Origin of the sequence: Paenibacillus sp. Root52 (assembly GCF_001426865.1) — a bacterium.
Classification (GTDB): domain Bacteria; phylum Bacillota; class Bacilli; order Paenibacillales; family Paenibacillaceae; genus Paenibacillus.
This window is the reverse complement of the sequence record NZ_LMFO01000029.1, coordinates 57672-115342: the sequence shown is the minus strand read 5'-3', so window position 1 is coordinate 115342 and position 57671 is coordinate 57672. Positions and strand designations below refer to the sequence as shown.

The window sequence follows — 57671 nt, the reverse complement described above, 5'->3', positions numbered from 1 at the left end:
AAAAACAGGAATATCCAACTCCTCGTTCAAGCGGCGTTCAATTTCGAAGCACCGCGGTGAGGAAATGTCCTCCAGATTAATACCACCGAATGCAGGTGATATCGCTTTCACAGTTCGAATGATTTCCTCGGTATCCTGCGTATCTAGGCATATTGGAAAAGCATCCACACCAGCGAATTGTTTGAATAACATCGCCTTACCTTCCATTACAGGCATTGCGGCACGCGGGCCGATATTGCCAAGACCAAGAACAGCACTTCCATCCGATACAACTGCTACAGTATTACGCTTAATTGTTAGTGAAAATGCCTTGCCCGGCTCATCCGCAATGGCTGAGCACACACGAGCCACATCAGGTGTATACACACGGGACAGATCCTCCCGGTTATGAATCGGTGTTTTCGGAGTTACCTCAATCTTACCTCCCAGATGTAAAAGGAACGTTCGATCTGATACGTTAACGATGGATACGCCTTTTAGCTCGCGTACCGCGTCTATAATTTTGCTGTTATCCTGCGAATCGGTTACTGCTACAGTTAAGTCACGTACACTAACATCCTGGTTCGTTGAAATCACGTCAATGGCAATGATGTCTCCGCCAGCTTCCGAGATGGCCGATGCCACTTCGCCAAACTTGATATCTTTCGTTGTCATTTCCAGCCGAATAATAATGCTGTTGCCATCTAGATTCCTTTGATTCATTCCAATTCCTCCCAGACTGTAAGTCTTGAGTTGCATGTTACCTTTTTCTCTTCGCTGCACATGCACTCTTTTCCTTTATCTTACCCAGAAAAAGTCTAAAAGGGTTCATTGGCCTTATGAATATAACCTTGAGATCACCGACTAAACCTAACCTATGCAAAAGACCACCCTACACGTCTAAACGACGTTCAAGGTGGCCTTAATAAGATGGTTATTTTTATTTACGCTCTACAGCTCTGCGCAATACACGGATATCATACGGTTGCAGTGTGATTTGCGCCGGAACCGCTTCTCCGCGAAGCAGATCGGTATAGGACTGACCATCCAGCTGCACTTGCTTCGTCTCCGATGTATAGTTTTGCACAAACACATAATCTGCTGTTCCATCGGTTCGAGTATGAGCAGTGGTTCCTGCTGGAAGCTCTGTTTGCAATCCACGTTCAATGTTCAGATCATGGATCAAGCTACCGTAGAAGTCATCATAAAATGGTGCTTTCAGACGTGCCGCCATATAATATGCCTTACCTGATCCCAGACGATTAACCGTCAGTGCAGGACGTCCTGCATAAAAGTCAGAACGATACGTAGCCAGGGATTCCGCACCCTCCAGATGAATGAGGTCACACAGCTCAATTGCATCATACTCTGTGTTCAGCTTAAGCTCATTGCCCTTCTCTGGAATGATTCCGTTCAGTTCACGATCGTGTAATCCATCAATCTCCTCTGACCAGATTCCCAGCGTTTTGCGCAGCGGACCTGGGAATCCACCCAAGAAGCACAGATCATTCTCGTTTACAATGCCGGACCAATACGTTGCCACAAAGGTTCCGCCATTTTCAACAAACTTCTCGATGCGCTCTCCAACGCCTTCTCTCATCAAGTAAAGCATTGGTGCAACAAGCAATTTGTATTTGGAGAGGTCTGCATCCATATCGATAACGTCTACAGCCACTCCCTTTTTCCAGAACGCTTCGTAATGCGCTTCCACCGTCTGCTCGTACTTCACACCGATATTTCGTGGTCCCTGAGAATCATTCACAGCCCAGCGATTTTCCCAATCGAAGATAATGGCTACTTCTGCTGGAACCGCTGTTCCAACAATCGCCTCCATGCCTTCAAGCGCTGTACCTACGTCAGTCACATCTTGGAATACGCGTGTATGCTCTGTTCCAACATGATCTACCACTGCACCATGCAGCTTCTCACTAGACCCCCGGCTCTTTCTCCACTGGAAATACTGCACGCTGTCTGATCCGTGTGCTACAGCCTGTAATGAGGATAACAGATGCATGCCTGGACGTTTCAGCTTGCTCACTTCCTGCCAGTTCGTTGAGCTAGGTGTGCTTTCCATCAATAAGAAAGGTTGTCCACCCTTAATGGAACGAACGATGTCATGCATCATTGCGATTCTGGATGCTTGTTTCCCATCATCATCCGCATCATGCCATGTCGGATAACTATCCCATGAGAGGAAATCTAGAATATCAGCAAATTTCCAGTAGTTCAACCCACCGTAAAACTCCATCAGGTTGGTTGTGACCGGTAAATCCGGATTCTTAGCTTTCAAAGGTTTAGTTTCGTGAACGATAAAGTTAGCAGTCTGATCGGTTACAAAGCGGCGCCAGTCCAGATTCATCGCATGTACCTGTGTCTCACCATGCGGAGCAGGAGACTCAACTTGACTCCAATCTGTGATCGTATGACTCCAGAATGTGGTCCACCATGCATGATTAAGCTCATCGAGCGTTTTATATTTGTTCTGAACCCATTCGCGGAATGCTGCTTGACAGTAATCACAATGGCAATCCCCACCGAATTCATTGGAAATATGCCAACCAATCACTGCCGGATGATCCGAATAACGCTCAGCAAGCTTGGAATTGATTGCAGTCACCTTTTCCCGATAAACCGGTGAAGTATAACAATGATTGTGACGGAAACCATGAAGATTACGAACACGGTTCTCGGACACACGCAGCACCTCTGGATACTTAGCAGACATCCAAGCTGGTCTCGCTCCGCTTGGAGTTGCTAGAAAAGCATAGATGCCGTTTGCCGCAAAACGATCCAATACTTGATCAAGCCATTCGAACGTGTATACGCCCTCTTCCGGTTCAAGGGATACCCAAGAGAAAATGCCGATGGACATCACATTACATTTGGCAAGCTTCATCAAGCGAATATCCTCTTCGAGGATCTCAGGGTAACGAAGCCACTGCTCCGGATTGTAGTCTGCTCCGTGAAGCATGTGTGGTGCTTTCGAGCTTACAGGTGGAAATTTGTATGTCATAGGGAAAAACTCCTTTAATGATGTAATCTATTGTTGTGATAACTCTGTTCAAACTGTAGCTATACACTATTTAGTTATTAATGTATCCTGACCATCGGTTAATGCTGCAAACGATTCCAACTTACGTCCTTTGTAGTCAAACATCGCTAAGTTCGCCCAGTTATTCGCATGTCCAACCGACCATTCGGGTTTACTAGGAATCCATGCCGGTTCCCAATAGTAGAATCCGACACCTAAACCACCGGGTACTTCACGAATAATCTGTAACATGTCTCTCAGATAACGACGTTGACCTTCAACGGTCGCCGGGTACCCAGGCAACAGCATATCTTCCTGTCTCATAATCCACTCATGACCTTCAAGCTCTTCTAACGTCCATGGGTAAGCGGTTTCTACAACTACAATTTCTTTACCATAACGTTTCGCCAGATCATGCATATTCTCCTTCAATGCGTCGAGTGTGCCATGCCACCAAGGATAATAAGAGAGACCAATGGTATCAAACTCTACGCCGAGCGCTTCAAAGCGATCATAGAACTTGACGCTCTCTGCATTATCTCCGCCACGATCAATGTGGATCATAATATTAATATCTGAATCGATCGATTTCACGGCAGCGATACCATAATTCACAAGCCCTGCAAAGCGTTCCCACTGTTCATCGGTATCATGTTCCTCTCCACCTACTCGACCCTCATCCCACAGCATACCAGGCGTGATCTCGTTACCTACCTGCACCATATCCGGCAATGCATCGTGCTCCTTCAGCGTTCGTAATACCTCTGCCGTATAGTTGCACACCGCACGTTGAAGCTCTTCATAAGACAGCTCCTCCCATGCCTTCGGCTTCCACTGGTTAGCTGGATCAGCCCAACGGTCTGAATAATGGAAATCAAGCAAAAATTGAAGACCATGAGCCTTAATACGTTTGGCTACAGCGACTGTCCGCTCTAGGTTACAGAAGCCACCAGCCGGATCATTCCAGATCCGCAGTCGAATGGCGTTGGTATCGTTATGTTTCAAAATAGACAGCAGATCTTGCTCTTTGCCATCTATATCACTAAAACTGCCTCCATGTTGTTCGATCTCATCCATAAATGACACATCCATTCCAAGAATGAATGGCCCACTATACCGGTTATTCACACAATCAACCTCCATTGAACGAAGTAATTACGTTCTGGGCTCAGCCTTTAACTGAGCCCAGTGTCATACCTTTAACAAAGAAGCGTTGCAAGAAAGGATACACGATCAGAATCGGCGCACTACCAATGAAAATCTGTGCAGCTCTTACCGTTGTCTGAGAGATCGTTTCCAGTTCTTTCGGATTCATCGCCATCGTACTCATATCACGCTTGATAATAACGGTCTGCATGAATGTAGCCAGCGGATAATCCTTGGCATTGTTCATATACAACAATCCGTCAAACCAGGAATTCCAGTGAAATACCATACTGAACAATGCAATGGTTGCGATTGACGGCATGGAGATCGGCAGGAAGATACTGAACAATGTTCTAAAATGGTTCGCTCCGTCCATCAGTGCTGCTTCCTCCAGCTCTTTCGGAATGCCACGGAAGAAGTTCAGCATCAAGATGACAAGGAATGTGTTTACTGCACCTGGGAGTACCAGCACCCAGAAGGAATCCATCAATCCGATCTTTTGGATAACCATATAGAATGGAACCAGTCCACCGTTGAAAATCATACTGAATACAAAAATCCAGGAGTAGATTGTTCTACCTTTGAACTCACTGTTTTCTTTGGACAACGGATAGGCTGCCAAGAACGTAATCAGCAAGGTAATCGCTGTACCAATCACGGTACGAAGCAGTGAAATCCAGAGAGAGTTCAAGAAAATGGGATTATTCATTGTCTTTTTGTAAGCTTCAAGCGAGAAGCCTACTGGCCAGAGACTGACCAGGTTAGCATCTGCAGCAGCTTTATTACTGAACGAGACAGCCAGTACGTGAATCATCGGGACGATACACATGATGGCAACTAACAGCAGAAAGCAAATATTGATAACGTTAAACACGCGATATGATTTCGTTTTATGATACATCGTGGTCCCTTCCTTCTCTGTTCATTCGATTAGAATATGCGGTATCCGGCGTACTTCTTGGCTAAGCTGTACGATACGAGGATCAGCACCATACTGATGACGGATTTAAACAATCCAATCGCAGTAGCGAAACCCATCTCTCCATTTTCCAGCGCCGAGCGATATACGAATGTATCGATGATGTCCCCTGTTTGATACACGAGCGGGTTGTACAAGTTGAAAATTTGGTCGAAACCGGCATTCAATACATTTCCCAGTGCCAGTGTTCCAACAACCATCAGCATCGGTACGAGAGACGGAACCGTAATATGAAGGGTTTGTTTCCAACGATTCGCTCCGTCGATCTCAGCTGCTTCATATAGCGCCGGGTTAATACCGGCAAGTGCAGCCAGAAAGACAATCATGTTATAACCGAATTCCTTCCACACATCCGTTAGAATGATCGTTGGTCGGAACAAGCTGTTATCGCCTAAGAAGAAGTATGGTCCGAGTCCGAAGGTTCCCAATACTCGGTTAACCAATCCTCCAGTTGACAACAAGTCTAGCAAAATCCCGCCCAGGATAACCCAAGACAAGAAGTGAGGCAGATATACCAACGTTTGAATGGTCCGCTGAATAGCCATCTTACGAACCTCATTCAACAGGATTGCAAACACAAATGGTACACATAAGTTAAAGATCAGTTTGAGCACAGCAATGATTAATGTATTCCAGATAACCTGCAAGCTGTCTTCACGTTCAAACAAGTATCTAAAGTTGTCCAATCCGACCCAATCGGAGCCGCTAATTCCAAGCCATGGCTTATAGTTCTGAAATGCCATAACGATCCCGCCCATAGGCACATAACTGAAGATGATCAGAAAGATGATGGCTGGCAGCAGCATTACGTGGAATGGCCAAGTACGTTTCAAAGTTCTCATGATTGCTCCCCCTGTAGTTCTTCCTACTCAAGTACTCCCTGAGTGGCTTATAATGCGATTATATCAAGCTTTTGAGGCACTCAAACAGCGCATAAAAGCAATATAAATGGCACAAAAGCAACTACTTTAGAACCATACAATGCTTCATTTGTATTGGAACCAATTTCCATGGATGACGTCTTCCTGTCCTCTCAAAAAAACAAAAAAACGCGCAGACTACAAGTAGCCTGCGCGCCGGTTAAAACCTTATTTTCTTACACCTTCATACCACTCGTTAACCTCTTGAGTGATCTGATCTCCGCCACCAGCTTTCCACGTCTGAACAAACGTATCGAACGAATCTACCGGATTTTTGCCATAGATAATTTCATTGAAGGTCTGATTCTCAATTTTGTTGAGGTAATCCAATTTGGATTTCATTGTCGCTGTCGTAGGACCAGTAAACATGTTTTTGAATGAGATTTCTTCCTGTGCAAGCAACACTTTAGCTGCGGCAGGTGTTTCTGTACCATAGTTTGCGGCAACATCTTTTTCAAGCTTCGTCTCTGGCTCTTTGCCATCAGCCAGATTCATCAAGGCTTTCATTTGTGCATCTGGAATACGGGCGCCATCACGCACGAGCAAGTAACGTACTACGTTAACATACCCGCCTTCAATATCTTCATATCGTTTTTGTTTTCCGTTTGCATCTAATTCAAAGTCATAGCTTTCAAAGAGACCGTTATCATACTCACTGCCTGGTGCTGGATTAGCATAATTGTCAAACAGGTAGTTTTGATATGTGAAGAATGCTTCTGGGTTCTGCATATCTTTCTTAATCAGCGTAACACCGTTAACGAATTGCGTACCATGACGCATTGCTTTGCCTTCAGGCCCTACCGGGATTTGAATTGGCTTCCACACAGCACTAGATACGTTCTTCACTGTATCAGCCAATGGCCAGCCGCTCATCCAGTAAGGACCAGGGATAATACCTGCTGTACCTGCAACTGCTGGTTCTGCAGTTTTGTTCTCATCCCACAGCGCTGCTTCTTGAGGAATGTAACCTTTGGTCAACCATTCATTCAATTTAACTAGACCTTGTTTCATGCCTGGGTTAATTGAACCATATTCGAGCTTGCCATCTGCTCCCACATTCCATTGGGAAGGCAGCGTACCGTATGCACCGAAGATCCAGGATGGATCTCCCATCCATGTGTTCATGGACGTTTTGAAACCAATACTGAGTGGTGTTACTTTATCCGGAGCCAAGCCGTCCGGGTTTTTGTTTTTGAACGCTTCCATAACAACTTCCAGCTCGTCAATCGTTTTTGGTGCTTCAAGGTTCAGCTTGTCCAACCAGTCTTGACGAATCCAGAGCAGGTAATCATTGTTGTATGCATAGTCGAGTACTGGAATTCCCATTCTCTTGCCGTCACGACTGTACTGATTCCATACGTTTGAATCTTGAGCCATAGCCTCTTTCCATGTGTCCGAAGCGTATTTGTCGAACAACAGCCCTACTTCCTGATACATGCCGGAATCGATTAAATCTTGAGCAACCAGGTTATCTGGTTGGCCAATGGTCACAATGTCAGGCATTTCTTGACCTGAAGACATGGCGAGACGCAGTTTAGTTGCAAACGCACTGTTTGTATCCGTTACAGACCAAAGTGACTTAATGTTAATACCGAATTTGTCCTTAGCCCATTTGGTCGCTACGTTATTTTCCATGGATTCACCATTTTTGAATTTCAGTTCAGGGTCAATCCCCCATGCAGTTGTAATGGTTACCTCTGGGTCATACTTTTCTTTGTATTCATTCTGAACACCAGATGTACTTGGTGCTGCACTCTCCTCCGCACTGCCTCCTGAACATCCTGCAAGAACGACAGTCAGACTCAGTGTTGTAGCGAGAAGCGACAAAAATTTCTTTTTCGTTGATTGCGCTCTCATGTTGTTCCCCCTTCAATCGTTTTGGTTACCCTTTCATTATAGGCTGGCCGGGCCTTTGTTCCTATGATACGAAATCAAGATTTCTGCACCTTTGCCAACCTATATTCTGGAATGATGTTGTAATTACGACTGATCTCGATACTCATTTGGGGTCATCCCGTAATGTTTTTTAAACATTTTGCTGAAATATTGAGGATTTTGGTACCCAAGCTCACTCGTAATCTCGTATATCTTTTTGTTCGTATTTTTGAGCAGATACAATGCACGCTCCATCCGCATGCGAATCATATAGTCCCCTAGACCCTCTCCTGTTTCTGCCTTATAGATTTTGGATAGGTATACTGGATGCAAGTACACTTTGTCCGCAATCATCTTCACAGATAACTCTTGCCCTGTTTCACGGGTTACTAGCTCTTGAACTTGTTTAATAACATGTCTTCGGCTCTGTGTTCCTTCTTGATCAGATAGTTCTTCTTGGAGCTTGGTTAACATTTCTGTTGCCCAGCGGCGCAGCTTCTCAGGTGATTGAATCAACTGATGTGCCAAGAGCAAGTCAAAGCCGGCATGATCAATCTCATGTACGAGATGTCCCTGTTTATGTGCAATATACATAAATGCATTCGTTACGGATAAATACATCTCATAGACATGTTCTCGTGACAATCGCACACGCTCTGCCTCATCAAATACAGCCTCAAGCTTACGTGCGGCTGCCTCCCACTGTTTGGTTTCCAGCAATTGAGGCAGAACTGGCGGCTTGTATAGCTCATCCAATGCCTGCGCATCATTATCGGAGCGCTTGGTCGTGTTAGCATCCAGATACTGAATCATATTCTCCTCTGGTCCTGTAAGCACAAGTGAGCCTAATCCCCGGCGATATGCCGTCGTTAGTTCTTCAAAAGCAAACGGCTGCGTTACGACCATAGAGATATCTCCCTGCAAATATCGAATGACATGCTCCCGGAAGGTAGCGGTAGGTTCCTTAATCTCGTCCAGAATCATCGCTTCGGCTCCGTTTAAGTTCTGATGCTGTATCAACATGACTAGGCATTCATGAGGGCCATGACCAAACCAAACATTAAACTGTGGACCAAACACCTCTTCCGCGATATTTCCCACCGCAAAATCCATCAGATCTAATGATTGTTGATCCATACTTGAGAATCGACCGGCAAGACGAATTAACATCATAACAGCTGGTTGTTCCGGTTCCAGTTGAATCTCGTACTGCTGCAACTGTTCACCAAGTGCCCGAGCTGTAATCTCACGTCCTAACAATAGATCATGCATCAAATTTTCGCGCAGAATTTTGTAATCGGACTTGCGGCTATATAATAAGCGGTGATATTTATCGAATTCATCCCATTCATCTCGAAGTGACGTGATCGCTGCGGATACGGATGCCATGAATTCATCATCGTTAACTGGTTTGAGAATATAATCGGCTGCCTGCAACTGAATCGCCTTTTTCGCATATTCAAAATCACTATGACCTGTTAACAAAATACAACGGATATGCGACCAACGGGTACTGACTTCTGCAACAAGATCCAGTCCCGACATGCCTGGCATACGAATATCTGTCACTACAATGTCCACTGCATTTTCTTCCATAATCGCTAATGCTTCTTTTGCAGAAGCAGCACGAAACACTGTCGTTACCCCAAGCTCACCCCAAGGGATCGTTAGTTCCAGACTTTCTGTTACATACGTCTCATCATCCACCAATAAAATATCAATCAATTTATACACTCCTCATCTTCAACGCTGCATTTCTTAGCTCTCATTGCACATCCTCATAGTCATACATCACATCTGCTCTTAATCCATCGGCGCCTGTAATTCTGTAATCTTCTCTTCACTCACAGGCCATCTTAACGTCACTCGCAATCCGCCAAGCTGAGATTCCTCAATATGAAGACCTGCCTTCTCACCATATCTCAGCTGCAAACGCTGGTTCACATTCCACAGACCACAGCCCATTTCCTGATCCATCGTTCCTCTGAGTTTTAACAGCAGAGCTTCTCGCCCTTCTGCATTCATCCCCTGACCATCATCCTCGACCTGAAGGATCATCATTCCATCGCGGCATTCACCCGTAACCTTGATCTCTCCCGCCTCAGCATCTGCCTCAATCCCATGAATCACTGCGTTCTCTACTAATGGCTGAACAATCAGTGGTGGAACTTCCTGCAGCAGTATATCTTCGGATAAATCAATGGTGTAGTGAATGCGATCCATACGCATCTTCTGAATCTCTAAATAACAATTCACGAATTCGATTTCCTCTGTAAGTGGTACGACATCCCGTTCCTGTCTCGTTGTATAACGATAATATCTAGACAGATTATGTGACATCGCCACGACGGCATCCACCCGTTTGAGCTTAGCCATACTGGTAATAAACGAGAAGCAATTATAGAAGAAATGCGGATTAATCTGTGACTGTAGCTGCTTCAGTCTAGCTTCACGCACATGTATTCGTTCCAAATACACATGTTCAAACAACTGCTGAATCTGATCTACCATTGAATTGAACCGTTCGGACAGAAAGCTAAATTCATTACGTCCTTTAGGCTGAATACGAACAGAATAATCCTCCTGCTTCAAGCGCTGGAAACCACGAATAAGTTGCTTGACCGGCACCTGTACCTGAACATATAACATATAGGCTGCCAGAAAACTCATTAGAAATAGGCAGAGCATCGAGGAATAAAACAATAGATTCGATTGATGAATCGGCTTCAAAATCGCTGACAGCGGCATATAATCAACCAGATACCAGCCTGTTGTGCTTGATTTCACCGTGTTGACCATGTAAGGATCCCCATCAATAACAACAGTTCGATTGTCCACATCCTTCAGCTGATGAATGGACAATTGATTGATAAGTTGGCCGGTTAGCGTTCGATCCGAGGTACGATTATAGATGACCCCTGCATCTTCGCGATAATAGAAGGGGTCGTGCCTTCCGTCATCTTTAAACTTGTCTAACATGTCACGGATGTTGCTGCTATCAAACTCCAGTTTAATGATCGTTTCCGCATTCACTGCCGGGTCACTAATCCCATAGGGCGATACCGTAATCCAGCTGAACATGAAGCGATCATCCTCTCCTGCTACACCAGCAATTCGGCGTACGTCCCAGCCCGAAGAGATTGAATTCTGTAAGGAGAGCTTGTCATATGAGCGGGCGTCCCGTTCAGATACAACCCTGCCCAAGGAAGGGGAGTATAAATACAATTTTGTCTCCCAGTTAGAGGAGCTCTCCTGAATGCTTAACTTGTTCTGAATTCGTTTTACAAGATTGATGGTATCCAGATCAAAATACGAGCTATCTGCAAAGATCCGTCGAAAGCTAGCAATATCGGGATCATGAATGAGCAGGTTCGGCCATGATGATAACAATTCAATATGTGTGTTCACCTGATTCTGAAAGAACTCAAGCTGATTGCTGTTTGAGCGATTGAGCTCATCCCGAAGCACAGCTGTTGTTTTGTGATTGGAATACCAATAGAGCAATACGACAGGAATTAACATAATTAAAATCAAAATAACCATCTTGGAAAATAGGTTTGTCCGATATGACATTTTCTCATCTCACCTTGTCTCAAATTGTCAGTGACATCTATTTTAGCTATACATGCTATAAACATAAATGATTATTTTCGTACTTTCACACGATCCGTTTTCACACCATAGCTTTCTTACACCCTTCTATACATACAAGCAGAGTAGCTCACTCTCCATCGTAAGCGTTTCCAAGCGTAAGATACAGGTCACAAAGTCAATATTTCTGCACTAATTCTAGCTATATAATCCAAAAAAGTCGGCTTTCGCCGACTCTTCTTAATCCATTGTAATGGAAATTATGTATGTGTGTATGTATGTATGTATGTACTCTATGCTGCTAGGGCAACTCATAATCAAATACAATATTCTGACCTTCAATCCCAATATCAAGCACAATATCATGAAGTTTGCCTTGAAAAGGGAGCGGTGAACCTGCTAGACCGGAAAATGCAAGCTGACCCGCAAATGTACCACGAGGTTTAATCTCTATGCGTACAGGCTTTAGCTCAACCGAGTTTAAAGATTCATAGAGTGGATCATCTTGATTCCTGTAACTACGTGCAAGATCGGGTTTGACCATAGCAACTACGGGTTGTCCACTGTAGTTTTTGATGATTAGATAACAGCTCGCTAAAGTATCGCCATCATCAACTACATCGTACATGCACGAACTTTGGTTTTGTACATAAGAAACGGCATTGGTTCCCGTTGCATTCCATTTGACTACGTACATGACTTTATCCGTGATAAAGGAATAGCTGAGAACAATGACCAAGACCATTAACCATAGCTTGCTGGCAAGTCGTGGGAACGATGATCCCAACACTTTTCGTGTAATGAAATAACTACAGACCAGCATACCCAGACCTATAAAAAGTGTGATATGAACACCTCTAACATATGTTGTTGTATAAGGTAACAATCCCACTTTACTCAATATCGTATCACCTACCGAGAAGCCCAGATGATGGTTGAAGGTAAAAATGATTGAAAATAGCAAAAAAATGATTGAGAACGTGAGTTTCGCCCTCGACACATAAACACCCCCTAATCAGCCACCTGATTATATCATATTTTTCCTAATTATGATTAACAATCCAAATCCATGTATCAAACGACAAAAAGACATCCTCGGTTATGTACCGAAGATGTCTCCAAGCGTAAACTCTCTATCCATTTTGCAGATATCAAAATCTGCTTATGGCTTGGTTCGTCTACCTACTGAATTATTTTTTGGAAAGGAATGCATCCAGTTGTTCCTGTTTCGCTGCAATGATCTTATCAATTCCTGCGGCTTTCAGTTTTTCCAAGTATTTAGGGATCATCTCGCTTGGATCTACTGCTCCAGATGTCATACCTGGTTTAAACTGTTTGTTCACATTGTTCACCGCAGCAATTTCATTTTTGACCGATTGGCTGTTAAATGTAAATCCTAAGGCAGGTGACTTCACACCTTTGGCATTAAATTCTTTGAATTTCTCCCACTTCTGAGGGTCTTCATTATCCCAGAGGAAGTTCAGGAATTGATTACCGAGCTGCCATTGTGCGCCTGGATTGTAAGTGCGGCTGTTCGCATCTACACCATCAGGCAGTGTGATGATGTTTTCTGCTCCGTCTTTTTTGACAAAATGCTGACCTTCAATACCGAAATTAAGCAAGTTGTTGATTTCTTTATCAGAGTGCAACAGGTTGATTACTTGCATCGCTTTCTCCGGTTGCTCAGAAGAGCGGGAGATTGCAAGCATCGCACCGGAAGCATCACCCGTTGTAATTGTTGGTTGAGTCATTTCGATCTGTGTGAGCGGGAAGCCAACATAGCCTTCCTCTTCCTTATCTTTACCTGGCTTCATACCGTCTGTCCACATGAATGCTTTGCCTGCTTTGGCTTGGTCTTTCGGGAACACATTGGATGTAGCTGCATCACTATTGATATATCCTGCTTGGTACCACTTACGGGCAAGTTCAGCAGCTTCCTTGAATTCTGCCGTCTCCACTTCGTTTAATACTGTTGTGGAGCCTGCTGTCTTCGAGATAACGCCTGGTACAGATGCATCCCCGAGGTAATCCCAATCCAGATTTTCTAACAATCCGTTACCGTTGGTATTGGACATGTAGAACGGTGTGATTCCTGGTTCATTTTCCTTGATGGTTTTGAGCAAAGGCTCTAGATCTGCCCATGTTTTCACCGCTGCTAAATCTAGCTTATATTTGTCAGCTAGATCCTGACGCACGAGCACACCACGCGTTGCCGCAAGTTCCTTATTCGTTGGTACACCATAGTTGACCCCATCTACTTGTGAACCCTCGAGGAAGGCTGGATCTAGATTTTTCTTAATGTCCTGACCATGCTCTTCAAGCAGATCGTTCAGCGGCAGGAAAGCTCCTTTGGCAACATTGACTGTGTAGTTCTGCCACGCTGCTGTGAAGATAATGTCTGATTTCTCACCAGAGGATATCATCAGATTCAACTTATTGTCCCATTGTCCCCAGTCGATCGCATTAATCTTAAGCGTTGCTCCGATTTTCGGTTCCATCTTTTTATTGATCTCAGCTTCTACCAAGGCAACATCCTTCTGTGGTGTTCCTGGATAATACAGCGTTACTTCATAAGGCTTCCCTCCACCTTCTGCTGCACCTCCGCCTTCTGCACCAGGCGTTGTTGTTCCGCTCTTATCCGTTGAACAGCCTGCGAGCACGAGACTCAGTGCCATGACTGCCGCCGCAAGTCGCGGCCATACCTTTAATGTTTTAACCAAATGAACCCCTCCCGTCGTGTGTTAAACCTTACAACCAGACCGCCAATTACCCCAATTCACGATTTTGTATATGCCCCTTCAGCTATCTTCGTGTTCCTACTCTTCCTCCGCTAACCGGCCGGAGTTAGCCCTTCACTGCACCTACGGTAAGCCCTTTGATGAAATACCGTTGGAAGAACGGATAGGCTAGCACAATAGGTCCAATTCCGACTACAGCCATTGCCATCTGCAATGTTTTGTTCGGTAGATTCAGCAATCCACCCTGTGATGAAATCTGTGAGGACACATTCGAGTTAGAAGTTAAATATTGAATATCGAGCAGCGTTCGGTACATCAGGTACTGAAGGCTGATCGTCCGGTTATCCGATATAAAGATCATACTTAAATACCAGTCATTCCAGTAATTAAGCGTACTAAAGAGTGCAACCGTTGCCATAACTGGAAGTGAGAGCGGAAGTACAATGCGTGTAAACGTTCTCAGCTCACCCGCTCCATCGATTCGTGCTGATTCCAGTATGGAAACTGGGATCGAATTCGCGAAGAACGTCCGCATAACGAGTACGAAGAACGGTGATAGAAGCAGCGGCAAAATAAGTGCCAGAATCGAATTTTTCAAATCAAGCACATTCACATATACGAGATACCACGGTACCAATCCACCATTGAACAACATAGTGAAGAAGATGAAGAATGCGAACCATCCTCGGTATGGTAAATCTCTACGTGAGAGCGGATAAGCATACAGTGCAGTCAGAGCCACACTCGTAATCGTTCCCACCACAGTTACAATGATGGAAATGCCGTAGGAGTGAATGATCTGATCCATATCCTTGAACAAAAACTCATAAGCTGTCAGACTGAACTTCTCAGGAATTAACTTATAGCCGTTTGCGATTACTGTTGTTTCGTCCGAGAAAGAGATGGCGAAGACAAGCAGGATCGGCACGATACAGGCTATGGCGTAAAAGAGAAACATGCCGTGAATAATTGAAGCGGAACGCCGCGAAACGGCCAATGGATCACGTGTTTTCACAGTTGACTTGCCCCCTCTCAAAATAATGCATTATCTTTGTCTATTCGTCTTACGATGGTATTGGATACCAAAACAAGCACGAAGCCGACAATAGCCTGATAGAGACCTGCAGCAGAGGACATTCCTATATCGCCGCCGACCAAGAATGTACGGTACACATAAGTATCAAGTACGTTCGTTACAGGGAACAGCGCACCCGATTCTAATGGAACCTGATAGAATAAACTGAAATCTGCATAGAATATACGGCCAATCTGTAACAATGTCATAATGACAATCAACGGAATGAGAAACGGTACCGTAATGAAACGAATCTGATGCCATTTCGTCGCTCCATCCAAGACGGCCGCTTCATAATACTCCTCATCAATGCCTACGACGGCTGCCAGATAAATGACGGCATAATATCCTATATTCTTCCACGTATTCACCAGTGGCAATATATAAGGCCAGTACTTCGGCTCAGAGTACCAGTCAATTGGCTGTCCACCAAAGATCTGTAATATGGTAGAGTTCATGAACCCCGAATCCTTACCCAGGAACGCAAGTACCAGGTAACTGACTACAATCATGGATAAGAAATAAGGCAGCAGCATAAGTGATTGGTATAATTTCGACATGGCCTTGTTCTTAACTTCATTCAGCAAGATCGCGAGGCCTACGCCGACAAATAGATTTAGTGCGATGAACACGGTATTGTACGCAAGTGTATTCCGCGTGATCTCCCACGCGTCACTCGTGGAGAACAAATACTTAAAGTTATCCCATCCGCTCCAAGGGCTACCTAGGATACCGTCGGCATAATTCACATTTTTGAATGCAATGAGTACGCCGAACATTGGCATATAGTTGTTCACCAGGAGAAACAGAATCCCTGGCAGAAACATGAGATACAGCACCTTAAACTTTCCAAGATTGTACAAGACCGATTTACGTTTGCGAACTGACCCCGCTCCTACATCTGATATCCGTGCGCGATTACCCGTCTCGGGTTGTGTCTTCATAGCCTCTTCTCCCTCACTCCTCTTGAATTCTTCCTCAGGACTTAGCACCGATTGTGTCTCCTGTGGTTCAAGTATACGGCTGTGAGTTCTGATCCAATATCTACTGTGGTGACCTGTTCAATGATCAAATTATGACTTTCTCGTATAAATTCGTGTTCAAAAGCGGACTTTTTGAACAACCTCTTACAATTGAAGTTCAAAAAGTTCGCTTTTCAGTACCGAGAATATGGGATGAAGCTAGAAATGGAGTAGCGGAGCGTAGGCAAACCTACGTGAGCAACGGACATTTCGGTTGAATCCCATATTCGACGCTGAGATGCCATTAGGCATCCTTCGTAATCAAAATCGGACTTTTTGAACAACTTCTAAAAATACAAAAGACGCAGCATGCTGCGTCATAGCTGTACGGTACGCGATTGTTTGCGAAATTCCTGGGGGGTTATGCCGGTGCACTTCTTGAACATTTTCGTAAAATGAGAATAGTTATAATATCCCACCTTGCCCGCAATATCCGTTACCTTCACGGTAGACTGGGATAATAACGTTTTCGCTTTCGCTACTCTGCGCTGTAAAATAAACTCCGAAAGAGACATGCCCTTCTCCTTCCGAAAGAGACGAGACAGATACGCGGGGTTAAATCCTGCAAAGGAAGCTAGTTCTTCTCGCATCAGCTCTTCACCAATATGATTCTCAATGTAGATGCACAATTGATCCACGATCGTCATTGGACTATGATCGTCTGGATACAACACAGGTACCACACGGCTAATTAGTTCTAGGGTCCACTGCTTCAACTGGGGCAAGGAACGTGTTACGACACTTTCTTCCGGCTCGCGTTCCCCTGGATAAAGACTGCGTACAGATACATTTTTCTGATGAAGCAAAGGATATACCACATGAAGCATCGCATGATAGTACAGTCGCAGAATCTCCGGTGACAACCTCTCTTGTCCAGCCAACAACTCGAAAATCTCATCGACGCGTTCACGTAAATCTCCTACTTTGCCTGTCTCGAACAGAATGGACAATTCGGAGAACCACGGAATCGGTAAAAAGCGATCTTCGGTATCTCGGCCTTGCTCATCGTATACAAATACACCTTCGAGTTCCTTGATATTGCGACGCTCCATGTCCATCAACTCATTGAGCATCCCCTGTAATTCAGTAACCGCAACAGGGACACCCACATAACAGGATAATCGGCAATAGAAGTACGTACCGCATTCTCGAATATAGATCTGGCAATCCTTTTCCATCTCTTTCGCTGAAGCCACGATGCCATCCTGTTCATACGCAAGCACAATATTTAGACCTCCATGATCTTGAAACACCTCACCAGGTCTGTCTCCTAACAACATTTCCTTGGCTGCATTTCGCAGCGCATATTCCAATACCTCTTCATCCCGAAGGTCAAATTCACGAACCCATTCCTCCACCGAAATGACGATTGGTACAATTCGTGCATTCGGATCAATCTCGGCTCCATACACTTCGGCTAATTCCTGCAAGCGCTGTTTAGTCAACGTCATTCGTTGAGATATCGCATCTTTCCAGAACCGCTCTGTCAATAATGGCTTATGTGTCTGCCACCGTTTATAGACGGTCTCGTAGAGTTTATTTGTATGTGTGCGCTGCTCACCTGCTTTGATTTTGTCTACAGCCTGACTTACTATCTTGAGCAATTGATCCGCAGGAGCTGGCTTAAGCACGTAATCAAAGCTGTTCAGCTTAATTGCCGACTGCGCATATGCAAACAAAGCATGACCTGTAAGGAAAATAGTCAACATACCTGGATCATGCTTAAGAACCCAACTCTGTAGATCGAGCCCTGTCTCGCCAGGCATTTCAATATCACAGATCATGATATCGATAGCGTGTCGCTTCAGTATTATTCGCGCCTCTTCAGCATCTCCTGCACTAAATACCTGATCAATGCCCGCCGAGTGCCAGTTCACGCCTTCAACCATGGCCTGTAGGGCATATACTTCATCATCCACGATCAATAGATTCCGCATTAGGCTCCCCCTTCTTCTTCTTCCGTCTGAGCGGGTACATGAATTACGACTTTGGCTCCGCCATCTGCTTGATTGCTGAATGCAAGCCCGGCTACATCTCCATATTTCACCATCAATCGGTGTGCTACATTCCAGATCCCAATATGCTGTCCCCCTGGATCTTCTGCATATTGCCCTTGTTGCAAACGATCCAGCAACTCCTGGTTGAAGCCTACGCCATTGTCCTCTATCGTTATCAATAACATCGGAAGCTCTTCTGTCTCCTCATCGTTTGCAGTAGAACCAGATACGATTGCTGTACCCTGACCTTTGATGCGAATGATAAAAGGCTCTGTACGCCGCTGGAATCCATGTATAATTGAATTTTCTACGAAGGGTTGTAGCGTTAACGGTGGCAGCACATAATGCCCCAGGCCAGCTTCTACTTCCAGCGAAAAACTAAGCTTGTTGGGAAAACGAAGTTTCTGAATCTCCAAATAGTGGCGTATATGCTCCAGTTCTTCATCAAGTCTAATGACACGTTTGCCTGCTCGCAGACTGAAACGGAAATAGTCAGCCAGATGCCCCGCCATCTGTTGCACCAGCTCATGCTTCTGTAGAGAGGCCAGGCTATGAATGATATTGAGGGAGTTCAGATAAAAGTGAGGGTTAATCTGCATCTGGAGCTGCTTGAACTCTGCTTCCCTCGTTCTTAGCTGCTCCTCATAAACATCAATCTTAAGATGCTGGATCTGACTCGTCATCTGATTGAAGCTTCGAGTAACAAACTCCAGCTCCGAAGAAGCGGGTGGCTCCAACCTAACATCCAGCTCTCCCCGACTCACCCTTCTCATACCACGGATGAGCATATTCATCGGCCGGAACAGTAATTGACGGACAAAGACAAGGGCAGTAATAAGAATGACAGCTGCACCAATAGGTAGCAAACGAATAATCCGCTGGAAGAACGGTAAGTTTCGCATCATGTCTTCTTCGGGCAAGAGCACAACGTAGTTCATCTTCGACATCGCTGAAGGCAAGCCCAGCATCAAATATTGACGTGCCTTACCTTTGGGTACTTCTTCCGAGATAACCTGATAGGGGTTCTTTAATCCTGGAAGATGGGCAGCCGCTAGCTTAATCTGATCTGCACTCAACGATGAATTGGATAATGCTATCCCATCTATTCCTACAATAACAGCTCCACCCCGATCTCCCGATTCCGTGAATTGCTCTGGATAATTCAGTGCGTTCATATCCACAAGAGCCCCCGCGTAGAATTGCTGGTTGATGCGAACCGTCTTCACAAGTGCATTTCTCGATTCGCCGCGGACGATCCCCCATTCAGGCTGCTGAATATCCCCTTCGAATTGCTGCATCTGCACGGGCATACTCTTCTGCACGAGCGACATTTTGATGTCGTAATCACCGGAGGTAGCGAGTAATAGATCATCGTTTATGGCGTCGTATAAAAAGAAGGAATCGATCAGATTGTAGAAGCCAATATCTGTCATGAATTTATTCATAATCCGTTGCTTAGCAATAATGTAATCCCCGCTGCCGTATTTTAGAAAAAACAAGGAAATGATATCGGGGTCGCGTTCACCCAAGCTATATAGATAACGATTCGTTTCTTGAAGGACTCGTTCATTTTGTTCAACGCTCTTGACTAGATGATTCATACTCGTAAGCGATACTTGATCACGTACAACATTCATGGCGTACACATTGTTATAGTACATCAACAGAAACAAGGGCAGCATGATGAGTGTCAGACCAACAATAAATTTGAAACGTAATGAACGGATGAAGTTCATAGATGACCGCCCTTTTTTGTTCAGCATTAAAATCTTCTTGGCATAACCCACAATTGTAAACGTTATCAACAATGCTTGTTCTTTCTTATTCACGTACAAGATAGATCGCCTTTTTTTCCATTTTTCTTCCTTATGATGGCATGTTCATTGTAATCATGCTCGCTTTCCGTTGTCTATGCACTTTGGTGACCTCTAACTACTACTCTGGTGACCTACAGTAGTATGAACGATACACATTGTATAGTTAATTAAGTTCTCTATCTGTAAAAAAAATCCTCCTACACCATGCATTTCTCTATGAACGCCTGATGCTGACATGCATACGATATAGCACGCCTTGGGCTCTTAAGATGGAGGGGGACTTATAATGTGAATATTCAACTTGTTCCGTTGCATTATGTATATCTGGCGTTTATCGTACTTATCATCGCTGTAATGATTCGGCGAAGAGATACAACCATTATCTGTGTCGCTGGTATTATGACCATTGGTCTGTTGGCTACCGAATCATTAACCGGTTCTGTGTCAGGCATATTTAACAGTTTTATCTATGCGGTGAAAGAGCTGATCAGTACTATATTCATCATCTCGATCATTGTAGCTATGAGCCGGGTGCTCATTCGAACAGGTATTAATGAAGTGATGGTAGCGCCACTGACACGATTTATCCGTTCACCGCAGGTCGCTTTCTGGGGCATCGGCCTCATTATGATGGTGGTCTCCTTCTTTTTCTGGCCATCACCTGCAGTTGCTCTAGTAGGAGCTGTTTTGCTGCCTGTTGCGGTTCGTGTAGGGCTTCCTCCCATCGGAGCGGCCATCGCCATGAATCTTTTTGGACACGGGATTGCCTTATCAGGAGATTTCATCATCCAAGGTGCGCCCAAACTCACAGCAGATGCTGCCGGACTTCCAGTAAGCTCTGTCATTACGGCGAGTATTCCACTCGTCATTGTTATGGGTGCCATATCCACCATTACGGCATTTTGGATGCTTCGCAAAGAGATGCAGGCAAATCACACCAATACCCTTCGCAACCCGGTCACAGGGGAAATGTACGTGAATCCTACCGCATCCACTTCTGCACCGGAAGCGACGACTCCCTCCATTGAACAACAACCTCTGCCTTCCATTTGGAAAAGGGTATTCGCCATTCTAATTCCGTTGTTATTTGCAGTTGATGTTATTCTTATGTTTGTGTTAAATCTTCAAGGCGGAGATGCTACAGCCCTAATTGGCGGTACCGCTGTGCTGATTCTGATCGCAGTAACCCTTGTAGCCCATCGCCACACAGGCCCCGAAGAAACAACGAGTTACCTCATTGAAGGGTTTCAATTTGGATTCAAAGTATTTGGCCCCGTTATCCCAATCGCAGCGTTCTTTTATCTCGGAGATTCAGCCATCACTGAGCTGTTCAACAATCCATTGCCTGATGGATCTCACGGTATTGTGAATGATCTTGGTGTTGCCTTAGCGGGACTCGTACCTTTGAATGATTCGATTGGTGCAATCACGCTTACACTGACCGGTGCGGTCACAGGTATGGATGGTTCGGGGTTTTCGGGGATCTCTCTCGTTGGTTCGATTGCAACAATGTTTGCCGATACAGCTTCATCTGCAGCTACACTTACCGCTCTAGGGCAGGTTGCCGCGATTTGGGTCGGCGGTGGAACTTTGATTCCTTGGGCGTTGATTCCAGCCGCCGCCATATGCGGGGTAAGTCCGTTTGAACTTGCTCGTCGAAACCTGAAGCCTGTATTACTAGGCTTAACAGTCACGACTATTGTAGCCATTTTCTTATTATGATGATTCATTAATCATTGAAGACAACTGAAAGAATGACGGCTGCTTACGCGCCCAATCTCTAAGCTCGATATGACTCCACGTTGCCAGATGCAGCATCTCCACATAGGGATCGCCCTGTAACCCAAGCACTTGAGCAAAGGCAGGCTCAGTCTTGAGTCCAGAACGTTTTAATCTTCGAATCTCACGATGTCCCTCAGATCCCCATAGTTGTAACAGTTCCCACTCTACCTTCATATGAAGATATGCGTTCTGCTGTTGAATGGGGACAGCTTGAGCAAAAATCTCTATAGGCCAATGGTCAATCTGAAAGTTACATGTCACATAAGATGTTCCATCCACACTTCGGGTACCACGATTACATTGGAAATGCAGCATGTTACCCAATTCTCGGTGAATATGAATTGCAAAAGCATCTAGATCATGTGCCTCACAAAGGATATCTAGATCACTACCTGGAATGTCGATATCTATAGGTACAGTTCCCGCAGGATAAGCCTGAAATGCTGCCAAGGTAAGTAACACTCTACTTTCTTGGAGCACTTGATAGGCATCCTGCTGTCGTTCATTCCCTCCTGCGAGATGTGCCATTACATCTGCTGTGCTCTTCATCTATTGTCTCACGCATTCAATCACTGCGCTGCTCCACTGATAATCTGCTTAACTCGTCCTACCTGTCCATTGGTGAGACGAACCTTAATTCCATGAGGATGTGTGGGTGACTTGGTCAGTAAATCCTTCACGATCCCCCGTGTCAGCTTGCCAGTAGCTTGATCCTGCTTCAGCACGATATCCACTTCTAAGCCTGCTCTAATGTTAACCCGTTGTTGTCCGTTCATCCGTTCTCCTCCTTATATATAAGTCAGTCCTAATTCATAACGCCACCTGTAGCAAATCTTCATCTATTGTAGACGTTTTGAGATCAAAACAAAAGCTGTGCCTGCCAAATGCAAAAACCCGCTTCGCTCTGAAATCCAGAGACGGCGGGTTTGAATTCCAATTACGGGTGAACTTTCGAAGAGGATACGCCGTTCTTTGCAGCCTCCTTGGCTTTAACAGCAAGCAACTCGGATACGGTCACGAAGTGATAGCCTTCTTGTTGAAGTTGAGGCAAGATTCGTGCTAATGCCTGCACCGTCTGAGACTTTCCTTCCACTTTGTCATGGAATAGAACAATGTCCCCGTTACGAACGTTTTTCAACACTTTGTTGGCAATGGTAGCGACTCCTGGGGAAGCCCAATCGCGAGTGTCCTGATGCCAAGACCATAACACAATGGTATACCCTTTTTGCTTGGCAGCTTGAATCACCATATCGTTATAGTAGCCACCGGGAGGTCTAAACAACATTGGACGTGCAACCCCCGCACCAAGGATAGACTTCTCGGCCGCATCCATGTCTCGGATATAGGTGTCAGCACCCGTAGATCGCACTGCATACGTATGTGCATACGTGTGATTAGCTACCTCATGTCCTTCCTGCTGCTCTTGCATGACAAGTTGCGGAAATTTCTCAGCCCATTTACCTAACACAAAAAACGTAGCTTTGGCTTCATACTGCCGGAGCAAAGCCAAAATTTCGGGTGTCTGCACAGGATCCGGGCCATCATCAAATGTTAGGGCGATAAGCTTATCCTGTGTAGGCACTTCCCACACAATCTCTCCACGTTCCTCGTAATACTGCCGGTTCTTCTGCGCCGGCTTCGCATAAACCGTATTACAGCTCAATAAGAGAATCACAATGAATATTCCGAGCATTCGGGCTTTTTTCGGGATCAGGGTCATGTTCATATCCTTTCTATGTTGATGAACCTACACTCTCCCTGTTAGCATTACCCGATTCCCCGGAACTATTTAGAACGTGTCTGAAAACTCGGCCTAGCGAAAAATCTGATCTATTACTGCAATTTCTTCAGCAGTCAATTCTACCTGCAACGTCTTCAAATTATTAATCACCTGTTCCGGTTTCTTCGCTCCTGGGATCAGGGCATCAATGGAAGGCTGGGATAGATACCATGCCAAGACAAGATGAGCAACCTCAGCGTTTTTGGATTCTGCGATGCTGCGAAGCTGATCTACCTTGTCCAAATTGCGAATAAAGTTCTCTCCGGTGAAGAGTGGATTCGTTGCACGTCCGTCTTGGAATGTTGTATCACGATTATATTTGCCTCCCAGTAGCCCTGCCGCCAATGGGAAGTAAGGAACAAATGAAATGTGATGTTCTTTTGTATAGGGAAGCAGTTCTTGTTCTGCTTCTCGTTTAAATAGATTATATTCGGATTGCAGGACGTCCACGTGCCCATCGCGGTTTGCTTCCCGAAGCTGTTCAACGGAGAAGTTGGATAAACCTATTGCCCGAATTTTGCCTGCATCCTTTAATCGCTTTAACGCACCTACTGCTTCGTCCTTCGGTGTCTGTTCGTCTGGGAAATGAATATAGAATAAATCGATGTAATCCGTCTGTAAACGTCTTAGTGCTTGGTCAACAGCTTCGGTTAGAAAGGCTGGAGAGTTATCGATCTCAACCTTTCCATCGACCAATTTATGTGCAGCCTTGGTTGCTATGATTGTATTTTGACGCTGACCTGTTTCTTTGAGAACTTCGCCAATTAATCGCTCAGAATGCTCCGGACCATAGATGAAGGCTGTATCCGCAAAGTTAATCCCTTGCTTCAATGCCGTGCGAACGACTTCTTTACCCGTTTCATCATTCAACATATCTGGATAGATATTGTGTCCACCTACTGCGTTTGCACCTAACCCGATGGGGTTAACGACTAGATCTGTTTTGCCTAAACGAGTGTGTTGTTCTGCCATATCTCATCTATCTCCTTTTTCTGAAGGTGTGTTCACGTGCTTCCTGTATTATATCAAACGCATAACCATATTTAAAATATCGGATTTGTCAGGTTAACTATTTTTGAGCACGGTAGCCTCCACATCATTGATAAAACGCCGTAATTTAGCAGCCACGTCCCGGTTAATTTCACCATTCTCATACAATTGCTGTACCGTATTCCGCTGCTCTTGAATCGCTACCATCTGCAGCTCCATCTTGTTCTGATCGAATGGATCTTCCTTCTGCCCTTGATTCCAGCTACGCAATTTGGAGATGACACGCTCATACTTGGCAATAACCGCTATCGCCACCGTACGATTGGCATCGTTCATCTGGGCACGGATCGCCTTAATCGCTGCTTCAGAGGTACGAAGTTTAACCTGTTGAAACAGCTCTGCATTTTCGATCATGAACTGCGGCGTCGGTGCTTCTTGGCGCTCGGTGAACAGATGTCCGATCACACGTCCAATCTCACTGATGGAGAACATCATTTGTGTGTTGGTTCGGTTAGCCAGCATCATTTCTTTGCGATCCAGCCAGCTATTACACCGGAATGCTGCGTCAGATGCAATTACATTTTCATCCAACATCTTCTGCACTTCCTTACGCTCAGCCCGTGTACCGATCAGGTTAATGGCCGCTTCCTGTTTAAGGATATCTTTGCGTTTCCCCGCGGTGAGCTGACCAGCTGCCTGTCTGATATACTTCGATAGGTCTGAAACTACAGCAAGCGCTGCTGCCTTGTTCTCCTCGTTCATCTCTGACTTCACCGCGCGAATGGCTGCATTTAGCATAATATCTTGAGCTTTACGCTCGGTCGTAAGTGGTTCGCCATCCGTTGTTTTCTCATCATTTTTGGCTAATACCGGAAGCAAGGCACTCGCTGCAATTAATGTTAACAGAATGACACCTGCCGCCAAAAATATAATGAGATCCCGCTCTGGGAAAGGCGAGCCATCTTCGAGTACATATGGAATGGAGAATGCACCCGCTAGCGTCACCGCCCCTCTCACACCTGAAAGAGAAATCAACGTCATTGCTTTGAATTTTGGCTTTCCAATCGAAGATTGAGGACGAAACCATTTGTTCCCACGCCAGAATACATAAATCCACGCAAAACGTAATACTAACAACAACAACGTAATCAGACCTACGTAGCCGAGAACCTGTCCATTATTAAACGAAGCATTGGCAAAAATAGTATTTAACACATCTGGAATCTGCACGCCTAGAATGACAAACACCAGACCATTCAGAATATACAAAATTACAGACCACGTGCTCATCGATACAACCTGCATTTTCAGTTGCACGGATTCCGTTCGATCACGCTCAATCGCATGAATGATGCCACCAGCTACGACTGCCAAAATCCCCGAGACACCAATCTCTTCACTCACGAGATATATAACGAATGGCGTCAAAATCTGCAGAAGCATATGAATGGTTACATCCTCCATTCCAAGACGACGAATCCAGACACCAAGCCGGATCAGCAGAAACGATAATAATGCACCGGCAAGTAGCCCGCCGATTGCAATAATTAAGAAGCTAACCGAGGCCTCAGCAAGTGAAAAAACACCTGTAACCGTTGCAGCAATTGCAAATTTGAAAGCAACCAATCCAGAGGCATCGTTCATTAACGCCTCTCCCTCAAGTAACCTATGTATGCTTTTGGGAAGATGCACACGTCCTGCCATCGCTCCAACAGCTACAGCATCCGTCGGGGACAAAATTGCAGCCAGCGCAAAGGCAGCAGGAAGTGGAATGGTAGGAATAAGCCAGTGGATCGCATATCCGCCCACCAGTACGGTGACAAATACAAGCCCTAGAGCAAGAAGTAGAATGGGTGCTCTAAGATTCCACAATTCATTTCGAGGTGTTCGTTTGCCATCGTTGTATAACAATGGAGCAATAAACAGCACAAAGAACAATTCCGGATTCAGTGGCAAATGTACGCCGGCCGGTAGCAACGCTACAGCAAAACCAAGCGCAATCTGAATGAGCGGAACGGGGATAAAAGGTACAAATCGGTTCAATATATTGGATAAACCGATCAGAACCAGTAAAACGAGGACTGCGATAAATAGTTCCATGATGTCATTCCCTTTCCGCGTAATGAACATTGATGCCTTATTTTAGCATATAACGAATAATGGTTATAAAAATGTTGTCATATACATTTACCCAGCCACCGCATTTTATAATAGCTTCGTTTGAACAATAGTGATTGATTCTGTTCCTTCGTAATTAAAAGCGGACTTTTTGAACTACCACTATAAGATGTTACAATACGTTCAGGACAATACCCGTTTGGAAAGGATTTTGGTAATTATGGCATTTGGAATTAAGCGAAAAGAGCTGACAGCCTGGAAAGAGCGTGTCTCCCGTGGCGAAATTGCCTATCTCACTCATTTTTGGATTGATCCCCGTTTCCCTGGCGTAAAGAGTGTGACCAAAGTGGGATGTGCAGATTTGGAAAGACTCGAAGAATGGTGCCGCGCACATGGACTTAATCCTCGTTATATTCATCGACGTGAGCTTTTTCCTCATTTTGATCTTCTCGGTGAGAAACAAAAGGAAATCTTGCAGCTTGAAGGTCTAACAGACCATATTCGCAGGTTCCACCTATAAGCGAAAACATTTTATAATACCCTTAATGAAATATGAAATGCATATTCCTGCAAATTCAAAGACCACTTATGAACCTGTAGGTGAATGAATTTAAATTGATATGTAAAATAAAAAACGCCAGTCTTCAAGGTTTAGACCTCAACGAAGGTCTGAAATTCTTGAAGGCTGACGCCTTAAATTGAAACGTATTACCTTATCGATTCGCTTGCTCAAGTGCTTTCATGTTCTCCAGCAGCTTCAGCTCAATTTTTTTGAGCATGCCGATCATCTGTTGTTGTTCCTCTTCTGTAAGTGCCTGCAACAATTCCCAAGTCATGCGGCCACGATTCGCAATCAATGTACGAGCTAGCTGCTCTCCATCACTTGTAAGGGATAACCAGACAATCCGCCGATCCTCTTCACTGCGCACCCGTTGAATAAGCCCCTCACTCTCCAACTGATTCAGGACAATTGTCGTTGCTCCCGAAGATAGGCTGAGCTGTCTTGCCACATCAACAGCCATGCAACGTTCTTCACGTAATATCATGGCCAATATATGATTTTTGGTTGGATTCAGTTTGCAGTTTGTTTCATTCTTCTGTTGCTGATCCAACACTTTATTTTTATATCTGAAGAAGGCCTCCAACAATTGATCGATATTTGCCAATTGAGAGTTTCGCTCCGTATCCGGACTCATAACTGTCCCTCCTACCTATGATCATAACCTACCTTATATTGTAACATATTTGTACTATTTTGTTTGTGAAATATACGTTTGCATTCGACGGGTTCAATTGGGATGAATGTCAGACGTTTAGGCAAGTTTAGAGACAGGTACTTAAACAACCTATTGCAATATCTTAAGGAGTTTGTTTATAATTACTTATGCTCAAAGTTACTTTTAGTTACTTAATGATTTTTATAAATTTATTGTTATAAAGTACATGAATGATCACCTATAATACAGCGAAGGAATTTTAACATATGAATAATACAAATGAAACAAACCAAACGCTGACTGTCGATGTCTGTATCGTTGGGGCGGGGCCAGGTGGAGCACTATTGTCCAATCTGTTGAATCGACAAGGCATATCTACAGCTTTAATTGAACGACAGCCACATCTTCACAAGTCATTCCGCGGAGAGCTGCTGAATACGGATGGAGAAGCTATATTAAACAAACATGGTCTATACTCCATTATTGCTGAGCGCGGAGCACTTCCGCTGGAGGAGATTCAATATTGGGAAGACGGTAAAATTATTAAAACCATTTTCCCAAGTGATGAAGTCTCGCACGTTGGCATCCATGTACCACAGGATCACTTGTTAGAGATTATCGTCACCCAGTCACAGCAGCAAGAGCAAAACCATGAGCATATCCTCTTCAATACCATTATGACCGGGATATTGCGAGAGAAGACCGGTAAGCCTGTTGGTATCAATATCCGTCAAAATGGCGTTCCGTCTTCCATTGAAGCTTCCATTATCGTCGGTGCTGATGGACGATACTCAGCTGTACGGAAACATTCGGGAATGATCCCCCTTATTCGTAAGCATGGTTATGACCTGTTATGGGCTCGCATCCCGGCACCTGTAGGCTGGGAACCTGCGGTACGAATGGCAAGCATGGACGGACAACAGCTGGCTCTCTTTTCTCAATTCGGGGGCTATGTTCAGATCGGCTGGAACATCCCCCAAGGATCTTATTCCAAGTTGCGCGAGCTGCCTTTTACACCTTTTGTTCAAAAACTGGTCACGGCATTCCCTTGTTTGGCTGATTCGGTTAAAGCGCACATCCAAACATGGAGTGACTTTGTCTTATTATCTGTGGAAAGCAGTTATTCAGAGACATGGACGCAGGACAATATCGTGCTCATCGGTGACGCTGCTCATACGATGACTCCCACAGGTGCATTCGGACTAAATGCTGCTCTAGAGGATGCAGATATGCTTGCAGAACTATTGACCCGCATGGCACAGGATCAGTTCGCTTCGATGAAGCCCCTGCAAGAGTTGCAGTCATTACGCGGAGATAAAGTGAAACAGCAGCTTGCACGGCAGATCGAGATGGAGGTATCTTTCCAGCAACGCTATGAATCCTTCCTTAATTAAGGGAGCAAGATGGTCTAATTGCTCATATGACTGAGCTGTCTAGGACTCGCCCCATACAATCATCATAACGTTGTACGACAATAAGCCATGACCCTCCAGCTCGGAGTTCATGGCTTATTATGGTGGTATTCATTCTAATCGAGAGATCAACCATCTATTAAGGTTCAACCAATTGTTGTTGTTTTTCTGCTACGGAGTTTTAAGTTCAGCACAGCTTCCTCTGATGATGAGTTTCGTAGGAAGAACTACTTTTTTGGCTATATCACGCTTGGAGAGAAGCCGCTCGGCGATCAGTTCTACGGCGGTCTCGCCTATGTACTCCATATGTACCTTTACGGTCGTTAACGGTGGCTGCATAAATGCCGACATCGCAATGTCATTGAAGCCAATAATAGACATCTCTTCAGGCACCTTGACACCTGCTTCATGAAGAGCGCGGAGAGCCCCTACAGCCATCGAATCATTTTGAACTAAAAAAGCCGTTGGGCATACCTGCGATTCCAGGGCACTTTTCATTAGCTGATATCCATCCTCTGGGTACCAATTACTTCCCATATACACGAAGGCAGACTCATGCAAGTTGTGTTCTTGAAGCCATTCGCCAAAAGCAAGCTCCCTCTCATCACGCGTCGTTCTAGCATAGGACTCATTGTGTCCTCCAATATAACCGATTCTGCTATGACCAAGGCTACTTAAATAATCCAGCGCTCCTCGAACCGCATGACGCATATCAAAAACAACCGAATCAAAATGCTCTTCATCCGGTGATGAATCGACAAACACAACTGCATCTAGATTAGCTGGGAAGCAATCGATATCCTTCTGCTCAAACCTTCCAACGGCAATGATCCCATCAGGTGCTTCCCCATTCCAGTCAATGCCCTCTCCAGTGGTGTGCTTATACATCTTCACAAGTTCGAACTGATGCTTGAAGCATTCTCTTTCAATGCCAAGTCGAATAGCCAGGTAATACGGATCCAACATCTCCTCCTGATCTGTATACCAGTTCATCAGTCCAATACGCCGGGTTTCTTTGGTTACCCCATGTGCAGCCCCACTACCGTTACGCTCCCTTGGCGTTCGATAATTTAATTGTTGAGCAATTTCGAGTATGCGTTTACGCGTCTCGTCTGATACGGAGAGGGTTGGGTCATAATTTAGCACTCTAGAGACGGTAGCAATAGATACACCCGCCTGACCTGCGATATCCTTAATCGTTGCCATAATACATAACGTTCCTTTCTTCCAGCTATGACCCCATCATCAACAACTCTGCAATCTGAATACGTTAGCCTGTTGCTAATTCAGCGAGATCATCACAATTAATTCACCTGATAAATAGTGTATCAGATGTCTGGTTGAATGCCCAACAATAACATCCTAGAACCTTGAAGAATCCCTCTGCACAGAGTAACACCCTATTATGAAAAAAAGACCTCCAGCCCGCGTGGCCGCGAGCAGAAGGTTTAAAACTTGTTTGTCCTTTTTAGATTATTACGTATCTATCAATTAGCTATTCCGTAGGGTATTACTGACCCTTATGTTCCATTAGGTTCAATAACACCTGCACAGCTTCACCTCGGGTAGCGATACCCTGAGGCTTCATGGACTTACCATTACCCTGGATTAATCCAAGCTGTACAAGTGTAGATAGTTGCTGCTGAGCCCAAGGACGAATATCTCTTCCATCTGTGAATCCAGCCAACGCATCATGACTGGTTCCACTTTCGCCTGGGTACAGCTTTTGCAGTGCATTATAAGTCATAACAGCCATCTGCTCTCGTGTAATCTGTCTGTTCGGTTCAAAAGCCACATCAGACACACCGTTGATAATGCCTGCTTGATATGCAGCCGCAACGGAGGATGCGTACCATCTGTCCTGAGACACATCAGCAAACGGTGCATTTGCTGTTTCTTCAAGGCCCAGCATACGGGTAAGTAGAGCGGCAAACTCTGCTCTCGTCACAGAACTTTGAGGTGCAAAATTCGCATCGTTAACTCCTTTAACGATGTGCTGAGCAACCATCACTTCGACAGCACGGTTATACCATGAACCGGACTGAACGTCATTGAATGGCTTCGTAAAAGTCATCAGACTATAGGTTCCCAATTCGTTGATCTGGGCTTCAAATGTGTCTGTCTCGCTATGCCATGTACTGCGCTTAAACGCTGCTTCACCTTTCTCGTTCCAGTAATACACACCGACGAGCTGGTGATCGGTTCCAGCATCTGCTGCAAGTTCAATTTGGACTGGCTGCTCGAACGTAGGATTCAACTGGCGAACTGTGCCATCTTCAAGCGTAGCAGACAGCTCCAAGCTGATGAACGATCCGGCTGACTTGAGCTGACCGCCCAAATGCTGTCCAGCCGACGCAATCTTCGAATTTTGTTCAGTGGCTGTAACAGGTATTGATTTCAGATTCAATAACTTGAATCCAGAACCCAGCTCTGACATGATCTGTTTCAAAGCGTCAAATGGAAGCACAAGTGAGATTCCCTCTGCGAGTTTGATCGACAGATCCGTTTGCTTCTCCAGCGCAGCAGCAACATCTTCACGGCTTACCGTGGTTGCACCGTTAACACCGTCCGTATTCGTATTTGCTCCTGGTGTAGCAACCGGTTGAGTCGGAGTGATAGCTGGTGTGCCAGATGAAGAACCTCCTGTAGAGCTTCCCCCGGTATTGCCAGGAGATCCTCCCGTTGAACCATCTACCGTGTAATTCGCAGTAGCAAGTGTAAACGTGCGATCTAGTACTGAAGCTTTCAGTTTTAAGCTGTAATTGCCATCTTGAAGAGCAGGAATGGTTAGTGTACCCTCCTTCGATACACCGCCAGTACGAGCTTTAAGTGCATCCTGTTGTACAGCAACTCGCTCCCCTGTAGCCTGATTAACGAGTTCAAGAATGACAGGGATGTGTAGATCTGGCGTCTGATTTTTCACATAAGGTGACGTCGGAATGTTATCTACATAAGCATTTAATTGTTCTTTTGCAGTCACCTGGTATGTCACTGTTTTGTTGCCAGATCTGCTCTGGATATTAAGACTTCCCGCCAAAACTCCGTCTGTAACATGTGCATCAGCAAAATGTCTGCTGTGCTGAGCGAACGACAAGTCTATCGACTTAGTATAGAACGCACTGTCATGTAGTCCGTCACGAATCTCGGCATAATGTTCTACATGATTATCCTTCAAATACTTGTGAAGCGTCGTTACCGGCACGTCAAATTTGTACACATCCTCATTACCTGAATCCAAGTAAATAGAATACCGTTTCAACGCTTCAACAGGGTAAGATTTAATAATCTCAACTGGATTCTGGCCTGCTTGAGTGAAGTTTATTGCCCCCATATGACTTGCTGCTGAAGAGAATAGATCCGGGTATTGGAAACCAATCGCGAAGGAACCGAATCCACCCATGGACACGCCGGAGGTTCCTCTGTAACGCGCATCATCAATCGTTCTGAATTTCTGATCTACATACGGTACCAGATCCTTAACCACCATGTCCTGCCATTTCACACCATCAGGCTCTGCTCCATTTACCCACCAGCTCATTCCGGAAGAGTCAGGCATAACAACAATCATATCTTTGGATCGTCCTGCAGCGATCTCTTTGTTCAAAATCTGATCGATTTTGTCGATCTCGTAGGACTCACTGTCACTGTTAAACTGGTGAAGTAAATACACACTTGAATAACGCTTGTCTGGATTCGTCAAATAGCTCTGTGGCAGATAAACTCTGTATTTGACCGTCCGCTTCGCACTTTCTGAATAGAACTCCGTCACAAAGAACAGTTTCTGGTCACCTGTTTCTCGAAGTTTACCGTTCTCCTGCTGATAATATTGAGATACCGTTCCCTGCTGAAGTACCGTCTCGGTTCCATCTGCTTTGGTTCCTGTTACGACAACTTCAGCCGTATACAAGTAACGGTTATCCAGTGTGAACACATACGGATTGTTGATCTTGGTTTTGATTGTTGCATAATCTTTTGTCCACTGTTGTCGTTGTTCCAGCAGCTTCAGTTTATCAATGCCTTTCTCAAAATATTTAGCCGACAATGTATCTGCGTAGACAGTCAGATTTTTCTGATCTATTGCCTGGTATTGCTTAGCCGCGAACTCCTTCACTGTGGTTACTTCGTTCTCACTAGGCACCTCAGAAGGTAGGTCTTTAATTTTTTGCATCGCCGCCTTCGTGTAAATGCCAATAGGCCCAGAATACCAGCCACCACCGCCGTTATCGTTAAGCATGTACACGGCTATCGTATTGACCTGACCCCGTTTCAGCAGATTACTCGGGATTTTATATTCACGCGATGCTGCCCAGAAAGAAGACTTATACACGCCGTTCACGAAACCTGTCTCGCCAACTTTAATTCCATTAATATAGGTGATGTCAGCATCATCTATTTTGCCGGCCATTAAGGTCAGGTCCTGATCTGGGAAATCTTCAGGAACAAAAAATGTCTTCTGATACCAAGCAGCTCCGTAATAATTATTCAGCCCTTCATAACCGCCGAACCCGTCTGTCCACCAGTCCAGACCCGGCTGCACTGTTGCCCAATCCGTCGTATCCACATTTTCGGCTTCTCCATGTAGTGATGGTCCTGGATATGAATCTTTCTTAAATTTCCAATCCCCAAGCAGATCAATCTGAATATCTTCAGGCAACGTACCTGTTGGCGTAACGCGGATTAGGGGTTTGGAACCCAGCGATATCGTTGAGCCAAGTAACGAGGCTTCGAGAGAAACAGTTGTACTTTTACTACTGCCCAGCTGAACCACTGGAATATTGAAACTGTCATTAAAAGTAGATTCAGCAGAACCCGTAATAATGTCCCCCGCTTTCTTCGTATCACTGTACAAGACCTCACCCGCTGGATTAGTTACCTTCAGCGATACAGACAACTCAAAATCCTGATCTGTACCATTATTCTGGAACAGCTGCGCCGCAGTCCGATCCAATTGAGTTGTGTAGGCTACACGAACCTCATTCGTATCGGTACCCAATGCTTGAGGCGTAGCCGTAAAGCTGCCTGTTAGAATGCCTTTGGCAAATTTCGAATTAAAAGCACCCAAAGAACGGTTCAGATCCACGAGTGGATCGGTGGTGTGATCACCCGGACGCATCTGGTAGCCATGTGAGATGGATTTGGATCGCAGATGAGCGTGAATAGCATTCGTGGAGTTATCTGCATATGTATTAGGGTCATCCGCATCACCATCCAGATAAATGGAATACGCTTTCAACTCATTCTCTGATTTGCTTTTTATCATCTCCATCGGATTCTTTCCAGCAATGGTCATGCCCAGCGGAGCTCGATGGCTTCCAATCGAACCAAATACCTCTGGGTGATCAAGCCCGACGACAAAAGCACCAAAACCACCCATGGAAATACCCGTAATTGCTCTGTATAGCGGTTTATCAATTGTTCTGAATTTACCATCAACTACGGGAACCAGATCATTTACAATCATATTTTCCCAGTTTCCTTGATCATCACCTTCCGTCTGATTGACGAAATAGCTCCCTTTGCTTGAGTCTGGCATAATGACAATCATTTTCTGAAGTGTCCCATCCTTCATCCACTGATCTAGCTTGTCTGCAATGCCACTGGACTCAAACTGCTCACTGGTATTGTTCTCTCCATGAAGCAAATAGACAACAGGATACGTTCTTGTGCTATCGTAATATCCTTCTGGAAGGTATACCCGATAACTCATTTCCTTCTGATTCAGGCTATCGGACACATACGTTGCTGTGTAGAATCTGAATTTCTGTGCTTCAGGTGATCCCTCCGGAGTGCTGGAGATTAACTGACTGCTCAGTTGGGTGTTCTGCTCAGTGACAGGTATAGCAGACTCTTGTTCTATTGGTGCAGTTACAGATGGATCATCGACCACTGCTTCCTGTCCACCCTGTATCGACTCTTCCTTTACAGACTCTTCTTGTATAGATTCTCCCTGCACAGTTTCCTCCTGCACAGCAGTTGTTGTTTCCGCATATATGAGACTTGGCGATGAGGTTAACATCAGAGCTGCCGACAATGCGGCGATGGGTATCGTCTTTCTTTTCGTTTTCTTGGATCTAGAATCTTTCATGAACTAACCTCCCTAGTTACTTTATGATAGCGTTTACAATTGAACATTACTAATTTATCATTATTTTTAGTAAAAAATCAATAAGATTTTACTTATATTAAGTAAAATTATTTTTGGAGTGCATTTTCTCTTTTCTCTAAGCGTAGCGTAATCCGATGTTTAGCGTTAAGAATAGCTGAAATGTGACTTATAAACCCATCCGATTGGTAAAAAAACAGCCCTCACTAGGAGGGCTGTTTCATGAACATTTTCGTTGATATGTTAGCAAATAATGTTCAATACATAATGAATTGAATAAGTGCTTAATAAGGTTGAAGCAGAATCGGCTCATTCAAGCCATTTATTTGATACTATTTTTCACGAGCGCAGCAAAAGCTTCTGAACCTTCAGCCGTGAGATGCACGCCATCTTTTTCAAAATAAGCATCCTGACCTTCGCTCGCAGCGTTCCAATCAATGAGTGAGACATTGCTATACTCTGTAGCTGCCTCGTTCAATGCTTTATTAACTGTCCGTTCCCAAGGTCTAGGCACGCGTACCGTAACTAGATACACATGTTCCTCATCCTTCAAAAATTCGAGAACCGATTTTAAATTTTTGGAATTAAATGACCCGTTGGTACCTAGTTCCAATATAACCTTACTGCCCATCTGATTGTTCTTTTTCAATTCACTTAATACATCCGCAGCCTGCCACATCTGACGACCAACATGCCCATCTACGTGCACGCCTGCCATCGTCTGTTCCAGATAAGGCTTGGCGTCGAGAATGACTGAATCCCCGATGATTGTATAGCGGATTTTCTCGTCTGTAGCTGGTGAATTGGTTTCCCCTTTAGGCTCATCCGATGTGTGATCAGATTCCTCTGGTGACTGGGCAGCCTGATCGATAGAATCTTCCGTACCCTCTCCGGATTCTCCACTGTTATCTTGCTGTTCCGTAGGTGTCTCTTTACCTCCATCCGTTGCTTGCTCCTCAGGCTTGGAGAAGGAATCTGGCGGATTGGCAGGTGGGTCATTCTTACCTGAATGATCATCTGATCCTGCAACCGGCTTATCGGTCTTCTCATCTTGCTTATTACCTGGGTCTGATGGAGCGACCGTTGCGGGCACAACATCTTGTCCCTTCTCTTCCGTGACCGAATGATCACTGTTCAGCGTAGTTGACATGGACTCCGAATGGGAATCTGAATTCGCTTCAGAGACAATCACCATCTGTGACACCGTTACAATCATCAGGAGCATGGAGAGAACGAGAGCCGAACGTTTCCACCACATGTGGGAAACTCCATGCCGATGACCTCGCCCCCACATCCTGGATAACGTGTTACGGAATCCATTATAACGAATGGGGTTCTCAATATATTTAAGTGATAGTGATGCCAGAACAACCGTTGCCAGTACCTGTAGAATGATTCGCACCGGGTGTGCTCCACCCGTATCTACAGTTGGGCTCGTCAGTACGATCACCGGATAATGCCACAGATACATCCCATATGAACGTTCACCAATCCAACGTAGTGGTTTAGCACCAATGATCCGTGCCAAGAACGACGAAGGATGCGCAAGTACAGCAACTAGTATCGTCGTTGCAATAGCTTGGATTACCATGCCGCCCTGATATAACGAAGAATCGTATTCACTGGAGTTCAGCATCATATAGATTAACAGTAATAGAGCAGCTATACCTGCTGCATCCATGCCCAATCGATTACCATTGGCAAGTGACGAAGACAACTTCCGGCTAGGCCAGACTACGGCTAGCGCAGCACCCGCTAGTAGTGCAAATGCACGGGTATCTGTTCCGTAATAGACCCTGCTTGGATCCAGATCCGGGTTGTACATAATTGCCATTGCACCTGCTGATAATTCAGCCATGATCACAATAAAGACAACTAGCCATCCCTTACGTTTGAATAAAACAATTGCCGCGACCATCAATAAAGGCCACACGATGTAGAACTGCTCTTCTACAGCTAGCGACCAGAAATGGCCAAATGGGGACGGTGGACCAAAGCTTTCGAAATAGGATACATGATGAAAGATATACCACCAATTGCTTATGTATAACACCCCTGCGACAATGTCACCACGAAGAGCGGCCAACCGGGAAGGATCGGTGCAGAGCAACCAGATCATAACAACTGCTGTCATCGTTAACATGCCAGGTAACAGTCTTCTCACCCGTCTTACCCAGAAGTCACCGAGTAAAATTCGGCCATGTTCCTTCCATTGTGTCAGGAGAATGTCTGTGATCAAGTAACCCGATAGTACGAAGAATATGCCCACACCGAGCAATCCACCAGGGATAAAATCTAAATTCAAATGATACGCAATTACGCCAAGCACCGCGATGGCTCGTAAACCATCCAATCCGTTCATGTGGCGCTTGCTACTCAAAGATTGTGACATATGCTGTGCCCCTCCTTACTCATGCATGTTGACATCTTCGTTGTCTGGGGCAATTTGAAGCTCGCAGTGGTACTGGTTCTCGTTGTCTTTAACATACGTATTGCACCTTTCATCTTTCATTTCCACATTAAAGAAGACGTGTAACATATCTTCTGCGTTGCATCTATAGCATTAATATTATTAATCCACGACGTGGATAACATAGTCAGATTCATCTGATCGCACCATGCGTTTATATCACAGTATACGCTCGATCAATTCGGCAGAATTTACAAGAACAGTTACAACAGTTTAAAACGATGTAACTTTATCTTCCAAGCTTCTATAGCTGTAAAATCATACTCTATATTTATAGCTTAATACAGTGCTTTTCATCGAATGGAGAATATTACCTTACATTGTCAAATGAGAGATTCCTCATATTTTACGGTTAAGAAACATGTAATCCATGGAAAAAGGCTGCCGACTTACTCAGCAGCCACTAACCATTATAAACCTATCCTTTGCCGGATTGAAAGTTTTGCTCATAAATGCATCTCGAAGCCTAGGACTCAAGCGCCGAAAAGGGTAAATTTTACAAGCGTTTACTAGATAAGAGCTTTATAGGCTAGGCTCCTTGACAATCTCGAACTGGCATTTCCACAATTCCATCACGCTATATACTTCATTGATTCTAATCTATGCGATATCGATCTCGGTTCTTAATTCTATTAAGCTATTAATCACACGATCGGCCTGTGCTAACTCATCCGGCTGAGCAAAATCGAAATTACACCCAATAGACCTCAACCCATTTTCCTTGGCTGCTCGGATATCGGACAACCGATCGCCAATGACCAACCCTTGAGTGATCTTATACTTCTGCATAATGGTTCGTACCAGATCAGTCTTATTCTGCGATTCTATCTGTTGTATGCTAAAGGTTTCCGTAACCCATTCATGCAAGTGGTAATAATTAACGATGGATTCTAAGTATTCAATCTGCCCGTTACTGGCTATGTATATCGGTATTTCTCTGTCTTTGCACAACTGAAAGAACTCTTCCACACCAGGATACAGCGCCCCTTTACCTGTACTAATATGTTCGATTAATCTCGCATGGAACCATTCATTCGCTTGATTTCTAATGGAGTCAGAATGACCGGGTAATAAAGTTTCCCAAACGACCGGCAGTGGAACCCCCATAATCTCACGGTACTTTTCTATAGGTGTACCTTCATTCCATAACCCTTGTGACCTTAGGTGCTCAAATGTGTCATGTAGTGAAGATTCCAATATTTTATCCGTCTGAAACAACGTTCCATCCATATCAAAAATTAAGGATAACATCAAAAACCCCTCCTAATTAACGTCCTATCTCATTTTACATTGGCAAAAACAATACCCTAACACATGCGTATCACATGTATTTCTCATCATACGCTTTACCAACAAAAAAACAAACGATTAGTCAATGAATTCAGAAAATTCCACTAATCGTTTGCATGAGATTTAAAGGATTAAGCGGTTTAGTTCGGATTAATTCGGACTCAACTATTTTAACTACATTTACTGTATCCGCAATTGTTGCATGTCTTGCATCCTTCCAGATTGATCAGGGTTGCTGAACCACACGAAGGACATAAATCCCTCGATTCAGCAGTAGAAGCACGCCCCATTCCTCCTGTTGATTCATGCGTAGCAGCATGGTTCGTGTCCTTGATCAAATCTTCTCTCCATGCCTCTGCATTACCTGCATCTGTATGGATGGAATCCGAATGATTGTGATTTACGCTTAATTTCGGCTCGTTCTCTATACTTTGGTTCTGTACATGACTTTCCAAAGCTTTGGCAACTGCATCTGCAATGGATTCGACTCGATTCACACCAAAGCCAATGGCTCCTGAACCTCCAATGCCCTTCAAGTGCTTAATGAGCAGTTCCACTTTATGCCCATGGTCACCGTACCGCAGGAACAGAGAGCAGACCCGTCCAAGAGCCTCTGCCATGGCAAATACATCTGAACCCGCTTTACCTACATTCAGGAAAATTTCGGCTGGAATGCCGTCTAAGTCATTGATCGTAATATAAGCCATTCCAAATGGCGTATTAATTTTGTAAGTGGCTCCACGCAGCACCTGAGGACGGCTTCTGTACTGTTTATCTAGCACTTTTGCAGAGGTGGCTGCTACATCCGATCCAGCTACTGCCTCTGATCCTGCTTCTACTTCTGACGTAGATTCTTGTTTATTTAATACCTTTTCTTGTATTTCGTGTGTTTCTTGTACTTTTGCCCCTTCTTGTCCTTCTTCCTTTACCTCTTCCTTCTTCGAAGTGGATAACACCTGCACATCTCTACTGCCATCTCGGTAGATCGTTACCCCTTTGCATCCCAGATCATAGGCAAGCTCATAGAGTTGCGCAGTATCTTCGACCGTAAAATCGGCTGGACAGTTGGCTGTTTTGGATATAGAGCTATCCACCCACTGCTGAATGGCCGCTTGCACGCGAATATGATTCTCAGCGGATAAATCCATCGCGGTTACAAAGTACGCTGGAAGTGACTCATTTGGATGGGCATCCAGCCACTCCTGTGCGATCGGTACAAACTGTTCATCATAACCAAGCCGGCTCTGACGGAAATACTTAAAAGCAAAATAGGGTTCAATACCTGTTGATGTACCCACCATCGTTCCTGTACTTCCAGTCGGAGCCTGAGTGATTAGGGTGACATTACGAATGCCCTGTTTCCGTATAGCCTCCCCCACTTCCGGATACGTCGCAACCATATTTTTCATAAAACCGCTCTGTAGGTATGGCTCTGCTTCAAAAGCAGGGAACGAGCCCTTCTCAGCCGCGATCTCCGCCGATGCCAGATAGGCTTCCTTCGCAATGAAACCATACAGCTTATCTAAAAATTCCAGCGACTCCGGGCTGCCATATCGAATGCGAAGTTTGATCATCAGCTCTGCGAGTCCCATCGTACCAAGCCCCACCCGACGTTCATGCTGCTGGTTCTGTCTATTCTCTTCAAAATGATACGGCGTTGCATCAATTACATTATCCAAAAATCTCGCCGAAACACGTGTCGTCTCCGCCAGTTCTCCCCAAGCTACATCATCTGCATCTGCGTCATAGAATTTGGATAAATTGATTGCTGACAGATTACACACACCCCACCCTGGCAAACCCTGTTCGCCACATGGATTGGTACAGATAATCGGGTTGAAATACCAGCTGTTCGACATTTGATTATAATACTCCATAAATACAACGCCTGGCTCTGCAGATTTCCAAGCAGATTCAATAATGGTACGCCAGATGTCCCGCGCTTTAACCGTACGATAAGGAATGACCGAGCGACCAGCTTCTCTCCATTGCTGAAGATCTCCGCTCCACTCGTTATCATAATTGGGGTCAGTTGTATCTGGAAAAACGAGCTCCCAGTCACCGTCCTGTTTAACGGCTTCCATAAATCCATTACTTACACATACGGATAGGTTCGCATTCGTGACCTGACCCATCGTTTGTTTCACCGTAATAAAATCAAGCACGTCAGGGTGCCAATCGTTCATCATCAGCATTAAGGCGCCTCGCCGGCTTCCTCCTTGTTCAATCAGTCCGGTAGTATAACTGAACAAGCCACCCCAAGACACGGACCCGCTCGATGACCCATTAACCCCTTTAACAACGGCTCGGCGAGGTCGTAAGGAAGACAAATTAATCCCCACGCCACCTCCGCGTGCCATAATCTCAGTCATTTCAGTCAACGTTTTCATAATGCCACCGCGGCTATCCTGGGGCGAAGGGATAACATAACAATTAAACAGCGTGAGTTCATCACTTGCACCAGCACCCGCAGCAATCCGACCTCCTGGTACGAGCTTCCAATCGTCTAAGACCGAACGGAATCGAGATTCCCATGTCGTTCGTTGTTCAGGGGTGGATTCAACGGAGGCCATCGCTTTAGCCAGGCGATCCCACATCTCTTCAGGTGTCTTTTCTATATTAAGCGTTAGCTTTTCTACATCCGTCTTGACGATCTCTCCGCTTCGGGTTCTCACTTGAACCAGCTGACCCTCACGTTCTATAATCTCCCCAACTTCCTTCGTGGGAAATTTAGGGTCATCCTTTGTTAATACCAATACAACATCCCCGACCTTTGCATGATTCGAATCTGCGTTCTTCCAGGCATATCGGTCTAGAAATATTTTCTCGCTTAGTCCCTCTAACTTGTGTGATCGTTTGTTCGTTTTCATCGCCACGCTCAGCCTCCCCGGAATAACGGTAACGGTTCAATTTTGCTCTACGATTAAATTATGACTAAACACCACATATAGTGATTATATTCAAGTATATTACACCATATATTGATTTTCCATGTGATTTATATCATAGCCGTTCCTCGCATTCATGAATACTCGGACAAGCTTCCTCAATCACACTCAGACGTATGAATACGAACTCTGTGAACTTTTTGGGAAAATACAGCCGTGCATATAGAATTCTGAATCTGGTTATGAACTGTCTCTCATTCGTCCATACTATTACCTACGAATAAACGTCATCTCGAATGGCATGGGAGGTAGCAGCATGAACCGGAAAAATCCGCTCCACAACAAACAGACTATATCCGAAATGCCGGTACCACTGGAGTTTGATCGAAGCTGGCTTACCCAGCTTGAATCCCGTTTGGATAAAGGGGGACCTTGGGGAGATTATCGACTCTTTCAATTAGGTATTCAGGCCGAAGAGACGAATCTAATTCCGAATTTTGACGAAATCCAATGTTTGAAGCATTTGCAAGGTCTGACCCCACTCCCTCACCAGATGGACACGGCGCGAAAAGTGTTATTTGAAATGTCTGGCCGAGCCATTCTCGCCGACGAAGTGGGACTGGGTAAAACGATTGAAGCCGGCCTTATCCTCAAAGAATATATGGTTCGTGGTCTTGTATCCAAAGTGCTTATCCTTGTTCCTGCCTCACTTGTACTGCAATGGGTACGAGAGCTGAATTCGAAATTCGGCATTCCTGCCGTTGCTCAGAAGAAAGCATACTCCTGGCAAAACGAAGTTGTTGTTGCTTCCATGGACACTGCCAAGCGTGATCCGCACAAAGACATGTTACTGAATATCGATTATGACATGATTATTATCGATGAAGCTCATAAGCTCAAAAATAAGAAAACAACAAACTATCAATTCATGCTTAAATTGCGCAAAAAATACTGTCTTTTGCTTACAGCGACACCCGTGCAGAATGACATGAGTGAACTGTTTAATCTGATTAACCTGCTCAAGCCGGGTCAGCTTGGGCGTCAGGGTGATTTTGCAGCCAACTTCGTCGTGGATAAGCGCGTTCCGAAAAACCAAGAACAGCTTAAGGATGAATTGTCCAAAGTCATGATCCGTAACAGACGCGGCGAAGGGCCTGTTCAGTTCACCAAGCGGAATGTCTCCAACGTCAATCTACAATTATCACCCGAAGAACAGGCTTTGTATGACGGTGTGACCTCATTTGTGAAGGATCAGTATCAGGAAGCTGGTGGCAATCTGAGCAGCATGCTCTCACTCGTTACATTACAACGAGAAGTATGTAGCAGTAGGGATGCTGTATTCGTAACACTCGTCAACCTGTCGAAGAAGCTCCCACTCGACTCCCCTCTTCGGGACAAAATCTGGGAACTGGTTGCTCATATCAAAGCGATTAAGGAAAATACCAAAGCTGAGAAAACGATGGAACTGATTCGCAATATGAATGAGAAAGTAATCATTTTCACCGAATACCGGGCAACGCAGGAGTATCTCCTTAATTATTTTCGCAATAACGGACTTACTGCTGTACCCTACCGAGGCGGCATGAACCGAGGGAAAAAGGATTGGATGATGGATCTGTTCCGTGGACGAGTTCAGGCCATGATTGCAACCGAAGCCGGCGGTGAAGGCATTAACCTACAATTCTGCCACCATATGATTAACTTCGACCTGCCTTGGAATCCCATGCGGGTGGAGCAACGAATCGGACGGGTACACCGGTTGGGACAGCAGAATGACGTTAATATCTTCAATCTATCCACGACAGGCACCATAGAAGAGCATATTCTGCATCTACTGCATGAGAAAATTAACATGTTTGAGATGGTGATCGGTGGACTAGATGTGATTCTAGAGCGGCTTGAGAAGAAGGAATCCATCGAGAAAAGCTTAACCAAAATTTTGCTAGAATCTCAAAATGAAGAGGATCTACGGCTCAAGATGGACTCACTAGGACAATCACTGAACTCCATCCAACGCGAGGTCGCAGATGAAGTACCACTGATTACCAAGCTCGATCTTCGGAAAGAAGGAGGCTAACCTATGACCATGTCACCCCACGAGATTCAGGCTTATGTACTTACCTATCTTGAAGCCTTGGATTGTCAGATCATAGAACGTTCTCCCGCCCATGTGACGGTTAAACTCTCGCCCGAGGCTGATAAAGCGCTGACGAATCGACCGTACTATTGGGGATTTGTGGAGCGCACTGGCGCACCAGCAGAAACCATGTCATTTACTTTTGTATTTGATCCGGAAGCTTATAAGCTAGCCACTGAGGCAGCGGAAGCCACAGCATCACAGGCGAATTCTTCGGTTGGATCTGGTGCAGCCAGTGGCGGAACCAATACCAGCACCCCTGGTACTGAACCAGCAAAAGAAACCATTCTGGGTCGTTACTTTGGCATAACTCCGTCTTTACCGCAATTAGGACCAGGACGGATTTTGCGTGAAGACGTCGTTTATGGCAGCCGCCGACTTCAGCAAATTTTTGATGCCGCACGTGAGGGCGGGGCTTTTGTTAATCTGTTCGAACAAGCGGCCAAACGACAATTGCGAGCGACAGCGCCGGCCGTCTATGAACCTTGGCTTGGCGTTTGTTTCAAGGTGGAATTCGCCTGTGATCTCAAACGGGAGGAACTTCACTTTCTCGGCATCTCTCTTCGTTCCGGTGAGATTATTGAACAATTCGGGGCGAAGCTTAACCGGCGCGATCTTAGCCCACGATTGGCAGAGAATATGCATGCGCAGGCAGCCAAAATTTCATTATCTACTGCCGGAGCAGCGTTAGAGTCCCATCTCACGAACCGTCTGCTTCAGCTTGATTACGGCTGGGCAGAACAAGCCAAAGAACGGCTTGCACTAGAGCTTGACGTTGTAGATACGTACTATGAAGCCGTATTGCGCGAGGATATGCCTGAGGTAGAAACTACGAGCATAACTGACTCTAACATTCAACATGCCTCTTCCACACCCGAGCCCTCCCCTCTACGAACGAATGTACCGACCGATGATGTGGGGACAAATAATCGTATTCGTGAGGATGTAGAGATGGCAGCAGAGCCAGCCATTCCGTTAGAAACTGAGGCACATTCGGAGCGAGAAAAAGCCAAACAGGCGGTTATTGATCGTGAGGCGATGAAACTGCAATATGAGACACGCCGAACTGAAATGATCTGGCAATATGAACCCAAAGTGAAGGTTACTGCTATTAGCAGCGGCATGTTTCACTTAAGATAGACGAAGACACTACTTTTCCTGCAAATGCTGGCAAAAGTAGTGTTTATTCATAATCAGTTGCCCGACAGGTTACAGCAACCTTTGCATAACTCGTCCCCTAGAATGAATATTAGCGTCGCATACGCAACCAATACTCGTAGATACGTTTCATTCACCGTATCTCGAAGAAGAAGGTGTTTATTTGGAACGAAACGCTACGCAACGGATCCTACTACAGCGAATAACCTTGATCACTCTAACTGTACTCAGTTGTGCAGCCTTATCTACTTTCTGGTCGATTGCAAGTGCCGAAGATCGAAGCACTCCTCCGCTTGCTCCCATGTCATTAACTCATCTCGAAGACAGCACGGCTCCCCAACATGACAAGCTAGCGCCTATTGCTGTACAGCAGTTTGCTCATCAGCATGCTCTTGCGCTTGGTTCAGTAGATGGGGAGTCCAACTGGAAGAAGGCTGAACTCAGCTTTACTCCACTTGGCCCAGGTACACATAGTTGGCTCGTGCAGGCTACTTTTGAAGAGAAATTAATTGGATATATGATTATTACTGCAACAGATCAGGGACATTTGAAGCTTAGCGAATACGGTTTAGGAGAACAGTCACCCTATGATCGCGAGCTGTTAAGCCATGCGTTAGAACGCCAACACCTCAACCTTACGATGATACATGCCGATGGAGGAAAGCTCGGGCTTCGTTATGCTCTTCCTCTACTCGCTTACTGGAAGGTAGAACGACCGAACCAAGAAGCTCTTTACATCGATGCCACCAATGGTGACCTTTTACCCTCAGAGACTTTGAGACAGATCGAGACGACTTCCAAACCAATGGTAATGATAGATACCTATGCTTCCGCGACCTCATCCTGGCTTATCGATTCTGTTCATATGCGACCTACCTTTAACCCGATGGACAACCTGTTATGGATCACCTCCAAACCAGTGAAGCTCACCCGTGTACAAGACTGGACTCAGCTTCATAAGGAGCTTGGAATTGTTTATTCCGCGAATAATCGAAATATTTTTTACGGTGGCCCTTTACCCATTAGTGGTTATCAATTGTGGCATAACAAGGCTCAATCACAATCAGTCTTCTATGTAGCGATTGGTGGACATACTTCCACGCAACGATTCGTACCATTGGATACTCTATTGGAAGACGGGCAATTCTATGTCGCTAACCCCTGAAATGATAGATTAAGAGTTTCCATGCAAAAATAGACGCCTTTTCCTGACCATACAGGAAGTGCGTCTATTTTGCATACAGACCTCGTTTTTTCGTTGATCGATCTTCAGTAAGGTAATCGCTTCCGTCCATCTATTCCTTGTCTGAAGAGCTTTTCCTCGAGTTCGATTCCACAGATCTCCCCTTCTTGCCAACCCACAGCGACACGCCAAACGGAATCATGCCAAACCATTTCATGGACCATGGTTCCTTCTGTTTGGTACGCCCTTTCCGCTCATCCTTCGGAGTATCAATATAATGCACCACACGTTGTGTTATATATTTTACCAACTCATCACTTTTGGCCATACCCTCTGCCTCCCTAGCTCCATCACTTGACGAAGCTTACGATAGTTCTAGTGTGTGCAAGAAGTGTTCTCGTTAAACATTTTTGTGGGCAACGTGCATGAAAATCTGCAGAATGCACAGTCTAATGCCAAAGGTATCCATCGAATCCCTAATATGCACCAAAGACCAATATCATGAAGGAGTGAATGTCCATGTATAAGCTGCTGGTTGCTTCGACCACTTTGCTAGTTAGCTTGTTATGTCTTCCGATTCTTCCACTTGTTCAGGGACAGTCAGCCCAACAAGTCGGATCTGTTACCCCCATCCAAGCTAGCCCCTCAACGAACAGTCCATCCATGTTACCAATAACCGACGGTGAAGCCTATCGCTCCAGCCATCATGCCTTCGCAGCTCCCGTAATCCTAATTGATGTAGGTCATGGAGGAGTCGATGGAGGAACGTCAGCACAAGGTGTGCTGGAGAAGGACATTAACCTCGCTATAAGTCAAAAGGTTTATCTTCTGTTGCGTAGCAAAGGATATGCTGTCATTATCAACCGACTTGGTGATTATGCGCTCAGCGATGATAACCGCTGGCTTAACAGCCGCTCACGGCATCGCAGAGATTTAGCACAGCGCAAAAGCCTCAGCGAAGAAGTCAGTACGGATATCGTTGTCAGTATCCATGCCAATTGGAGTTCAAGAGCTGCAACACACGGTCCGGTGGTACTGCACCAAAAAGAAGGTAGAAGCTACCTCTTAGCACAATCGATTCAAGATGCCATGAATGACTTATATGGAACTAAACGGCAAGTCGTTTGGGGTAAACCCTTTTACCTGTTGAATTATGTGAAACATCCTGCCGTCATTGTTGAAACCGGATTTTTGAGTAATGCAACAGACCGAGCCAAAATAAGTGATCCCGCCGAGCAAAAGCGCATTGCTGAATCCATCGCAAACGGCATTATTTATTACCTGTCGGTAGTGTAGGCGCAATATGCCAATCCCACACCTCTCGCACCAGATCACCAATGCCCACAAATTCAATCTGTCCCTGTAGTTGGGTGACGGTTTCACGAAGAACAGCAGATGTGTTAAGCCCGGTGTGACCGACATGACCGATGACTACACAGCTTTTTTTATCCACGGCACGCTTAGCGGCCAGTTCCATTTGCTTGCGAATGTGCGGCTTAGAGTTCTGGTCGTCTAAGAAGATGTCATTACCGACAGGTGGCATATTTTTGGACGCGGCCAGTTCACCTACTACCGAGCGAAAATTGGTTCGACTGTCTACAAAAAAGAGACCTCGCTCACGGCATACGTCCAACACAATCGACATGATCCGTTTGTCCGAAGTAATCTTAGAACCCATATGATTGTTCATGCCAATGGCATACGGGACATCATCAATTGCTTTTCCCACCCGTTCACGGACTTCCTCATCAGTTAGATTGGACGTAATAGCTCCTGGCCCCAGCCACTCCGGTTTTCCTTTCTTCGGCTCCATGGGCATGTGTACAATCACATCCATTCCCTTCTCATGTGCCGCAGCGGCATCTTTTTGAGTTGTTGGCAAAAAGGGCATGACCGCAACGGTCAGTTTGACTGGCATCGCCAAGATTTCTGCTGTCCCCTTCATGTCATTACCTACATCATCAATGATGATTGCCATACGGTTATGAGGGATTACGGATTGTTCAGGTTGAGATGCAACATGCATCCGATCATGATTCGACAGTGCGTTAGCATACCCTGTATCCGCTTCTCTTGTCACCTGAGATGCCACCGTTATCTCTCCACCTGCCATACATCCTACGTTAATAAGTAGTAAAAGAACGAAGAACCCCGCTAACCTTGTATACAGCTTGCTTCTCACTTTGTTATCCATGTTGATTCCCTCCCTTAGATCTGTGTTCTCATTGTTTGATATTGTAGGGAGTTCTATGTAAGAAACGGTCTGAGTTAACTAAAGGAAAATTTGTAACTACTGAATAGGGATAATAAATGTCATGGATTCCCGATAATTTGAGATAAATTAGTAAAAGACCTGAAATTTGTCAGGTATTCAGTTCAACAATATTTTATTAAAATAAACAAAAGAAAGAATAAATTGATTTTCTTTCCTTTTATTTTCGAAAGGAGGTTATGTAAGGGCTTACAACTAAATCTGTGTAAAATTAAGATTTCATCGGTTTAACAGTTCCAGGATAACCATTTCGAGGAGGATGATCGCAGTGAAATTTAAATTCAAAAAAACCTTTAACGTTTTACTCGCCTGCTTAACGGCTCTGCCACTGATGTTAACACCCACACAAGCTTCGGCAGCAAGTGATGCTACCATTAATTTATCCTCGGAGAAGCAGCTCATCAAAGGCTTCGGAGGAATTAATCACCCGGTTTGGATCGGTGACTTGACGCCAGCTCAACGTGATACAGCCTTTGGCAACGGGCAAAACCAGTTAGGCTTCTCCATCTTAAGGATCAGTGTCGATCCTAATCGAAGTAACTGGTCTAGGGAAGTAGATACAGCCAAAAGAGCGATTGAACAAGGAGCTCTAGTGTTCGCCTCCCCATGGAATCCTCCAAGTGACATGGTCGAGACCTTCAACCGGAATGGCGATACGAATGCTAAACGTCTGAGATATGACAAATATGCTGCTTACGCTCAGCACCTGAATGACTTCGTTACGTACATGAAAGATAACGGCGTAAACTTGTATGCCATTTCCGTTCAAAATGAACCGGATTACGCTCATGATTGGACCTGGTGGACACCACAGGAGATCCTTCGTTTCATGAAAGAAAATGCAGGATCGATCCAGAACACCAAAGTGATGGCGCCTGAATCCTTCCAATACCTGAAAAACATATCTGACCCGATCCTCAATGATCCACAAGCGCTCGCGAATATGGACATTCTAGGTGCACACTTGTACGGTACTCAAGTCAATAATTTTGCCTACCCACTCTTCAAGCAAAAAGGTGCAGGCAAAGAACTGTGGATGACCGAAGTTTATTATCCAAACAGTGATAGCAATTCTGCAGACCGCTGGCCAGAAGCGTTGGAGGTTTCCCATCACATGCACAATGCAATGGTAGAAGGTGACTTTCAGGCTTATGTATGGTGGTATATCCGTAGACAGTATGGACCAATGAAAGAGGATGGTACGATCAGCAAACGTGGTTATAATATGGCTCAATTCTCCAAGTTCGTACGTCCAGGCTATCTGCGAGTGGATGCAACGAAAAACCCGGATACCAATACGTTTGTGTCTGCGTACAAAGGAGATAACAAGGTTGTCGTTGTCGCAATTAACAAAGGAACTTCTGCGACCAGTCAGCGATTCGTCCTGCAAAATGGTAATGCCTCTACTGTATCCTCATGGGTAACGGATAGCAGCCGTAACCTAGCAAGTGGAGCACCGATCAATGTGTCTAACGGCGCATTTACTGCACAGCTTCCTGCTCAAAGTGTAACCACATTTGTAGCGGATATCACTGGGCCAGGTAGTGGTAACACAAGTGGCACAACGTATGAAGCTGAAACAGGAACTACCTTAACTGATGCTGTAGTTGAGACAATCTACCCAGGTTACACGGGCTCGGGGTATGTTAATTTCAATGCACTAACGAACTCTGCCATTCAATGGAATAATATTAACAATGCGACAAGTGGTACCAAAAACGTAAAGTTTCGTTATGCATTAGAGAGTGGCACGCGTAACCTCGATGTGTACGTTAACGGAAACAAAGTGATCAGCAATACCCCTTTTTCAGCAACAGGAAGCTGGTCGACATGGGGCGAGAAAACCATTCAGGTACCCATGAATTCAGGAACGAATACCATTAGAGTTGTAACAACAGGTACAGAGGGGCCTAATATCGATAACATTACAGTTACAGCATCATAATACGTGTAGTAATTTAATTGGCAAAAAATTGCCCATTCTGTGATTGGTCGTTATATCCGAAAATGGATGGACAAGCTGTGAGATCCCCCATATGAGTTCAAAAAAAGGTTCCCCGTTAGACTAAAGTCTAACAGGGAACCTTTTCATTCGATGCGGTCGAGAGGACTCGAACCTCCACGGGGGTTAGCCCACACGGACCTGAACCGTGCGCGTCTGCCAATTCCGCCACGACCGCATATGTATATCTCCGTGATATATATGTATCTCGGCGACAAAAAATAATATATCACGCAAGCATTTACATGTCAATATAGAAATGCTCAGGAATAAACCCAATCCAGATAGTCACTTCCGGATCGGGCTTCATGTTTAGGAGCTGGCATAGGGTCTGGCATGATTGGTACCAGTTTAGAATCTAAATTAAGTTACAGCTTGGATGGCCAGTTACCATACCATGCATAACCGCCTCTTCTTTCTTTGTCAATATCGCTCAATTTGTATTTCACGATGCCGTCACGACCGATAAAAATGGGTTTATCCGTTCCAACTTCATAGAAACGAGCCCAGATTGGTGCAGCTTTGGAATCAGCAATGATTTTGCTATCGCCGTTCGCTCTTTCATATCTGTAACCGGTGATCTTCACTTTGTTAAACCAAGCTTCGGCTCCCTTGATGGATGCTGTAATCTTGGCGTTGGAAGGTCTTGTTTTCAGGAATTTAACAATCGTTACACTCTCTCCAGCTGTTAATGATGGTACTTCATAGATTCTTGCACCTGCAGGCTTAAGTGTGCTTGAATCATGCTGTTGTCCCCATGCTGTGAGCTTGCCACCTGAAACCACCTGTGTATTCAGAATCGCATCTACACCTTTAGCAACCGCATTTTTACTACGATTGGCAAGGTTGCTGTCGATAAAGGAGAAGTCACCTTTTCGCGTCGCTACCTCATCCAGCATGTACATTACATTAATCATCGCATCATCATTATAAGTAATATGTTTGTGATAACCAGAACTTTGATAAACTTGAGGCCATCCACCATTGGAATATTGCATATTCAGCAAAAAGTTAATCCCTTTGATCGCGGCAGCAGAATAACGTGGGTCGTTTGTCTTTTTAAATTCTTTGGCTAGTCTTCTAATTTCTGAGTATGTAGCTTTATTGTCGATCGTAGATTTCGCCCACTCACCAGTGGATTGCTTATATTCTTTTCTCCAGCCACCATCGGCTCGTTGATTCTTCAAAATATCGGATATGCTTGCTGTTGTTCCCGAAGCATCCGCAGCAGATACAGTGCTAACCGGTTGAATGACCATACCTACCGCAGAAAATACCATTGAAAATGCTAGAACTAATGTAACTAACTTTGTTTTTGTATTCAAAATGATCACACACTCCCCGTTATTATTGAAATCATCCAATTCTTCATTCCACTTACTTCCACCCTCTAATTACACGTCTCTCCATCAACTCCTTTATTTGAATTAAATTATAACGACTATATTTTTATCCAATATGTGGATTGGATAGAACGATCTTATGCAAAAAAAATAACTTTGTCAATTAATGCAACATCTTGTAACATTCCGCGATTATTGTATCTATCAGAATAGTTCAAACTGCACATGACAAACCTTGAGTGATATACACTCCAGTTTGGATTTGAATCACATATTACTTTTTTGTAATTAGTTGCGCTGTCATTTCGTGTTTATTCTTCATAAAAATCAATAGTTCCGTTAACATTGGGCGATAAAGAAGGTATTAAGATGGGTTTGACATTTACGCATATATGCAATATAGTTTCAAAAGGTTACAAAAACTTAATTATTCATTTGCCGAGTTTCATGTTTGAAAACGGGGGAACCATTTTGGGTGAATTATTCTTATACATAGGAAATATAGGGAACCTTCTACCGAACCCTTAGCTAACTCCGTAGGCAACGAAGGGAGAACATTGATTTTGAAAAAACTTATCATCTCCATTTTTGGAGCAGCAGTACTATTTACTTCAGGTGCAACAAGTACAGAGGCAAGCACAATCAACACAGTCGTTAATAACATGGCAGGTATTCCTTACAAATGGGGCGGTACGACTATGGCCGGCTTCGATTGTTCTGGATTTATGAGATATCTTTTTGATAAATATAGCATCGATTTACCACGAACTTCCCAGCAGCAAGCAAAAGCAGGAACTGCTGTATCCAAAGCGAACCTTCGCACAGGCGATCTCGTATTCTTCAATACAATGGGTAAAGGTGTTTCACACGCAGGTGTTTACATCGGTGACGGCCAATTCGCACATGCTTCAAGCAGTAAAGGTGTCAGCATCACTAAATTGTCTAATCCTTACTTCAAAGACCGTTATGTTACGGCTCGCCGAGTTACTGGACAGTTTATGTATAATAAAATGATTGGAAAAATATAATGTAACTTCGATGTACATAAATAAGGACCTATTCCCGTAGCATTTGCCAAGGAATAAGTCCTTATTTTTATTTGTATAGCTCCATTCTACTTAGTGGAGCGCCTTCTGTACGCGCATTGCACCCTGAGATAGTGCATGACCGCCGCCTACGGCACCCGCAACAGCAACGGTCTCCATGATCTCCTGATCGGTAGCGCCTTTCGCACGAGCTTCCTCCACGTGATAGAAGGTACACACTTCGTTATTCGCAAATAAGCCAATGCCCAAGGCAATTAATTGTTTCGTTTTGGCATCAATGGCTCCTGGCTGAAAGCATTCTCCCGTAAACTCATGGTAAGACTTCACCACTCCCGGTAACACATCGCTCAACTCACCAATCTGATCTTTATACGCATGAACCTTTTCATTCATCAATGTCATATCATTGCACGCCCTCTCGGAGATAGTTCCACATCCTTCACTGTAACTATCCTTTCTCCTGAGCGAATCGATTATGCCTATGGCATGATGGTAAATCCCGTTAGCTCATTTCCTACTCGCTAAGTGGACTCTGGCGCGGCTCGCTAAACAACTGATAGCGATAACTACGATCGAGCTTAACCACACGCCGATTCTGCCGACGAATGAGCACCTGCTCTCCATCCCAAGCAACAACAATTCCTGTTACATCATTGGACTCAAGCTCGTCCCTTACTACTCTAACCTTTTCACCTGACAAACGCAGGGCATCCAGCTCTGTATCACTAATCATGTCTATGGCTCCTATGTTCCAAATTAATTTACAAAAAGAGACCTAAATGACAACTCATTTAGGTCTCACGTGACTGTATTGGACTGTCATGTCATACGAAACGTATGTCCCGACTGAAATTTACCGCTGCGCGTGCTCTTTGCTGTCATTCTTCTCAAACCAAAAATCAAGCACTTTGGCGGACATCACACGTTCTTCAAGGTACTCCACTTGATGCGGTGTAAATTGCTCTTTCCAAGAGAAGGACAACTCTTCACACAAGCCTACAATCGTCAGAAGTTCTGACCAGGCAACATAGCGTTTGTACCAGAAAAATTGAGGATGTTCAATCATATAGGGATAAAGGTCATCGAATTCCGTATGTTTACAATCCAGGGCACGTTCAAAATGAACTTTCGATTCCGCCAGCTTATCAATAAAAAATTGTTCTGTTGCCGGTTGGTTCCCCATGGTGTTGCCTCCTCTCCCTAACATAACCCCATTATAAATGAATTCTGCGGTCATGCAAAGGCATTGTTCAAAAAATAGGCCCTTTTCCTTTAAAATGTCACATTTCGTTATCGTCAAACTGAATGCTTCCATCGTTCAGGGAACGAATACGTACCAAGGCTTCAACAGGGATTCCCTGTTCACGGATGGTTCGTGCTCCTGCTTGAAAACATTTTTCTACGACTACACCGAAGCCAACTAATTCAGCGCCAGAGCGTTCAATAATTTTGATAACCCCACGAGCTGCATCTCCATTAGCAATAATATCGTCTATGAACAAAATACGATCATGCTCATGAATATATTCGCGAGATACCATAATATCGGTCACAATTCCTTTCGTAAACGATGGTACACGTTCACAGTAGGCATCAGGATCAGCCAGTAGCGTTTTTTTGCGTCGAGCGAATACAAGGGGGACTCCTAGCTCATGTGCAACAGCAAAAGCTACCGGAATGCCAGAAGACTCCACCGTGATAACACGTGTTACACCACTTTCACGAAAACGTGAGGCAAACTCACGTCCCATTTCCATTGTCAAACCAGGGTCAATCTGATGATTCAGCAGTCCATCCAATTTAAGCACCTGATCGGAGATGACTACTCCTTCTTCTAAAATACGTTGTTTCAACACTTCCATGATTTGACCTCCCAAGCCTATCCTATGACGTAAAAGTATCATAGATATGACTGTCAATTCAAGCGAAATCAGCTTTATTGCTACTTAGCCTTACAATCGATGCTCAAAGAATGAGCTCATTGTCATGAGTTTCCAGGGTCAAGCATACCTTGTACCATGGCACCCGCATGTCCAAACTATTCAGGGGCCTGAGAGGGGAAACGCATGAAACAGGCATTTCGGGTGCTGCAGATCGCATTTACATACATTGGAACGGTGGTAGGTGCCGGCTTTGCAACAGGTCAGGAGATCCTGCAGTTTTTTACCCAGTATGGCAAATGGGCAACGCTCACCATCGGCCTATCCACCATACTTTTTGTCTGGCTAGGCACCAAAATGATGCTCATTGCACACGATACAGGCTCCCGCTCCTACGAAGATCTTAATAAGCATTTATTTGGCTACAAAGCAGGCAGATGGATCACTTGGATCACCCTTCTCATTCTCATTGGAGTGAACAGTGTCATGTTGGCTGGAGCAGGCTCCGTCTTTGTTGAACATCTCGGCTTGCATTACCAGACCGGCCTACTCGTTACACTTGTCGGTACTTACCTCCTTCTGGGACGAGGTATCCGAGCCATTATGCAAATGAATAGTATCGTTGTGCCGATGATGCTGCTGCTCTCGCTGCTTATGATTACCAGCACACTCCATCAACCTGGGGCTTCTAGATTTATCACGTTAACAACCGATAAAAGTCTGATACAGGTATGGCTATCTCCACTCTTATACACTTCATTTAATCTGGTATTAGCCCAAGCTGTACTCGTACCTTTAGGAAACCAGATTCAAAGTCGAAACATGCTGAAGTGGGGCGGCGTACTAGGAGGATTTGGAGTAGGCTTTATGCTGCTCGCAGCTCATTTTGCTATGTCTGCACAGATGCCGGGAATAACACAATTTGAAATTCCGATGGGCAGCATTGCCTTTCAGCTTGGTTGGATCGTTCAGTCCGTTTATGTATCCCTGATTTTCATGGAAATATTCAGCACCTTTGTAGCAGACATTTATGGTATGACGCTGCAGGTTAGACAAAACATTCGTGTACATCCGCGGGTCATTATGCTGGTTATTATGTTGTTGTGTTACTCCCTTAGTCAATTTGGCTTCAGCTCTCTATTATCTATTCTTTACCCCATTTTCGGATGTTTGGCACTCTTCTGGGCTTTTAAATTAATTATGGATCGTTGGGGCAGTTTCCGAGGGACAAAAGAAAAATACTAGTCCCTTTGTGGCAACTTGAGCTGAATAGACCGACTCTAGGATAATTCATTTATTATAAGAGTCGGTTTTTATTTTATTTTTTTCGATCCTTCAGTTTTAAAAGATCAATTCAGCGTCATCGCTGTATTATGAAAAACATTCACAAGCTCATCCGAGGGCTCTGCGTTTAACTTAAAATAATGAACATACTCTTCTCGATCTACTTGATAGCTTACCTTCACGTACAGATCTGTATAAATCTCCAATGTCTCACGATCCACCTTCGATGGATCTAACAAGAACGCCCTAAATAGGGATGCCCCTGTACTTGTGCCATCTGGTGCAATTGTTGGTAGGTTATCAAAGAGGACATTTGATTCGAAAATGTTGGTTGTACCTATTTTACTCAGCATTTGTGGATGAAGATGAAAGCTCATTTGCAGCTGTTCCATCTCCACTTTGGGTTCTTCAATGAACATTTCGTAAATGATATACTCCACATTTTCCTTATTACGATAGTTAATCGTAGCTGTAATGTTGAAATGATCGTTCACCACATCAGTTAAAAATACTTCAGGCTGATACGCAATCTTACTTTCCATATCACTTAATTCCTTGGACTGTCCACGATGATTCGGATCAGTACAACCAGCAATGAGAAGCATTATTATGGTCGTACAGGCTATAAGAGGTTTAGCCAACATCTTCAAACTTCCTTCCTCCCTTTCCTTCGAATTGAACACTTCAATTCAGTAAGTATCTAATTTGTAGTACACATTCGCATCTATCTGTTTAATACACGCTATTAATGACTACTATTTAGAACTTAACCATAAAGTCAGAAAATAAAAAACACAGCATAACTGCTTATGTATCAGCAATTATGTTGTGTTCTTCTAAGATATCGTTATTTTATTAGGTTAAAGAGGGTTTAGCGAATTGCAAATACAATTTTTTTAGTTCATTGACTGATCTACCTAGAGAATAATGCGTCTTCGCCTTCTCACATGCTGAGCGTGCAAGCTCATAACGATAAGCTGGGTCGACCATCACCTTCTCTAAAGCTTCTGCAAGCGCAGACGGGTCCTCAGAAGGAACCAACAGTCCGTTACTACCATTCTCAATCTGTTCAGGGATTCCTCCAACATCTGTACCAACCAACGCTAGACAGCTCAGTGCAGCCTCTGCAAAGACAGATCCGAAGGC

The 57671-nt window shown here is 44.7% G+C and carries 44 protein-coding genes, 1 tRNA gene and 1 riboswitch (2 of these 46 cut by a window edge); of the genes, 10 read left to right on the top strand and 35 right to left on the bottom strand.

The window, feature by feature from the left end; all coding sequences use genetic code 11:
• The 14 genes from ASD24_RS21545 to ASD24_RS21480 form a co-directional block, all read right to left on the bottom strand.
• Window positions 1-702: the 5' end (the start) of an NAD-dependent malic enzyme gene (locus tag ASD24_RS21545; RefSeq protein ID WP_056700398.1), read on the bottom strand. Its footprint begins 738 nt before the window's first position; 702 of the gene's 1440 nt are visible here — the first part of the coding sequence; the start codon lies at window positions 700-702; its stop codon lies beyond the left edge, outside the window.
• A 217-nt stretch (window positions 703-919) separates the two neighbouring features.
• Entirely contained in the window at window positions 920-2992 is a 2073-nt protein-coding gene (locus tag ASD24_RS21540) for a beta-galactosidase (protein ID WP_056700395.1), read from the bottom strand.
• Between the two features lie 66 nt (window positions 2993-3058).
• Window positions 3059-4138 (bottom strand): glycoside hydrolase family 53 protein, encoded by a 1080-nt coding sequence (locus tag ASD24_RS21535; RefSeq protein ID WP_235540744.1) that lies wholly within the window; start codon window positions 4136-4138, stop codon window positions 3059-3061.
• A 40-nt stretch (window positions 4139-4178) separates the two neighbouring features.
• A complete protein-coding gene (locus ASD24_RS21530) occupies window positions 4179-5057 on the bottom strand; it encodes a carbohydrate ABC transporter permease (RefSeq protein WP_056700393.1) in 879 nt (292 codons plus the stop codon).
• A 29-nt stretch (window positions 5058-5086) separates the two neighbouring features.
• Complete coding sequence (locus ASD24_RS21525) at window positions 5087-5977, bottom strand: ABC transporter permease (protein ID WP_056700390.1); 891 nt, start codon at window positions 5975-5977, stop codon at window positions 5087-5089.
• Between the two features lie 246 nt (window positions 5978-6223).
• Window positions 6224-7912 (bottom strand): extracellular solute-binding protein, encoded by a 1689-nt coding sequence (locus ASD24_RS21520; RefSeq protein ID WP_056700388.1) that lies wholly within the window; start codon window positions 7910-7912, stop codon window positions 6224-6226.
• 123 nt (window positions 7913-8035) lie between these two features.
• Entirely contained in the window at window positions 8036-9655 is a 1620-nt protein-coding gene (locus ASD24_RS21515; protein ID WP_056700386.1) for a response regulator, read from the bottom strand.
• Window positions 9656-9733: 78 nt separating this feature from the next.
• Entirely contained in the window at window positions 9734-11503 is a 1770-nt protein-coding gene (locus ASD24_RS21510) for a sensor histidine kinase (protein WP_056700384.1), read from the bottom strand.
• 319 nt (window positions 11504-11822) lie between these two features.
• Window positions 11823-12521 (bottom strand): hypothetical protein, encoded by a 699-nt coding sequence (locus tag ASD24_RS21505; RefSeq protein ID WP_056700382.1) that lies wholly within the window; start codon window positions 12519-12521, stop codon window positions 11823-11825.
• A 190-nt stretch (window positions 12522-12711) separates the two neighbouring features.
• Window positions 12712-14241 (bottom strand): ABC transporter substrate-binding protein, encoded by a 1530-nt coding sequence (locus tag ASD24_RS21500; protein WP_056700381.1) that lies wholly within the window; start codon window positions 14239-14241, stop codon window positions 12712-12714.
• A 124-nt stretch (window positions 14242-14365) separates the two neighbouring features.
• The gene (locus ASD24_RS21495; RefSeq protein WP_056700379.1) at window positions 14366-15274 is read right to left on the bottom strand and encodes a carbohydrate ABC transporter permease; all 909 of its coding nucleotides are present in this window, start codon (window positions 15272-15274) and stop codon (window positions 14366-14368) included.
• A 17-nt stretch (window positions 15275-15291) separates the two neighbouring features.
• On the bottom strand, window positions 15292-16278 hold the full coding sequence (locus ASD24_RS21490) for an ABC transporter permease (RefSeq protein ID WP_082560521.1): 987 nt from the start codon (window positions 16276-16278) through the stop codon (window positions 15292-15294).
• A gap of 395 nt (window positions 16279-16673) precedes the next feature.
• Entirely contained in the window at window positions 16674-18293 is a 1620-nt protein-coding gene (locus ASD24_RS21485) for a response regulator transcription factor (protein WP_056700376.1), read from the bottom strand.
• Window positions 18293-20182 carry a sensor histidine kinase gene (locus ASD24_RS21480; protein WP_056700373.1) on the bottom strand — a complete coding sequence of 630 codons (1890 nt, stop codon included), beginning with the start codon at window positions 20180-20182 and terminating at the stop codon, window positions 18293-18295. Before ASD24_RS21480 ends, ASD24_RS21485 begins: the two co-directional genes overlap by 1 nt.
• Before the next feature lie 276 nt (window positions 20183-20458).
• On the opposite strand from ASD24_RS21480, the gene ASD24_RS21475 reads away from it, so the two are divergent.
• Window positions 20459-21892 (top strand): hypothetical protein, encoded by a 1434-nt coding sequence (locus ASD24_RS21475; protein WP_056700372.1) that lies wholly within the window; start codon window positions 20459-20461, stop codon window positions 21890-21892.
• Here the strand turns inward: ASD24_RS21475 and ASD24_RS21470 are convergent.
• The 5 genes from ASD24_RS21470 to ASD24_RS21450 all read right to left on the bottom strand — a co-directional run bounded on the left by ASD24_RS21470 (window position 21887) and on the right by ASD24_RS21450 (window position 26822).
• Entirely contained in the window at window positions 21887-22501 is a 615-nt protein-coding gene (locus ASD24_RS21470; protein ID WP_056700370.1) for a DUF4269 domain-containing protein, read from the bottom strand. The genes ASD24_RS21475 and ASD24_RS21470 overlap by 6 nt on opposite strands.
• A 20-nt stretch (window positions 22502-22521) precedes the next feature.
• Window positions 22522-22728: a YwbE family protein gene (locus ASD24_RS21465; protein WP_056700368.1), complete on the bottom strand. Its 207-nt coding sequence runs from the start codon at window positions 22726-22728 to the stop codon at window positions 22522-22524.
• 161 nt (window positions 22729-22889) lie between these two features.
• Entirely contained in the window at window positions 22890-23645 is a 756-nt protein-coding gene (locus ASD24_RS21460) for a polysaccharide deacetylase family protein (protein ID WP_056701126.1), read from the bottom strand.
• 120 nt (window positions 23646-23765) lie between these two features.
• Window positions 23766-24704 (bottom strand): aldo/keto reductase, encoded by a 939-nt coding sequence (locus ASD24_RS21455; RefSeq protein WP_056700367.1) that lies wholly within the window; start codon window positions 24702-24704, stop codon window positions 23766-23768.
• A 93-nt stretch (window positions 24705-24797) separates the two neighbouring features.
• A complete protein-coding gene (locus ASD24_RS21450; protein ID WP_056700365.1) occupies window positions 24798-26822 on the bottom strand; it encodes a Na+/H+ antiporter in 2025 nt (674 codons plus the stop codon).
• A 238-nt stretch (window positions 26823-27060) separates the two neighbouring features.
• Between ASD24_RS21450 and ASD24_RS21445 the strand changes: the two genes are divergently transcribed.
• On the top strand, window positions 27061-27360 hold the full coding sequence (locus tag ASD24_RS21445; protein WP_056700364.1) for a hypothetical protein: 300 nt from the start codon (window positions 27061-27063) through the stop codon (window positions 27358-27360).
• A 193-nt stretch (window positions 27361-27553) separates the two neighbouring features.
• Here ASD24_RS21445 and ASD24_RS21440 read toward each other — a convergent pair whose 3' ends face one another.
• Window positions 27554-28036, bottom strand: coding sequence for a MarR family winged helix-turn-helix transcriptional regulator (locus ASD24_RS21440; protein ID WP_056700362.1), 483 nt, complete (start codon window positions 28034-28036; stop codon window positions 27554-27556).
• A 287-nt stretch (window positions 28037-28323) separates the two neighbouring features.
• Between ASD24_RS21440 and ASD24_RS21435 the strand changes: the two genes are divergently transcribed.
• Window positions 28324-29451: an FAD-dependent monooxygenase gene (locus ASD24_RS21435; RefSeq protein ID WP_056700360.1), complete on the top strand. Its 1128-nt coding sequence runs from the start codon at window positions 28324-28326 to the stop codon at window positions 29449-29451.
• Window positions 29452-29640: 189 nt separating this feature from the next.
• Here the strand turns inward: ASD24_RS21435 and ASD24_RS21430 are convergent, their stop codons facing one another.
• The 5 genes from ASD24_RS21430 to ASD24_RS21410 form a co-directional block, all read right to left on the bottom strand.
• Complete coding sequence (locus ASD24_RS21430; RefSeq protein WP_056700358.1) at window positions 29641-30675, bottom strand: LacI family DNA-binding transcriptional regulator; 1035 nt, start codon at window positions 30673-30675, stop codon at window positions 29641-29643.
• Window positions 30676-30979: 304 nt separating this feature from the next.
• The gene (locus ASD24_RS21425) at window positions 30980-35554 is read right to left on the bottom strand and encodes an alpha/beta hydrolase-fold protein (RefSeq protein WP_056700357.1); all 4575 of its coding nucleotides are present in this window, start codon (window positions 35552-35554) and stop codon (window positions 30980-30982) included.
• A 340-nt stretch (window positions 35555-35894) separates the two neighbouring features.
• Window positions 35895-37964, bottom strand: coding sequence for an acyltransferase family protein (locus ASD24_RS21420; protein ID WP_056700355.1), 2070 nt, complete (start codon window positions 37962-37964; stop codon window positions 35895-35897).
• A gap of 678 nt (window positions 37965-38642) precedes the next feature.
• Complete coding sequence (locus ASD24_RS21415; protein ID WP_056700353.1) at window positions 38643-39296, bottom strand: HAD hydrolase-like protein; 654 nt, start codon at window positions 39294-39296, stop codon at window positions 38643-38645.
• A gap of 206 nt (window positions 39297-39502) precedes the next feature.
• Entirely contained in the window at window positions 39503-42202 is a 2700-nt protein-coding gene (locus tag ASD24_RS21410) for an adenosylcobalamin-dependent ribonucleoside-diphosphate reductase (protein WP_056701124.1), read from the bottom strand.
• Window positions 42203-42536: 334 nt separating this feature from the next.
• Between ASD24_RS21410 and ASD24_RS21405 the strand changes: the two genes are divergently transcribed.
• The 3 genes from ASD24_RS21405 to ASD24_RS21395 all read left to right on the top strand — a co-directional run bounded on the left by ASD24_RS21405 (window position 42537) and on the right by ASD24_RS21395 (window position 46680).
• The gene (locus ASD24_RS21405) at window positions 42537-44297 is read left to right on the top strand and encodes a DEAD/DEAH box helicase (protein ID WP_056700351.1); all 1761 of its coding nucleotides are present in this window, start codon (window positions 42537-42539) and stop codon (window positions 44295-44297) included.
• A 3-nt stretch (window positions 44298-44300) separates the two neighbouring features.
• On the top strand, window positions 44301-45497 hold the full coding sequence (locus ASD24_RS21400; RefSeq protein ID WP_056700348.1) for a YqhG family protein: 1197 nt from the start codon (window positions 44301-44303) through the stop codon (window positions 45495-45497).
• 181 nt (window positions 45498-45678) lie between these two features.
• The gene (locus ASD24_RS21395; protein WP_056700345.1) at window positions 45679-46680 is read left to right on the top strand and encodes a hypothetical protein; all 1002 of its coding nucleotides are present in this window, start codon (window positions 45679-45681) and stop codon (window positions 46678-46680) included.
• A 130-nt stretch (window positions 46681-46810) separates the two neighbouring features.
• On the opposite strand, the gene ASD24_RS21390 is transcribed toward ASD24_RS21395, so the two are convergent.
• A complete protein-coding gene (locus ASD24_RS21390; protein ID WP_056700343.1) occupies window positions 46811-47026 on the bottom strand; it encodes a YqzE family protein in 216 nt (71 codons plus the stop codon).
• A 191-nt stretch (window positions 47027-47217) separates the two neighbouring features.
• Here ASD24_RS21390 and ASD24_RS21385 point away from each other — a divergent pair, with 191 nt between their 5' ends.
• Window positions 47218-47994 (top strand): N-acetylmuramoyl-L-alanine amidase family protein, encoded by a 777-nt coding sequence (locus ASD24_RS21385; protein WP_056700341.1) that lies wholly within the window; start codon window positions 47218-47220, stop codon window positions 47992-47994.
• Here the strand turns inward: ASD24_RS21385 and ASD24_RS21380 are convergent.
• A complete protein-coding gene (locus ASD24_RS21380) occupies window positions 47969-48892 on the bottom strand; it encodes a divergent polysaccharide deacetylase family protein (protein ID WP_235540742.1) in 924 nt (307 codons plus the stop codon). The genes ASD24_RS21385 and ASD24_RS21380 overlap by 26 nt on opposite strands.
• Window positions 48893-49229: 337 nt before the next feature.
• Between ASD24_RS21380 and ASD24_RS21375 the strand changes: the two genes are divergently transcribed.
• Window positions 49230-50915, top strand: coding sequence for a carbohydrate-binding protein (locus tag ASD24_RS21375; RefSeq protein WP_056700339.1), 1686 nt, complete (start codon window positions 49230-49232; stop codon window positions 50913-50915).
• 151 nt (window positions 50916-51066) lie between these two features.
• Here the strand turns inward: ASD24_RS21375 and ASD24_RS21370 are convergent.
• Both ASD24_RS21370 and pelA read right to left on the bottom strand, forming a co-directional pair.
• A tRNA-Leu gene (locus ASD24_RS21370) sits at window positions 51067-51150 on the bottom strand.
• Window positions 51151-51340: 190 nt separating this feature from the next.
• Window positions 51341-52297: a pectate lyase gene (gene pelA, locus ASD24_RS21365; RefSeq protein WP_397338430.1), complete on the bottom strand. Its 957-nt coding sequence runs from the start codon at window positions 52295-52297 to the stop codon at window positions 51341-51343.
• A gap of 444 nt (window positions 52298-52741) precedes the next feature.
• Window positions 52742-52873, top strand: a riboswitch (cyclic di-AMP (ydaO/yuaA leader).
• A 5-nt stretch (window positions 52874-52878) separates the two neighbouring features.
• On the opposite strand from pelA, the gene ASD24_RS21360 reads away from it, so the two are divergent.
• Window positions 52879-53343 (top strand): C40 family peptidase, encoded by a 465-nt coding sequence (locus tag ASD24_RS21360; RefSeq protein WP_056700338.1) that lies wholly within the window; start codon window positions 52879-52881, stop codon window positions 53341-53343.
• Between the two features lie 90 nt (window positions 53344-53433).
• Here ASD24_RS21360 and ASD24_RS21355 read toward each other — a convergent pair whose 3' ends face one another.
• From ASD24_RS21355 to ASD24_RS21340, 4 genes are all read right to left on the bottom strand, one after another.
• On the bottom strand, window positions 53434-53763 hold the full coding sequence (locus tag ASD24_RS21355) for a carboxymuconolactone decarboxylase family protein (RefSeq protein WP_056700336.1): 330 nt from the start codon (window positions 53761-53763) through the stop codon (window positions 53434-53436).
• Between the two features lie 112 nt (window positions 53764-53875).
• Entirely contained in the window at window positions 53876-54094 is a 219-nt protein-coding gene (locus tag ASD24_RS21350; protein ID WP_056700334.1) for a hypothetical protein, read from the bottom strand.
• A gap of 120 nt (window positions 54095-54214) precedes the next feature.
• Complete coding sequence (locus ASD24_RS21345; protein ID WP_024629266.1) at window positions 54215-54544, bottom strand: hypothetical protein; 330 nt, start codon at window positions 54542-54544, stop codon at window positions 54215-54217.
• 97 nt (window positions 54545-54641) lie between these two features.
• Window positions 54642-55223, bottom strand: coding sequence for a xanthine phosphoribosyltransferase (locus ASD24_RS21340; protein WP_056700332.1), 582 nt, complete (start codon window positions 55221-55223; stop codon window positions 54642-54644).
• A gap of 204 nt (window positions 55224-55427) precedes the next feature.
• Here ASD24_RS21340 and ASD24_RS21335 point away from each other — a divergent pair, with 204 nt between their 5' ends.
• Window positions 55428-56486, top strand: coding sequence for a YkvI family membrane protein (locus ASD24_RS21335; protein ID WP_056700330.1), 1059 nt, complete (start codon window positions 55428-55430; stop codon window positions 56484-56486).
• A 104-nt stretch (window positions 56487-56590) separates the two neighbouring features.
• Here ASD24_RS21335 and ASD24_RS21330 read toward each other — a convergent pair whose 3' ends face one another.
• Both ASD24_RS21330 and ASD24_RS21325 read right to left on the bottom strand, forming a co-directional pair.
• A complete protein-coding gene (locus ASD24_RS21330; RefSeq protein ID WP_056700328.1) occupies window positions 56591-57175 on the bottom strand; it encodes a hypothetical protein in 585 nt (194 codons plus the stop codon).
• A gap of 205 nt (window positions 57176-57380) precedes the next feature.
• A protein-coding gene (locus ASD24_RS21325; protein WP_056700326.1) for a glycosyltransferase family 4 protein crosses the window boundary here: on the bottom strand, window positions 57381-57671 show its 3' portion. 846 nt of this gene lie beyond the right edge of the window; only the last 291 of its 1137 coding nucleotides appear in the window; its start codon lies off the right edge, out of view; the stop codon is at window positions 57381-57383.

Bases quoted from the DNA above. Each gene is read 5' to 3' on its own strand.
- ASD24_RS21540 (WP_056700395.1), bottom strand. From the start codon at position 2,992: ATGACATACAAATTTCCACCTGTAAGCTCGAAAGCACCACACATGCTT.
- ASD24_RS21530 (WP_056700393.1), bottom strand. From the start codon at position 5,057: ATGTATCATAAAACGAAATCATATCGCGTGTTTAACGTTATCAATATT.
- ASD24_RS21525 (WP_056700390.1), bottom strand. From the start codon at position 5,977: ATGAGAACTTTGAAACGTACTTGGCCATTCCACGTAATGCTGCTGCCA.
- ASD24_RS21520 (WP_056700388.1), bottom strand. From the start codon at position 7,912: ATGAGAGCGCAATCAACGAAAAAGAAATTTTTGTCGCTTCTCGCTACA.
- ASD24_RS21510 (WP_056700384.1), bottom strand. From the start codon at position 11,503: ATGTCATATCGGACAAACCTATTTTCCAAGATGGTTATTTTGATTTTA.
- ASD24_RS21490 (WP_082560521.1), bottom strand. From the start codon at position 16,278: ATGAAGACACAACCCGAGACGGGTAATCGCGCACGGATATCAGATGTA.
- ASD24_RS21485 (WP_056700376.1), bottom strand. From the start codon at position 18,293: ATGCGGAATCTATTGATCGTGGATGATGAAGTATATGCCCTACAGGCC.
- ASD24_RS21470 (WP_056700370.1), bottom strand. From the start codon at position 22,501: ATGAAGAGCACAGCAGATGTAATGGCACATCTCGCAGGAGGGAATGAA.
- ASD24_RS21465 (WP_056700368.1), bottom strand. From the start codon at position 22,728: ATGAACGGACAACAACGGGTTAACATTAGAGCAGGCTTAGAAGTGGAT.
- ASD24_RS21460 (WP_056701126.1), bottom strand. From the start codon at position 23,645: ATGCTCGGAATATTCATTGTGATTCTCTTATTGAGCTGTAATACGGTT.
- ASD24_RS21455 (WP_056700367.1), bottom strand. From the start codon at position 24,704: ATGGCAGAACAACACACTCGTTTAGGCAAAACAGATCTAGTCGTTAAC.
- ASD24_RS21450 (WP_056700365.1), bottom strand. From the start codon at position 26,822: ATGGAACTATTTATCGCAGTCCTCGTTTTACTGGTTCTGATCGGTTTA.
- ASD24_RS21445 (WP_056700364.1), top strand. From the start codon at position 27,061: ATGGCATTTGGAATTAAGCGAAAAGAGCTGACAGCCTGGAAAGAGCGT.
- ASD24_RS21440 (WP_056700362.1), bottom strand. From the start codon at position 28,036: ATGAGTCCGGATACGGAGCGAAACTCTCAATTGGCAAATATCGATCAA.
- ASD24_RS21435 (WP_056700360.1), top strand. From the start codon at position 28,324: ATGAATAATACAAATGAAACAAACCAAACGCTGACTGTCGATGTCTGT.
- ASD24_RS21430 (WP_056700358.1), bottom strand. From the start codon at position 30,675: ATGGCAACGATTAAGGATATCGCAGGTCAGGCGGGTGTATCTATTGCT.
- ASD24_RS21425 (WP_056700357.1), bottom strand. From the start codon at position 35,554: ATGAAAGATTCTAGATCCAAGAAAACGAAAAGAAAGACGATACCCATC.
- ASD24_RS21420 (WP_056700355.1), bottom strand. From the start codon at position 37,964: ATGTCACAATCTTTGAGTAGCAAGCGCCACATGAACGGATTGGATGGT.
- ASD24_RS21410 (WP_056701124.1), bottom strand. From the start codon at position 42,202: ATGAAAACGAACAAACGATCACACAAGTTAGAGGGACTAAGCGAGAAA.
- ASD24_RS21405 (WP_056700351.1), top strand. From the start codon at position 42,537: ATGAACCGGAAAAATCCGCTCCACAACAAACAGACTATATCCGAAATG.
- ASD24_RS21400 (WP_056700348.1), top strand. From the start codon at position 44,301: ATGACCATGTCACCCCACGAGATTCAGGCTTATGTACTTACCTATCTT.
- ASD24_RS21390 (WP_056700343.1), bottom strand. From the start codon at position 47,026: ATGGCCAAAAGTGATGAGTTGGTAAAATATATAACACAACGTGTGGTG.
- ASD24_RS21385 (WP_056700341.1), top strand. From the start codon at position 47,218: ATGTATAAGCTGCTGGTTGCTTCGACCACTTTGCTAGTTAGCTTGTTA.
- ASD24_RS21380 (WP_235540742.1), bottom strand. From the start codon at position 48,892: ATGGATAACAAAGTGAGAAGCAAGCTGTATACAAGGTTAGCGGGGTTC.
- ASD24_RS21375 (WP_056700339.1), top strand. From the start codon at position 49,230: ATGATCGCAGTGAAATTTAAATTCAAAAAAACCTTTAACGTTTTACTC.
- ASD24_RS21355 (WP_056700336.1), bottom strand. From the start codon at position 53,763: ATGACATTGATGAATGAAAAGGTTCATGCGTATAAAGATCAGATTGGT.
- ASD24_RS21350 (WP_056700334.1), bottom strand. From the start codon at position 54,094: ATGATTAGTGATACAGAGCTGGATGCCCTGCGTTTGTCAGGTGAAAAG.
- ASD24_RS21345 (WP_024629266.1), bottom strand. From the start codon at position 54,544: ATGGGGAACCAACCGGCAACAGAACAATTTTTTATTGATAAGCTGGCG.
- ASD24_RS21340 (WP_056700332.1), bottom strand. From the start codon at position 55,223: ATGGAAGTGTTGAAACAACGTATTTTAGAAGAAGGAGTAGTCATCTCC.
- ASD24_RS21335 (WP_056700330.1), top strand. From the start codon at position 55,428: ATGAAACAGGCATTTCGGGTGCTGCAGATCGCATTTACATACATTGGA.